The following is a 56,622-nucleotide window of genomic DNA, read 5'->3' as shown; positions in this document are numbered from 1 at the left end:
TCCGGGAAGTCCCTGCTCGCCGAGCTGCTGCGCATCGTCCATGGTGGCGTCCTGCGTTCGGAGACGCCGGCCAGCGAGGAGGAGTTCTCCAAGCAGATCACGGCCATTCTGGACACGACTGCGGCGCCGATCGTCGAGTTCGACAACGTCAGTGGCGTGCTGCGCTCGTCGGTGCTGGCTGGCCTGCTCACCGCGTCGCTGTGGAGCGATCGACGGCTCGGCAAGTCGGAGCAGATCGTGCGGCGCAACGACCGCACCTGGGTGATCACCGGCAACAACCTCGAGCTCGGCGGCGACCTGGTACGGCGCACGCTGTGGGTCACCATCGACCCCGCCACCCCGAACCCTGAACGTCGCGTCGGGTTCGCGATCCCGGACCTCCGGGCGTGGACGCGAGAGCGGCGCGGCCAGCTGCTTCACGCGCTCCTGGTGATGATCCGCGCATGGGTCATCGCAGGCCGACCGGTCCCGGACCGAGCCAGCACAGACGACTACGGCACCTGGCTCCAGGTCGTGAACGGGATCCTTCAGCACGCTGGCATCGCCGGTACCGCCGGTCACCTAGGCGCGGAGCGGCAGAAGGAGGGCTCGGACGACGAGGAGTGGGGCACCTTCCTCGCCGCGGCCGAGCGCGTCTTCGGCAGCAGCGAGTGGGCCGCCCGAGACCTGCTGGGGAGGGTCGCCACCTACGAGATGCCTGGGCAACCCCTCGACGCGAGCCGGATCTCGCTCGACGAGCTGCCCGGACCGCTCGCGGAGAAGGTCCCGGCAGCGAACCCTGCAGCTGCGGCGCGCGTACTCGGGAAATGGCTGCGCAACCGCGAGGGCCGCTGGGCCGACAGACGAGCCGTCCGATCCCGTCTCGACGCCCACACCAAGGCGAAAGTCTGGCGAGTCGAGCAGGCCAGCAGGGCAGAAGTTGCGGGGAGTGCGGGGAGTTACGGGAGCCCTACAACCCCTACTAGCGATTTCGCACTGTATTTAGGGGGTAAGGGAGGGCTGGACCTCCCGCCTTTCCCCGCACTCCCTGCAACCCCCCTCGGTGGTCCGCAGGAGGCGACGGCATGACGACCGACGAGGCCCGCTGCGAGCACTGCCACGTGCCGCTCCTGGTCCGGGCAGATCGCACCGTCTATCGCCCGCACCTGAGCTGGTGCCTGTGGGCGCCACGGGCACGACCCGTCGTACTCCTGCCACGTCCCGCCCAGGCCGAGCCCGACGACCCGCCCGACACCGACGACGAGAGGAACGACGAGAGATGACCGAGCCCGACCTGATCCGCCGCGCTACGCGCGCGGTGCCCGAAGAGCTGGTCAGCTGGTTCAAGCACCAGGTGCCGTGCACCGGCGCTGACCTGCAGCTGCATATCGGCGCGGTCGACGGTGCGCCGATCCTGTGCTGCGACGGCTGCGAGCGCCGGGTACCGCTGCGCGATCTCGACCTGCGTACGGTGGCGTTCCGTGCCCTGCGGGCCGAGGCCAGACCGAGCACGCCGGCCCCGGCCAATTCCGCCCGTTGGTCGACCACGTGCGCTCTCTGTGGCTGCGTGGTCCACCTCGAACGCCCGCCGGTCTCGCGGGTGCGATGCGAGGCGTGCGGATGACGACCATCGACCCCGCCGACCTGGCCGGCCTCGGCGATCCTGAGCTACACGCGATGATCGCCAGCGTCGCCGGCCTTCGCCAGTACTACGACGCCCGCGGTGTCCAACACGCGTGGCTCGCCCTGGAGGCTGCCCTGGGCGTCGCGCTGCTCGAGCGGCGCTGCGCTGCCGTGGCGGACCAGCTGGGCCACGGGCTGAGCATCGAGGAGCAGTCGGCCGTCCTTGACGTGATCGACGCTGAGCAGATTGCCTACCGCGCCGGCTTCGCCCGTGCCCGGCATCAGCTGGTGCAGAAGCGGGCCGGCCGCAGGAGGCGGAAGTGATGAGGAGCGCCGATGGCCAAGCTCTGAGACCCCCGGGGTACCCCGTTGGCGGCCTGACCTCGGTTCTCGCGGACCGCCGCCGTCTCCAAGCCCCCACCCGGCCCGATCGTTGTCACAGTGACGCGGTCACGGTCACGATGCTTGTCACGGCGGGGACGGTGCCGGCGTGCCGCGGCTGAGGGCGGTGACGTGCGCCGAGTGCGGGCGGACCTTCGAGACGACGTCGGCCCGCGCGAAGTTCTGCCCAGACTCGCCGCGGTGTCGAAAGGCGGCCAGTCGGCGGCCGTCGAAGAAGGGCCGCCAGGAGATGCGCACCGACGTCGTACGACTGGCCGCCACGCACACGACGCGGGAGGCGGTAGTCGCCGACCTTGAAGCCATGATTGAGCTGCTGCCTGGCGACATCGACGTGCTCGAGGACCGGCACCCCTTCGGCGCCGACGCCGAGATTGACGAGGTCATCGGCGGTCTCGACACCCATCTGGCGAGCCTCAAGCGACTGGCGGACTGGCTCGCAGGCGGCGGTCCGTCGTGACGGCGGACAACGCGACGATCCGGGCCATCCGCGCCCCCGTGCTCCGCCTCTACTGCGACGCAGCCGGCCGCCGGCCGCGGCTCGTGGGCGTCGTCGTGTCGGTCCCGGGCGCCGGGCTGGTCCTGCGCCGCTGCTCGGGCGTCGGGGTGCTGCTCACCGCGAGCGTGCCGGTGTTCGGCCTGCCGTGCAGGTGCCGACCGCGGGCTCGGCACCTCGTCGAGCTGAAGGCGGTGCTCGCTCTGGTGCGCGCCGGCTCCCGATCTGCGCGTGTCGCCCCGGATGGCACCCTCCTCGGCCGTCTAGACTTAGACCACCGCTCGACCCGAGACGCACCGGCCGTCAGGCCCGCAGTACAGCGCACGTGCGCGGCGCAGCAGCTCCCCCAGGAGTGTTGACCGTGCACCCGACCCTGCGAACCGCCCGCGCCCATCTGGCGTCGGCAGAGGCCGCCCACCGGCGAGCCCCGTCGCCTGTCACTTCGGCCCGCGTCAACGAGCTGCGGGCCGAGTACAACGTCCTCTCCCTCGAGGACCGCATCCGGCGTGTGCTCGACGAGGGCCCGCCGCTGACCGATACGCAGCGCAATCGCCTCGTTGCCGCAGTTCGCCGCGAGCCGAGCGCGCGGCCGGCCACCTCCGCGCCGAAGGACTGGCTCTCCCTGGCTCAGGCGGCTTCGCTCTTCGGCTCGTCGGTGACGGTACGTCGGCTCATCGACGACGGGACCCTCCGGAGCCGGGTGCTGCCCGGCACGAAGATCCTGCAGGTACGGCGCTGTGACGCCGTGGACGCGATGAGGGCCGAGCGGTGAGCGGGCAGCCGCTGCCGTCGTTCGTCGCGGTGCACGAGGCCGGGCATGCGGTCGCCGCGTGGGCGTGCGGCTTCGTCGACCCAGGGGAGATCACCGTGATCCCGTTCCCGGGCCTGTACGACGGTGCGTGTGCATCGGGACGGCCGCCGGTGTCACACTTCAACGCGGACTGGCCCTACTGGACGCCACTCTCTCAGGCCCCCGATGCCGCGCGCCGCTGGGTCGAATGCCAGGTCACGATGCTCCTGGCCGGCGAGGTCGCCACCAAGATGTTCCACGGCGCAGATCCCGTCACGCGCCTCGACGGCCCCGACACCGACAACGCTCAAGTGGAGGTCCTGCTTGAGGCGGTGCACCTGGGCGACCTCGAGCTCGCGGCGGCACACCGGCAGCTCCTGGCGCTCGACACCCAGCGCATCCTCCACACCCACCGGCGCCGCGTACTCGACCTTGCGCGCGAGCTGGACACCCAAGGCACGTTGCCTGCCGAGCGCTGGTGGCGGCTGCTCGACGAGTCGGCCGATCTCAAGGCGATGGCCTGATGGCCGGCCCGGTCAAGATCGCGATACTCGCGTCGGGCTCCCAGGCCCGCCGGGAGTTCAACCAGACGGCTGGCGCCATGGACCGCCTGGGCTCCCATGCGAAGAAGCTCGCCGGCGCCGGGTTCCTCGCTGCGGGTGCTGCGGTCACGAAGTTGGGCATCGACAGCGTCAAAGCCGCCTCCTCTGCCGAGCAGTCCCTCGGCGCCACCGAGGCGGTCTTCAAGCGGTACGCCGACACCGTGATCGGGCGGTCGATGGACGCGTCCGAGGCGATCGGTGTCTCGGCGAACGAGTACCGCGAGCTCTCGACGGTCACTGGCGCGATGCTCAAGAACGCCGGCACGCCGCTGAAGCAGGTCACCGACCTCACCGACAAGCTCAACCGGCGTGCTGCCGACCTCGCCGCGACCTACGGCGGGTCGACCCGAGAGGCCATCGAGTCCGTCAACTCGCTCCTGCGCGGCGAGGCCGACCCGATCGAGCGCTACGGCATCAGCATCAAGCAGAGCGACGTGAACGCCCGTATGGCGGCCCGAGGGCTCGACAAGCTGGAGGGCTCGGCGAAGAAGACGGCCGAGCAGCAAGCCCGCCTCGAGCTGCTGTTCCGCCAGAGCAAGGACGCTGCTGGCCAGTTCGGCCGCGAGTCGGACACCATTGCCGGCAAGGGTCAGCGCCTCGGCGCCAAGGTCACCGACCTCGAAGCGAAGTTCGGCAAGCTCCTGATCCCCGCGCTCTCCGAGGCCGCCGACTGGGCCTCCGACGATCTCGTGCCCGCACTCGATGACCTAGCCGGGTGGATCGAGACGAACCGGGACGAGATCGCTGACTTCGGCGGCACGATCAAGGGCGCGGTCCTGCCGCCGCTCAAGGCGACCACCGAGCTCGTCGGCGACGCCGTGAGCCTGTTCGCGGACCTGCCCGACCCGGTCGAGCAGTTCGCTGTGCAGGCCGGTATCGCCGCGCTTGTGGTGCCGAAGCTCACTGCCGGCATCGGCGCCGCCACCACGGCCACGACTCTGCAGGTCGCGAAGCTCAAGCAGCTGCGGGCCGAGCTGTCGTACACCGAGACGCGCACTCAGCTCACCGGCACCGCGATGGGCAAGCTCGGCGCCGGCGTCAAGACCGTCGCGGGGGTAGGAGGCCTCGTCGCCCTGACCTCGGGGCTCTCTGCCGCTGCCGACGAGGGCGCCAACTTCGGCAGCGTGCTGCAGGGCGCTGCTGGCGGCGCCGGCATTGGCGCCATGTTCGGTCCGGTAGGCGCGCTCGTCGGTGCGGGCGTCGGCGGCGGCCTGTCCGCGCTCGCCGGGGCCTTCGGCGAGACAGCCGCGGAGGCCGAGGCTACCCGGCTGGAGCTGTTGCGCAGCCAGGGCTTCGACGAGGCGAAGGCTGACGCCGACAACCTGCGCGAGGCGCTGCTGGGCGTCAAGAACGCGTACGGAGAAACGGCCCGCGCAGCGGTCAAGGCGTCGTTCACCGGCAAGGACGGGAAGCTCGACGCCGACATCGCGCGACTCCGAGAGCTCGGCGTCTCGATGGACACCGTCGTCTCGGCGGCGATGGGCCAGGCCAACGCACAGCGTGTCGTCGACCAGGCACTGGCCGGCCAGCTCGGCACCCTGCAGAAGGTCGCCGACCAGGCCAAGGCCGCGTACGACGACGTCGCCGACGGCGCTAAGGACCTCGTCACCGCAACCGGCCAGGTCATCAAGAACGGCGACGCCCTCGAGCCCGGGGAGATCGACCGCTACCGCAGCGCCTGGCTCGATGCCAAGGGCGCCGTCGACGAGGCGAAGATCGCCCAGGACACCTTCAACCAGCGCGTCAGGGAATCCGGCGCCGCGATCTCCGACCACGGAGCCCAGGTGCAGGATCTCGCCACCAAGCTGGGGCTCACGGTCACGCAGTACAAGCAGTTCCCCAAGGAGATCCGCACCCACTTCGAGGACAGTGGCCTCGCGCAGACTGGGCAGGACGCCGTCCGGCTCATCGGTGACTACAAGGCTCTGCAGAGCTTCGACAACATCAAGGCGATCGTCTCCGCGCCCGGTGTCGACCTGACCGGCAAGCAAGTCCGCGAGCTGAACAAGACCTACGGCCTCACCCCTGACCAGCTCCGCACCCTGATCAAGACCGAGGGCCTGGCGAAGACCAAGGGCGACATCGACAAGCTCGCCACCAGGCTCAGCACCGTCGGCAACGTCAAGGTCCCGCTGAAGGGCTGGGTGCAGGGGTTGCAGCAGGCGCTCGACCAGGGCGCCAGCATCAGCGACCGCGAGAAGAAGCTGATCATCAAGAAGCTCAACGCGATCGAGGAGGCCAAGCCGAACCTCGCCCCCTACGTGCGTGCGGTCAAGAAGTCGATCAACAACGCCAAGACCGAGGCCGACGCCTCGACCCAGGTCGGCGACGCGCTGAAGCAGGGTCTCCTCAACGGCATGGCCGGCACCGGCGCGGCGCTCGAAGTGATCATGCGCTCGGCCGTCCGCCAGGCGATCAAGGGTGCGAGGGACGAGGGTGGGATCGAGTCCCCGTCGAAGGAGACCACCTACCTCGGCCGGATGCTGGGCGAAGGCCTGGCCGGCGGCATGGAGGCCACCACCCCGGTCGTCGGTCGTGCGGGCACGAAGCTCGCGAAGGGCGCGCTGGACGGGATCTTCTCGGAGGTGACCAAGGGATCAGATGAGATCGACAAGGCCCTGGAGAACCTGACACGGGAGATCGAGAAGGCGATCAAGCCGGGCAAGGGTAGGAACGGCCAGCAGCGCGAGGAGAAGCGCGAGGCAGCGGTGCTGAAGTCCCTCAAGGGGCAGTACGACCAGCTGGTCGCGAACGGCAAGGAACAGGACCGGATCAACGACCTGCTCGGCGAGAAGGTCGAGAAGGAGCAGGCGGCGTACGACCAACTGCGCGCCGCGAAGCAGGCCCAGCGGGAGTATGCCGACGCCATCCGCAACACGATCACGGCAACCGGCGACGTCACCCAGCTCGGCCGCGTCGAGGGCATGTCGGACGAGCAGCTGAAGGCGTTGGAGAAGAAGTTCGCCGACCAGCCGGAGACGCTCGCCCGCATCCTGGCGAGCCAAGGCAGCGGGGTCTCGATCGACCTGCTGCTCAATCAGCTCGAGGACAAGGCCGTGCAGGCGGAGAACTTCCAGCGCCTGATGGAGGAGCTCGCTGCCAAGGGACTGTCCCAGGGGCAGATCGAGCAGATGCTCGCCGCCGGCCCGGAAGCCGCGCTGGCCACCGCGGAAGCGATCTCCCTCGGTGGCGACTCGGCTATCCGGCAGATGAACCGGCTGCAGGACCGCCTCGTCGCCGCTGGCGGCGTGCTCGGCGACAACATGGCTGCGCGCTACAAGCAGGCCGGAATCGACGCCGCGCAGGGCCTGGTGAACGGCCTGGAGTCCCAACTGGCCGCGGTCCAGGCCGCCGCCGCCGCCATCGCCGCCGCGCTGACGAACACGGTGAAGATCAAGCTCAAGGTCAAGTCCCCCTCGCGGGTCTTCCGCGACATCGGCGACGACGTGATGCGCGGCCTCGACATCGGGATCGACGACACGGTCGCCAGCCGAGCCGGCGCCCGTGCCGCGACGAGCCTGACCCGCGGCTTCGGCGACCCGGCGCTGGAGGCCAAGGCGACATACCTCGCGAACTCCGGCAACGCCAGCAGCCAGACGCTCACGGTGAAGCTCACGGCGGAGGAGGCGTCGCTGCTGCAGCAGGGCCGGGAGATCGTGATGAAGATCGACTACGCACGGGCCAACGGCGTGATGGCGGCGACGTTCTGATGGCGAAGGGACGCTCAGTGCGCGTGATCCTCGGGAGGTTGCCCCAGGGAGAACGCGTCATCGAGGGGCTTGTCCATAGGGAAGCACCTCGCCCTCAGCTCTCGCTCAAGGAGCTCGACCATCTGCGTACCGCTCAACCCCTGTGACACGGCGGACACGATCGCCAGAGAGACGATGTCCTCGTCGGCGTCAGCGAGGCCCTCTCGGAAGAAGGTCGCTGCTGTGCCGACCTCTTCGTAGTTCTCGTCGGCAGGAGCGATCGTCACGTCGTAGCCGATCAGGTGGGCGATCTTCGCGAGCTCGCCGATGTCGGTCACCTGGCTGATGGCGTCGACGGTGAAGGTGATCCTGTTGGTGCGCATCCTCATGCAGCGGACGGTAGATCGGCCCTCCGACACAATGCTCCCGGCACTCTGATGGCGGCGCTCCGTGGCCCTGCCAGGATGAGACGCCTGGCCGTGGCCGATCTCCACCTCCACCTCGACCTCGGCCGGCCCAGCCTCCCGCTGCCCCGCTATCCCCGCGTCAACCGCCGGCTGGGCCTTCGCCGAGCGGTCGGCTGGCATGCGGGCGGGCCGTGCGAGCTTCCGTCCACTGAGCTCCTCGATCGGGCCGCCGAGGATCCGCCGCAGCTCCTCGGCCTGCTCAGGCGAGAGGTCCGGAGCGGGCGCCACCGCCCGGTCGAAGTACTCATCGCTCAGCCCTGTGACCGGGCGCCGTTCCTCGCCGGTCATCGAGCACCTGCCAAGGGCGTCGACCGGGTCTTGCGCGCCATGTAGGCGTCGAGTTGCTCGTTCACGGCGACAGCGTGCAGGGGAGGCCCGACAGAACCCCCGGAACGGCAGCGACCCCCGGCCGCGAGGGGCCAGGGGTCGCTGGGGTTGGGGCGGTCGGATCAGGAGGGCGCCGCGCACTCCTTCAAGATCTCCGGCAGGTACTCCTCGACCAGGGTCTCCCACTCGTCGGGCGTCAGGTCGGACGCGACCAGGAGGATTCCGAACTCCCGCACCCAGCACGCCAGGTGGTCGAAGTCCTCCAGCGGGACCACCCGAGCCCCCGCGGCCCTGAGCAGGGCGAGCCCGCTGGCGACCGAGCCGGCCTCCGCGCTCACTGGTGAGCCTCCAGCCACTCCGCGGCAGCCGACGCGTCAACTGCGAGAGACCGTAATTCCGGCGCGGTCAGCGTGTCGTCCGTGCCGAACCCCTCCCAGTAGTGCAGCAGGTCGAGGTGGGCAGCCCACTCCCGCTCCGGAGCAACGGCTGGGTCGAGCGGTGACCAGGTCACCTTGATCCCTCCGAACTCCGGCCCCCAGTGGTAGCCGAACGGCGGCCCCTCGTCGTGATCGGACGTGCACCAGTCAGGGCACGTCGTGGCCTGCTCCTTGGTGACCCCAATCGGGTTGTCCGTCGTCATGCCGCAGCCCCCTTCCCGGTCAGCCGGACGTACAGCGCGTCCATCAGCTCTGCGTCGCTCTGGCGCCGCGCGAGACGGTTACGCAGCCAGTTGCACGTCAGCAGGTAGCGGGCCTTCTGGTCGTTGCTGGTGTACGACTCCAGCAGGTCCAGCAGCCGACGCAGCTCGTCCACGTCACGCTGCTCGGGGGCTGGCGAAGGGTCCATCCACTCAGCGGCGGCCAGGGCGTCAGCGGCGAGCCTCCTGAGGCTGGGGGCGTCCAGGTCCTCCGCCTCGTCGCTGAGCGCGTCGACCGTGAGGAGCCCGTCGCCGAGCGCCTGCGGCGTGAAGGCCCCGAAGGTCGGCCCGTAGTGCAGAGCGCTGTCGCCATCGACGAACACCTCCGCGTAGTGGTCCCAGCGGACGCACCACGGCGGGCAGCCGTACACGCGTCGCGAGTCCTCGCACACGCCCCGCCGCTTCAGTTCGCGGCCGACGGCGGTCTCGGTCTTCATGGCCGACGCCGGCCAGTCCTCGGCCTCCTCAATGCGGCGCAGCTTCTCAAGCAGGTCGTCGTATCGCCACGTCGTGAGGTCGGTGCTCGCCTCGGTGTCGTTGGTGCTGTCCTGGACCGGCTGGCTTCCCCGCCGTCCGGTCATGGATGATTCGGTCACGGTCTGGTCCTCCTGGGGACTGGTTCCGAGGCCTCGGGCCGGAGCTGCAATCTCTGGTCCGAGGCCGCATCGCTATTTACGACGTAAAGAGACCGTACCCCAAGGGCATTTATGATGTAAAGTGTGGACATGCCCGAACATCTGATGGGGGTCGCGGAGGTTGCCGAGCTCCTCGGCGTGACCCGCCAGCGCGTCACCCAGCTCGCGAAGTCCGCCAGCTTCCCCCCGCCGTACGACACGCTCGCAATGGGGCCGGTGTGGCTCAAGGTCGACATCGAGACCTGGGCGCGCAAGACGGGGCGGATCGAGTAGGGGAGTCCCTAGGTGGCATCGCGGCGCCAGTGATCCGAAATCACATCTCCGGCGCACGTGAGGCGCACGGAGCGATGCATATCCGATGCGCTGGGGGACGAGAAAGGCCCCCTGACCTGCGTTTCCGCTGGTCAGGGGGCCTGTGCCTCATGGTGGGCGATACTGGGTTTGAACCAGTGACCTCTTCCGTGTCAAGGAAGCGCGCTACCGCTGCGCCAATCGCCCCTGTGGAGTTGTGGTGGAGGTGGGTACGGGATTTGAACCCGTGTACACGGATTTGCAGTCCGTTGCCTCGCCTCTCGGCCAACCCACCGCGATGGCCCTACACACTGGCCTGGTCAGGCAGTGGGTCTGACCACTCCGAGCGGACGACGAGGCTCGAACTCGCGACCTCAACCTTGGCAAGGTTGCGCTCTACCAACTGAGCTACGTCCGCATCGCACCGCTTTCGCCGGCCTTTCGACCCGCTCGGTGGTGCGGTTGAGAACATTAGCCGATCCCGTGAACGGCGCCAAAACGGGGGTCCACCTTCGGCATGTCGGGGCCTCCTACGCTGGTCCTATGCGCGTGTGGATCAACGGCCGACTCCTGTCCGACCCGACGGCTCCGGCGGTGCCGGTGACCGACCACGGGCTGACCGTGGGGGACGCGGTGTTCGAGGCGGTGAAGGTGGTCCACGGACGGCCGTTCGCGTTGCGGCGGCACCTCGACCGGCTGGCCCGCTCGGCGCGCGGGCTCGGGCTGGAGGGCCTCGACCTCGATGACGTACGACGAGGGGTCGCTGCCGTCCTCGACGGGGACCTGCTGGCGCTCGGTCGGCTGCGGATCACCGTCACGGGCGGCAATGCCCCGCTGGGCAGTGGGCGCGGTGCCGACCCGCTGACCGTCATCGTGGTCGCCGCGCCGATGCAGCCGGCGCCGGAGACGACGGCCGTGATCACGGTGCCGTGGCCGCGCAACGAGCGGGGCCCCCTGGCCGGGCTGAAGACGACGTCGTACGCCGAGAACGTGGTCGCGCTGGCAGCGGCGCGCGAGAAGGGGGCCAGCGAGGCCGTCTTCGGCAACCTGGCGGGGAATCTGTGCGAGGGCACCGGCACCAATGTCTTCTACGTCGTGGACGGCGAGGTGCGGACGCCGACGCTGTCCAGCGGCTGCCTGGCCGGTGTCACGCGGGCGTTGGTGCTCGAGTGGTTCGGCGCGCGGGAGGTGGACGAGCCGATGGAGGCGGCGGCCGCGGCCGACGAGATCTTCCTGGTCTCGACGACCCGCGACGTGCAGGGCGTGCACCGCTGGGACGACCGCGAGCTGTCGGCCCCCGGACCGGTGACGAGCGCGGCCGCGGCTGCCTGGCGGGCGCGGGAGGCCGAGCTCCTCGGTCTCGACCGCTGAGCGTCAGCGACCCACGACGAGGGCGACGCACACGGCCGCGAAGGCGGCGACGTCCAGCACCACACGGATGTGGTTGGCGCGCACCCAGCGGCCCTCCGAGAACTCCGCCCGCGCCGCGGCCACGTCGATCGCCGCCGGATCTCCTGCGGCCTTGAGCCGGTCGTTGAGCGGCAGGTGCACGGCGACGGTGATCGCCACGACGACGAGATGCAGGACGAGAGCCGCGAGCAGCCAGGGGAGCGCGTCCTGCTCCGGGCCGGAGAGACTGAGCCCGGCGCCGACGGCGAGCAGGAGCGGTGCGCCGAAGAAGCTCCCGAGCAGGAAGACCGGGTTGATGATCGCCCGATCCAAGGCCTGGAACGCGCCGACGAAGGTGCGGTCGTCGGTACGGCGCAGCCCCGGCATGACGGTGTGCGCGTAGAGCAGGAACACGCCCGCGGACAGGCCGGTGCTCACCGCCGCGAGGACGAGCAGGACGTCTCGGGTCATCGGGTCATCGTGTCAGCGGGTCGACGACGGTCAGCGTCACCCCGTCGCCGAGCCGGTACGGGTTGGTGGCGAGCAGGGCGCCGAGCACGCGGCGTAGCCGGGAGATCTCGGCCCGGACGGTCACCTGCCGCTCACCGTCGCCGTACAGCGCGGCGCTGAGCTGCCCGGCGGACATGCCGCGCGGCCCGGCCGCCGCGATCGCGGTCAGCAGCTCGGCGTGCCGCGGCGTCAGCGCCACCCGCCACGGCGCGTCGCCCCCGCGCACCTCGAGCGTCGCCGGGGACGTCCCGAGGTCGAGCACGGCCGCGAGCACCCGGTCCGACGACGGGCGGATCAGCCAGCCGCCGCGGAGCCGCTCGGGCAGGCACAGCCCCAGGCCGGGCACGGCGAGCGCGCGATCGGCCTGCGGCGCCTCCACCCGGTCGCGTACGGCGACACCCTGGTGCGCGGCGACCCAGCCGTGGTCGTCGACCACGAGCAGTGGCCCGTTGGCGCCGGACAGCAGCGGCTCCGCCGTACGCCGCAACTGCTCGAGACGCTCCTCGTGGTGGCGCCACAGGCGCGCCTCGGCGAGTCGGACCGACGCCGTGACCAGCGCCTCGATCGCCGGATGCAGGGTCAGTGCGGGGCCGCTGACGTCGACGATCCCGAGCAGCGAGCCGTCGATCGGGTCGTGGATGGGGGAGGCGGTGCAGTACCAGGGCACCTGGGCGTTCTCGAAGTGCTCGGCCGAGAACAGCTGCACCGGTGCCGCCTCCGCGAGGGCGGTGCCGATGGCGTTCGTGCCGACGGCACCCTCGGTCCACAGGGCGCCCTCGGTGAATCCGAGGCCGTCGGCCTGGCGCTTCACCCGGGGCGAGCCGCTGCGCCACAGCACGATGCCGTCGGCGTCGGTCACGACGACGAGGTAGTTCGACGCGTCGGCGGCCGAGAGCAGCAGCTCGCGGATCTCGTCGATGACCAGCGCCAGGCGCGAGGTACGGCGTCGCTCGTCGACGTCGGCGGGCGTGAGCGGGTCGCGCCCGTTGCGGCCGTCGGGGTCGACGCCGAGGCTGATCACGCGGCTCCACGAGCGCGCCACGACCGCGCGCGGCCGCTCCGGCGGCGCGGAGCCGGAGAGCACCGCGTCGTGGATCCGGACCAGGTCGCGGGCCCGCATCGCGAGGTCGTGCGTGGCCATGTCATCACCGTAGGCGGTGCGATGTGATCGGGGCCACATGCAACAACGTGCAACGGTTCCCGGCAGTGGCGGTCCGGAGGTCGACTTCTCGGCATGACCCAACTCGACGACCGGCCCGTCACCGCGGCCGCCACCGACAGCTCCGACCCGGCGACCGCCTGGTTCGCCGCCTTCGAGAACGCCCTGACCGCCCGCGACGTCGACCGGGCCGCCGGCCTCTTCGCCGCGACCAGCTTCTGGCGCGACCTGATCGCCTTCTCCTGGAACCTCACCACCGTCGAGGACCCCGCCGGGGTCGCCGACCTGCTCACGAGCACGCTCGATCGTGTCGACCCGCGCGGCTTCCGGCTCACCGAGCCCGCCGACACCGCCGACGGCGTCACCACGGCGTGGTTCGAGTTCGAGACCTCCGTGGGCCGCGGCCGTGGACTGGTCCGGGTGATCGACGAGGACGGCCCGAAGGCGTGGACCTTCCTCACCACCCTCTACGAGATCAAGGGACACGAGGAGCCCAAGGGCGTACGGCGACCGATGGGTGCCGAGCACGGCGCGACCCGGGAGCGGGTGACCTGGCTGGAGAAGCGGCAGGCCGAGGACGCCGCGCTCGGCGTCGACACCCAGCCCTACGTCCTGGTCGTCGGCGGCGGCCAGGGCGGCATCGCGCTCGGCGCGCGGCTGCGCCAGCTCGGCGTACCCGCCCTCGTGATCGACAAGCATCCGCGCCCCGGTGACCAATGGCGCAACCGCTACAAGTCGCTGTGCCTGCACGACCCGGTCTGGTACGACCACCTGCCGTACCTCAAGTTCCCCGACAACTGGCCGGTCTTCGCGCCCAAGGACAAGGTCGGCGACTGGCTCGAGTTCTACACCCGGGTGATGGAGGTGCCGTACTGGTCGAACACGGTGGCAACGTCCGCCGCGTACGACGAGAGCACCGGGGAGTGGACCGTCCACCTCGAGCGCGAGGGCAAGCCCCTCGTCCTCAAACCCACGCACCTGGTGATGGCGACCGGCATGTCGGGCAAGCCCAACGTGCCGTCCTACCCGGGCGCCGACGTCTTCCAGGGCGAGCAGCACCACTCCTCGCAGCACCCCGGCCCGGACGCGTACGCCGGCAAGAAGGTCGCGGTCATCGGCAGCAACAACTCCGCGTTCGACATCTGCGGCGCGCTGTGGGAAACCGGTGCCGACGTGACGATGGTGCAGCGCTCGTCGACGCACATCGTCAAGAGCGACACCCTGATGGACATCGGTCTCGGCGACCTCTACTCCGAGCGGGCGCTCGACGCCGGGATGACCACCGAGAAGGCCGACCTGGTCTTCGCCTCGCTGCCGTACAAGATCATGCACGAGTTCCAGATCCCGCTGTACGACAAGATGCGCGAGCGCGACCAGGACTTCTACGACCGGATGAGCGCCGCCGGCTTCGACCTCGACTGGGGTGACGACGGCTCGGGCCTGTTCATGAAGTACCTGCGCCGCGGCTCGGGCTACTACATCGACGTGGGCGCCGCGGAGCTGGTGGCCAACGGCGACGTGAAGCTGGCGCACGGCCAGGTGGCGCGGTTGACCGAGTCGGCCGTCGTACTGGCGGACGGGACCGAGCTGCCCGCCGACCTCGTCGTCTACGCCACCGGCTACGGCTCGATGAACGGCTGGGCCGCCGACCTGATCAGCCAGGAGGTCGCGGACCGGGTCGGCAAGGTGTGGGGCCTGGGCTCCGACACGACCAAGGACCCCGGCCCGTGGGAGGGCGAGCAGCGCAACATGTGGAAGCCGACCCAGCAGGAGAACCTCTGGTTCCACGGCGGCAACCTGCACCAGTCGCGGCACTACTCGCTCTACCTGGCCCTGCAGCTCAAGGCCCGGCACGTCGGCATCGACACCCCGGTGCACCGCCTGCAGGAGGTGCACCACCTCGGCTGAGGGTCCCGATGCGAACCGCGGTCGGGGGATGCGTTAGAGTCTCCGACCGCGGTTCCTCTCGGTTCCGCTCCGGGCGATTGGCGCAGTGGTAGCGCGCTTCGTTCACACCGAAGAGGTCACTGGTTCGAACCCAGTATCGCCCACCGGGAACAGACAGCCCCCGCCCGCGGAAGCGGATCGGGGGCTGTCTCGCGTCGGGGCGATGCGCTCAGGAGGGCGTCGTCGCGGTGCCGCGGTAGAGATAGCCCCAGGGGCGCATGACCGCCGGCCCGGGCAGGTACTTCGTCTCCAGCGTCGCGATGTCGAGCCCGGCGTCGCCGAGCAGGCTCGGCACGTCGCGGGTCAGGTGGCAGCCGCCGGCCACACGCTTCTCGATCGGGTCGAGACGCCGCTGCCAGCGGGCGATCCGCGCGTCGGGGGAGAGGCCGTGCTCGAGGAAGGCGAGGGTGCCGCCGGGCCGCACCAGGCGGCGTACCTCGCGCAGGGCGCGTGCCGGGTCCGGGATCGTGCACAGGGAGAAGGTGATGAGCGCGTGGTCGAAGGCGTGGTCGTCGGCGGCGATGTCCTGGCCGTCCAGCCCGATCCGGGCGACCGGGATCGGCGCGCTGTCCCGACGCCCGCGCGACATCTCCCAGCCGCGGTCGGAGGGCTCCACCGCGGCGACCTCGCCGACGCCCGCCGGGTAGTGGGTGATGTTGAGCCCGGACCCGAAGCCGACCTCGAGCACCCGGCCGGACAGGCCCGCGCACACGGCCCGGCGCTCCTTGTGCACGGGGCCGGTGGAGAGCATCTTGTCGACCATGACCGGCACGACCCGGTCGTCCCAGAACCGCATGCGACGAGGGTACGGCGGCCGCCCGGACGCGCGACCTCCCGCATTCGCCGGACAGACCGGGCGGGGGCGACCTAGGCTGCGGCGCCGTGAAGAGTCGTCGTATCGCCGCTGTCCTCGCCGCCGTCGCCCTGATGGCGCCCACCTCGCTCGCGCTCGCCTCACCGGCGGACGCGGCCGCACCGAAGACCTACCGGAACTGCACGGCGCTCAACAAGGTCTACCCGCACGGCGTCGGCAAGCCCGGCGCGGTCGACAAGACGTCGGGAACCAAGGTCACCAACTTCACGCGCAACGCCAAGCTCTACAAGGCCAACGCGAAGAGCGACCGCGACAAGGACGGCATCGCCTGCGAGAAGGCCTGAGCGCGCTCAGGCGTCCGCGGCGGCGTCCTCCTCGGTGACGTCGCCGGCCGTGCTGAGCCGGCCGCCGGTGTCCTCGAGATGGGCCCGGATGAACCAGTGGAAGAGCTCCAGCTGCTCGGTCTGGGCGATGAACATGTCCTGGGTGACCAGGTCGAGGTCGTCGAGCTCCTTGATGCCGTCGCGGTAGGTCGAGATCACTCCCTGGTAGACGACGTCGAGGGCAGCCAGGTGCTGCTGGGTCGTGGCGCGCCCGATTGCGTAGTCGTCCCAGGGCCGTCGCTCGACGAGTGCGCCGGGCGTGCCCTGGGGAGACCCGCCGAGGGTCGCGATGCGCTCGGCGAGGGCGTCGGCGAAGCCACGGACCGTGTCGACCTGGGGGTCGAGCATCTCGTGGACGGCGATGAAGTGCGGTCCGACGACGTTCCAGTGCACGTGCTTGAGCGTCAGGTGCAGGTCGGTGCAGGCGTCGAGGCGGCTCTGGAGCAGCTCGACGACGCGTCCGGCCGCCTTCTCGTCGAGTCCGGGCGTGGTGAAGTGCAGGGTCTGGTTGTGGGCCATGCTCGTTCAGTACGCCGCCGCGGCGGGTTCACACGGGTGAGCCGCGTCTGGCAACTGCCGCGCGGCGGGTGCGGTCCGCTCGGTACGATCGGACCCGGTGCGCCGACCGGTCGCGCCGCCGCCACGAACCACCCGAGGGAGCACCTCCGTGTCCGACATCAAGGTCGCCGTACTCAGTCCTGACGCACGCCAGGAGCAGACGGTCACCACGGGCACGAAGGCGTGGGAGCTCTTCCGCGACGAGGCGGACGTGATCGCTGCCCGCGTGGCCGGACAGCTCAAGGACCTCTCCTACGAGCTGGCCGACGGCGACGAGGTCGAGGGTGTCGCGATCGACAGCCCCGACGGCCTCGACATCCTGCGGCACTCCACCGCTCACGTGCTGGCCCAGGCCGTGCAGCAGGTCTTCCCGGACGCGAAGCTCGGCATCGGTCCGCCGATCCAGGACGGCTTCTACTACGACTTCGACGTCGAGACCCCGTTCGTGCCCGAGGACCTGGTCAAGCTCGAGACCGCGATGCGCAAGATCGTCAAGGAGAACCAGCGCTTCGACCGCCGGGTCACCACCGACGAGGACGCCCTGGTCGAGCTGGCCGACGAGCCCTACAAGGTCGAGCTGATCGGCCTCAAGGGCAACGTGGGCGAGGCCGCCGAGGGAGCCTCCGCCGAGGTCGGAGCGGGCGAGCTGACCATCTACGACAACATCAACCGCAACGGCGAGGTCGCCTGGAAGGACCTCTGCCGGGGCCCGCACCTGCCGACCACCAAGCGGATCCCCGCGTTCAAGCTGATGCGGAGCGCGGCGGCGTACTGGCGCGGCGACGAGAAGAACAAGCAGCTCCAGCGGATCTACGGCACCGCCTGGCCGAGCAAGGAGGCGCTCGAGGAGCACCTGCACCGGCTCGAGGAGGCCGAGCGCCGTGACCACCGCAGGCTCGGCCGCGAGCTCGACCTGTTCAGCTTCCCCGACGAGATCGGCTCCGGCCTGCCCGTCTTCCACCCCAAGGGCGGCGTGATCAAGCGTGAGATGGAGGACTACGTCCGCCGCCGGCACATCGAGGAGGGCTTCTCGTACGTCGGCACACCGCACATCACCAAGGACGGTGTCTTCCACACCTCGGGTCACCTGCCGTACTACGCCGACACGATGTTCCCGCCGATGGAGTTCGAGGGCGCGAACTACCAGCTGAAGGCGATGAACTGCCCGATGCACAACCTGATCTTCAGCGCCCGGGGGCGCTCCTACCGCGAGTTGCCGCTGCGCCTGTTCGAGTTCGGCAGCGTCTACCGCTACGAGAAGTCGGGCGTCATCCACGGCCTCACCCGGGTCCGTGGCTTCGCGCAGGACGACTCCCACTCCTACTGCACCCCCGAGCAGGCGCCCGACGAGGTCAAGCACCTGCTGAGCTTCGTGCTCAGCGTGCTGCGCGACTTCGGTCTCGACGACTTCTACCTCGAGCTGTCCACGCGCGACGACAGCAAGAAGGACAAGTTCGTCGGCAGCGACGAGGACTGGGCGGTCGCGACCGCGGTCCTCGAGCAGGTCGCCACCGAGTCCGGGCTCGACCTCGTGCCCGACCCGGGCGGGGCGGCGTTCTACGGCCCCAAGATCTCCGTTCAGGCCAAGGACGCGATCGGTCGCACCTGGCAGATGGGCACCGTCCAGTACGACTTCAACCAGCCCGCGGGCTTCGGTCTGGAGTACACCGCCTCCGACGGCACCAAGCAGCAGCCCGTGATGATCCACTCGGCCAAGTTCGGCTCGATCGAGCGCTTCCTCGGGGTCCTCGTCGAGCACTACGCCGGCGCCTTCCCCCCGTGGCTGGCCCCGGTCCAGGTGCAGGGCATCCCGGTCGCCGAGCGGCACGTCGACTACCTCTACGAGGTGGCCGCCGAGCTGCGCAGGCACGGGATCCGGGTCGAGGTCGACGACTCCGACGACCGGATGCAGAAGAAGATCCGCAACGCCCAGCTGCAGAAGGTCCCCTTCATGGTGATCGTCGGCGACCAGGACGTCGAGGCCGGGGCGGTGAGCTTCCGCTACCGCGACGGGCGCCAGGACAACGGCGTGCCGATCGCCGAGGCGGTCGCCCGGGTCGTTGCCGCGGTCGACGCACGCGAGCAGGTCTGAGCGATGGCCGGCGTCATGGGGGACGCCGTACGCCGGGCCGGCCTCGGGTGCGCCGTCCTGGCGCTGGCGACCGCCGTGCTGTCGGCGTGCGGCGGGTCCTCGCCGTCCGCCGCGCCGCCGCGCCCGCCGTCCAGTGCGCCGACGGTGACCGACTCCGCCGACGAGGGGGCGGCGGCCGGCGACGCCGGTGACCCGGGTGCCGACGCGAGCGACCTGGCCAAGCTGGCCGAGGAGGCCGCCCGCCAGGGCGGCAAGCCGACCAGCGACATCGCCCCGCGCGACGGCGAGGTCCTCGGTGGCGACGTGAGCTGGCCGCAGTGCCCACCGGGCACGGGCATCCCGGAGAAGCAGGGCCTCGGGATGCCGATGCCACTGCCCGAGGCGGAGTACGTCGTCCTGGGGCTCACGAACGGCCCCGGCTTCACGCCCAACCCGTGCCTGGCCGACCAGGTGGCGTGGGTCAAGGACAACGACGTGCTGGTCGCGGTCTACGCCGTGTCGAGCTACCCCAGCCCCGCGACGCTCGAGGAGTACGGCGCCGACGGGCCCTTCGACGCGAGTGACCGGCTCGGCCGGCTGCGCAATGTCGGCTACCAGCAGGCGCGCTACAACATCGGCACCATGGGCCAGGTCGGGCTGCTCAGCCCGATCGTGTGGATCGACATCGAGCCGGTCCCGAAGTTCGACTGGAGCAGCGACCTGCAGGCCAACGCGGCCGTGATCGAGGGCGTCGCCCGCGGCTACACAGACGCCGGATTCGCCATCGGCGTCTACTCCACGCCCGCGCTCTACCGCCGCGTGGTGGGCGACCTCAGCCTCGGTGGGGTGCCGGAATGGCGGGCCGCGGGTCAGACCTCGCGGGCCGAGGCCCTGAACCGGTGCGGCCCCGACTGGTCCATCCAGGGCGGCCCCGCCGTGATGGGACAGTGGGTCGAGCAGCAGCGCGACCAGAACCTCACGTGCCCCGGGATCGCCGCCGACCTCGGCCGCTGGTTCCACCGGTTCACGTGACCGCGGGTGTGCTCGTGACGGGACGTGAGAGGGTTTGCCAGTGACCTCGGAGGGTGTGGAGACGGAGCCGCTCGACGGCCGCCGGCGGCGCTGGCAGGAGCACAACCAGGTGCGCCGTCAGGTGATCATCGACGCGGCGATCGCCGTCCTGGAGCGCCAGACGCCCGGGGAGGAGTTCCAGGTCCAGGCGGTGGCCGACGAGGCCGGGATGAGCCGCACCGTGATCTACCGCCACTTCGAGGACCGCGCCGACCTCGACCGGGCCGTGCAGCGCCAGATCTGCGAGCACGTCGGCAACGAGCTGCTGCCCGCGCTGTCGTACGACGGCACGCCGGACCAGATCATCCACCGCATCGTCGGCAGCTTCGTCCGCTGGGCCGAGGCGCACCCCACGCTCTACTGGTTCGCCGAGCGCGACCTCGCCGGCTGGGGGCCGAGCCCCCTCGGCCAGGCGGTCGAGCAGGTCGCGGAGGGCATCGAGGGGATCATGGCGGTGGTCGTCGCGGCGATGGGCGTCGAGCTCACCGACGACGACCGGGCCGCGCTGGACCCCTGGGTCTTCGGCATGATCGGCGCGGTCTTCGCCGCCGTCCGACGGTGGCTGGAGCGGGAGGTGCGCGAGCCGGGGATCGAGGTCTGCATCAGCATCCTGTCCGAGTCGATCTGGCTGCAGATCAACGGCATGTCGCTGGCGCGAGGGCTCAACCTGCCCGACCTGCCGGTGGCCGAGCTGCTCCAGGCGCTGGGGCCCTCCGAGCGGTCCGACGCGCCCGACGTGGCCAAGGGGGAGGCATGAGCGTCCCCACACCCGGGCCCGACGGGCTCGAGCGGCTCTGGACACCGCACCGGATGGCCTACGTCCGCGGCGAGGCCGACCCGGACGACGAGCCCGCCCACGCCGACCCGCGCCCGGCCTGCCCCTTCTGTCGGATCACGCCGGACCCGGCCACGTCGAGCGACGACGAGCTGGTCGTCGTCCGCGGGCGCACGGCCTATGTCGTGCTCAACCTCTACCCCTACAACCCCGGGCACCTGATGGTGCTGCCGTACCGCCACGTCGCCGACTACCTCGACCTCGACGACGAGGAGACCGAGGAGGTCACGGCGCTGACCAAGGCGGCGCTGCGCACCATCCGTGCGGTCGCCCAGCCGCACGCGTTCAACGTGGGCCTCAACCTCGGCGGCGCCGCGGGCGGCTCGCTGTCCGGCCACCTGCACCAGCACGTCGTCCCGCGCTGGTCGGGCGACGCCAACTTCATGACCGTCATCGGCGGCACGAAGACCCTCCCGCAGCTGCTGGGGGAGACCCGCGCCCTCCTCGCGGACGCCTGGCAGATGGCGCCCGCACGATGAGCATCGAGTAGGTTCCTGCCCCGTGTTGGATCGCTTCAAGGAGTTCTGGGCCGGGACCGTGCTGCACCCCGTGGTGCGGCTGTTCATCCGGCTGGGCATCAGCCCGGACGCGGTGACGCTCGTCGGCACGCTCGGTGTCAGCGCCGGCGCGCTGATCTTCTTCCCCCAGGGCGAGCTGCTGATCGGCGTCCTGTTCATCACCGCCTTCGTGTTCAGCGACCTGATCGACGGCCGGATGGCTCGTGAGACCGGCCGGGTCTCGAAGTTCGGGGCCTTCTGGGACTCCACCCTCGACCGGATCGGCGACGGGGCGATCTTCGGCGGCCTCGCCCTCTACTTCGCTGGCACCGGCAAGGACCAGGGCGACAGCTATCTCTACCTGTGCGTCACCCTGTGGTGCCTGGTGATGGGCTCGGTCACGTCGTACGCGCGGGCCCGCGCGGAGTCCCTCGGCATGGACGCCAAGGGCGGTCTGGCCGAGCGTGCCGACCGCCTCGTCTCGATCCTCGTGATGACCGGTCTCGGAGCGATCTTCGACCTGCCGATCCTCATGTACGTCACCTTGTGGGCGCTCGCCCTCGCCAGCACCTACACCGTGGCCTTCCGGGTGCTCAAGGTACGCCGCCAGGCACTCGCGTCCGAGGGTGAGACTCCCGCGTAGCGGGCCCGCTCCTGGTCGTAGACTCGGAGCATGAGCGAGCAGCAGGAGCACGGCACCACCCGGGTCAAGCGCGGCATGGCCGAGATGCTCAAGGGTGGCGTCATCATGGACGTGGTGACCCCGGAGCAGGCCAAGATCGCCGAGGACGCCGGCGCGGTGGCCGTGATGGCGTTGGAGCGGGTCCCGGCCGACATCCGCGCGCAGGGCGGAGTGTCGCGGATGAGCGACCCGGACATGATCGACGGGATCATCGCCGCCGTGTCGATCCCGGTGATGGCGAAGGCCCGGATCGGTCACTTCGCCGAGGCGCAGGTGCTCCAGTCGCTGGGTGTGGACTACATCGACGAGTCCGAGGTGCTCACGCCGGCCGACTACGCCAACCACATCGACAAGTGGGCCTTCACGATCCCGTTCGTGTGCGGTGCGACCAACCTGGGAGAGGCACTGCGCCGGATCACCGAGGGCGCGGCGATGATCCGCTCCAAGGGCGAGGCCGGCACGGGTGACGTGTCCAACGCGGTGACCCACATGCGCACGATCCGCCGAGAGATCCGCCGCCTCGGCGCGCTGGCCGACGACGAGCTGTACGTCGCCGCGAAGGAGCTCCAGGCGCCGTACGACCTGGTGGTCGAGGTCGCCCGCACCGGCAAGCTGCCGGTCGTGCTGTTCACCGCGGGCGGCATCGCCACCCCGGCGGACGCGGCGATGATGATGCAGCTCGGCGCCGAGGGCGTGTTCGTCGGCTCGGGCATCTTCAAGTCCGGCAACCCCGCGCAGCGGGCCGAGGCCATCGTCAAGGCCACGACCTTCTACGACGACCCCGACGTGGTGGCGAAGGTGTCGCGGGGCCTGGGCGAGGCGATGGTCGGGATCAACGTCGAGGAGATCCCGCAGCCGCACCGGCTGGCCGAGCGCGGCTGGTGAGCCGGGCGGGGTCCCCCCCGCCGTACCTGACGAGCCACCCGAGGCCGTGGCGCTGTCCGAGCAGCGCCACGGCCTCGGTTAAATCTCGGGACGTTGGTCCCGATTCCGGTCACCCGCCGTGCCGGGCTGTGCTGTCCTTCGTTGTGGATCGCGAGGCGCTCCCTGCGTCGCGACCATGACAACCAGACCTGGGGACAACAGGGCATGGGGACTGGAGAACAAGTGAAGAAGACGACGAAGGGCGCGCTCGCGGCAGGCACCGCAGCGGTCCTGCTCATGGGTGGTGCGGGCACCCTGGCGTACTGGACAGACAGCGCGACGGTGGCCGGCACCGGGGTCACCACCGGTCACCTCAAGCTGATCAACGCGGACTGCGGCGACGGCTGGCTGGTCGACGCCGGTACGCCGGACGAGTTCCCGCTCGTCGGGGCGACCCGCCTGGTCCCCGGCGACACGTTCAGCCAGACCTGCACCTACGACGTCGACGCCGTGGGCGACCACATCCTGGCCGAGGTCACGATCGACGAGGGCACGGGCTTCACCGGCAACGCCGATCTGCTCGAGGAGCTCGACCTCAGCTCGTCGAGCATCGAGGTCAACAACGTGGCCTATGCCGGCGGTGCCGTCGCAGTGAGCGATGGACAGACGATCGAGGTGACCTTCGTGGCGGCCTGGCCGTTCAACGACCAGGTCGACGACCCCGCACAGGGCGCCGGCGCGATCGACAACGGCGCGAACGTCAGCGGTGGCGTGACGGCCGCTCTCGCCGCCGTCGGAGTCACGCTGACCCAGGTCGACTTCCACTGACCTCGGTCGCCGTCCGGCGCGGGCGCAGTGCCTTCGGGTGGATCGGTCAGGTCGTCGCATGGCTGGTGATCAACGGTGTGGTGGTGATCCTCGCGGCCGCGGTCGTCGTACCGCGGCTCGCGGGGGCCACTCCCTACACCGTCCTCACCGGGTCGATGCAGCCGGACTACCCGTCGGGCACCCTGGTGGTCGTCAAGCCGACAGCGGCCGATGAGATCGGTACCGGCGACGTGATCACCTACCAGCGGGAGTCGGGCAGGGCCACGGTCGTCACCCACCGGGTCGTCGCCGTGGCCACCCGGTCCGACGGCGAAGTGGTCCTCACGACCAAGGGCGACGCCAACGACGTGGTCGACCCGGTGCTGGTCAGGGAGGTCCAGGTCAAGGGGCGCCTCTGGTACGCGGTGCCCTATCTCGGACATGTGAACAGTGCGCTGAACGGTCGACAGCGGCAGGTCGCCGTCCTGGTCGTCTCAACCGGGCTCGTCGGCTATGCGGCGTTCATGTTCGTCGGAGCCCTCCGGGAGCGGCGGCGCAGGCGAACCCCGGGGGATGAGCCAGCGACCGGCGCCCGTGACCTCGGCGCCACCTCACAACTCGATACGAAGGCGCGATCCGCGCCCATGCCCATGTCGACGCCCATGTCGACGCCCATGTCGACGCCCATGTCGACGCCCATGTCGACGCCCGCGCTCGGCGGACGGGACGTTCCAGTCCTCCCGATCGCGACCGTGGTCACGATGGCGGGACTGCTCCTGGTCCTGATCCGACGGCGGAACCGCCGCCCATGAACCACCCACCCGAGGTACGAAGGAAGTCCGACCATGATCCGCCGTCTCACCCTGCTCGTGGCCGCAGCCGCGCTGGCTGTCGGCGCCGCGGCCGTGCCGGCGTACGCGAATGACGAGATGGGCCTCAGCACGGACGGCGTCACCTGGACGCCCAGCCTCACCTCGCCGCTCTACGCAGCCGGCTTCCGCTGGGTCCCCGGCGACGTCGAGGAGCGCTCCTTCCGGGTCCGCAACGACGGGCCGTCGTCCGGAGGGGTCACCGTGGACGTGGTCGCGAGCGACCCGGCCGCACTGCTCGCCTCACCCGACTTCCTGCTCGAGGCTCGGGTCGGCAACGGTCCCTGGGCCGAGCTGCTCGCCGGTACGACGCGGCTCCAGCCTGCCGTCCTCGACGTTCCCCGGGGTGTCGACACCACGGTCTCCGTGCGTGGCTCCTTCGGACCGGGGGCGACCGGGCATCTGGACGAGACCGCCTCCTTCGAGGTCCGCCTCACGATGTCCGAGGACGGAGATGTCGCGGGCGTGGACGACGACGGCGAGGTCGGGGGCCAGGCCGACGGCGTGCTGCCGGAGACCGGCAGCGCGGTCGGTACCGGCCTGCTCTGGCTCGCGGCCGGGATGATCGGCGCGGGCCTGGCGCTCGCCCGGCCTCGCCGCGACCGCGGCCGGGCGGTGGTCGCCCATGACTAGGCGCACAGCGCGGCACCGGTCGTCGCGAACCGGCTGGTTCGGTCACGGTCGGACCCGGGCGCTCCTCTCCGCAGGTCTCCTCCTCGGCACCGGCGCGGTCGCGACCTCGGCCTACTGGACGGACCGCGAGGTCGCGCAGGGCGTCAGCGTCCGCAGCGGCGAGCTCCACATCGACCTCGAGGACAACGAGCAGGCCAAGCCGGAGACCATCACGGACTGGCCGGACCTGAACCTGACCGGCATGGCCGACGGCGACACCAGGGCCGCGCTGATGACGGTCTCGAACAACAGCATCGGCGACGCGACGCTCTCGTACGGCGTCAAGGCCGCCGCGACGAATCCCCTGGGCGCGGCGTTGCGGGCCACCGTCCGCCAAGGCGGCTCGATCAACGCCGGCACGTGCGTCGGCGGGAGCCTGGTCGGGGGTGCGAGCGTCCCGCTCAACGGCTTCGACGAGGCCGTCAGCGCCCACCTCGGGCCGGGTCAGTCACACGACCTCTGCATCCAGGTACGGCTGCCGTCGCCGTCGGGCGTCCTCGCGAACGCGACCTCAGCCGTCACGTTCACCTTCCCCGCCAGGCAGGAGCAGTGATGTCCGCCGCGAAGCGGGTCGCCCGCGAGGCCCTCCTGTGGGTCGGGGGAGTGCTGGGCACGCTGTGCCTGCTCTCCCTGCTCGCCGGCTGGCTCTTCCAGGTCACGCCACTGGTCTTCTCGTCCGGGTCGATGAGCCCCGCCTACGGCGCGGGCGCCCTCGGCATCGCGCGCGAGGTTCCCGCCTCCGACCTGGCTGTCGGCGACGTCGTGAGCGTCCTCGACGCCCGTGGCCGGCGGGTGACCCATCGCATCACGGGCCTGGACGCCGACGGTGGCCTCGCCGTCCTGACGCTGCGGGGCGACGGGAACGACGTGGCCGACGCGCAGCCGTACGTGGTCCGCGAGGCGGACCGTGTCGTCCTCGGCGTCCCGTACGCCGGCTACGTGCTCAACGCCGCGGCCAGCCCGTTCGGCCTCGCGGCCGCCGCGCTGCTGGTGCTGGCGCTGCTGCTGATCGGCTTCGGCCGGGGGCACCGGCTGGTGCCCGTCGGGCTCGCGTCGACCGTGGCGCTCGGCGCCGGCCTGGGCGCGAGCGGCGTCGCGCCCTGGGCCTTCACCTCGGCGTACTGGACCGACACGGCGGCGGCCACGGTCCAGGCGACGACCCCGGCCCTGCAGAGCCACGCGCCGCCCACCTGCGCCCAGAGCGGTGTCGGAGGGATCGCGCGGCTGACCTGGACCGACGTCAACGACCTGTACGAGTACGCCTGGAGCGTGCGCGAGCTCGACGGCACCCCGGCGCCGGTCGGCACCGCCAATCCGCCGCCTCAGCTGAGCGGCGTCCTCGGCGCAAGCACGACCCAGGGCCAGCAGGTCCAGCTGGACATCCCGACGACCAGGGGCCAAGGGCAGGTCCACAAGAAGAACTTCGTCGTGTGGGTGACGACCCGCCTGATCTCGGACAACAGTGTCACCGGGCCGACGACCGTCACGCCGATCCACCGTGAGGAAGGGCAGGGCGGCAACATCTGGGTCGCGTACTGCGGTCACGTGTAGCTCGCTCCGGGAGACGGACCGCCGACCGGGGGCCGCGACCGCGCCCCTAGGATCGGTGTCCGTGCCCGCCATCGGAGTCTTCGCCCTCCAGGGCGACGTCCGCGAACATCTTCAGACCCTGACCGCGCTCGGCGCCGACGCCTTCCCGGTACGCCGCCCGGCCGAGCTCGCGCGCTGCGACGGACTGGTACTGCCGGGGGGCGAGTCGACCACGATGGCCAAGCTGGCCCGGACCTTCGAGCTGCTCGAGCCGTTGCGGGCCAGGGTCGGCGGCGGGATGCCGACCTTCGGGACCTGTGCGGGGATGATCCTGCTGGCCGACCGGATCGAGGGCGGCACCGCCGACCAGGAGACGATCGGCGGGCTCGACGTGACGGTCCGCCGCAACGCCTTCGGGCGCCAGGTCGACTCCTTCGAGGCGGACCTGCCGTTCGCCGGCCTGGCCGACCCCGTGCACGCCGTGTTCATCCGCGCTCCGTGGGTGGAGCGCACCGGTCCGGACGTCGAGGTGTTGGCCGAGGCGCAGGGCCACCCGGTCGCCGTACGGCAGGGACACCTGATGGCGACGTCCTTCCATCCCGAGGTCGACGGCGACGGACGGGTGCACCGGATCTTCCTCGACCTGGTGCGGCAGTAGACTTCCCCGCTGTTGTCGGGATGTAAGGAGTCCTCATGTCTGGCCACTCCAAGTGGGCGACCACCAAGCACAAGAAGGCCGCGATCGACGCGAAGCGCGGCAAGCTCTTCGCCAAGCTCATCAAGAACATCGAGATCGCCGCGAAGATGGGCGGTCCCGATCCCTCCGGCAACCCGACGCTGTTCGACGCCATCCAGAAGGCGAAGAAGCAGTCGGTCCCGAACAAGAACATCGACTCCGCGGTCAAGCGCGGCGGTGGCCTCGAGGGCGGCGGCGTCGACTACGAGACGATCATGTACGAGGTCTACGGCCCGCAGGGTGTCGCTCTCCTCGTCGAGTGCCTCACCGACAACCGCAACCGCGCGGCCATGGAGGTGCGCACGGCGGTGACCCGCAACGGCGGCACCATGGCCGACCCGGGCTCCGTCTCCCGCCTCTTCACCCGCAAGGGCGTCGTCGTCGTCGCCAAGGCGCAGGAGGGCAAGGAGGTCTCCGAGGACGACATCCTCGAGGCCACCCTCGACGCGGGCGCCGAGGAGGTCAACGACCTCGGTGAGGCCTTCGAGGTCCAGGCCGAGGCGACCGACGTCGTCGCCGTACGCACGGCGCTGCAGGCGGCCGGGATCGACTACGACTCGGCCGAGGTGCAGTTCGTCGCGTCGATGGACATCCCGGTCGCCGATCCGGTCGCCGCCGGCAAGGTGTTCAAGCTGGTCGACGTCGTCGACGACCTCGACGACGTCCAGAACGTCTTCTCGAACGCCGACATCCCCGACGAGGTCCTGGACCAGATCGAGGACTGAGCGCCACCGGCCGGGCGTGTCTCTCCGTGTTCGCCACGGAAAGCGCCTACCTTGGTCTCCGAACACATGTTCGGACGGAAGGTGTGATGACGTGCGCGTGCTCGGGATCGACCCGGGGCTGACCCGCTGTGGTCTGGGCGTGGTGGAGGGGTCCATCGGCCGACCGTTGACGCTGGTGGACGTCAGCGTCGTGCGGACCTCCGCCCAGCTCGGCGTGCCCGAGCGGCTGGTCACGATCGAGAAGGGCATCGACGCTCGCCTCGACGAGTACCAGCCCGACGCGGTCGCGATCGAGCGGATCTTCGCCCGCTCCGACGTGAGCACGATCATGGGCACCGCCCAGGCGGCCGGCATCGCGATGGTCTGCGCGGCGCGGCGCGGCCTCCCGGTCGCGCTGCACACCCCGAGCGAGGTGAAGGCGGCCGTGTCCGGCAACGGCCGCGCCGACAAGAACCAGGTCGGCATGATGGTCACCCGGATCCTGCGGCTCGACGCGATGCCGAAGCCCGCCGATGCCGCCGACGCGCTGGCCCTCGCGATCACCCATATCTGGCGCGGCGGCACGCAGGCGCGGCTCGATGCCGCGCTCGCCGCGTCCCGCCCGACCCGCGACCTGCGAGGAGTCCGATGATCGCGTTCGTCCGCGGCAATGTCGCCGCCTTGACCCTCACCAGCGCCGTGCTCGAGGTCGGCGGGGTCGGCCTCGAGCTGATGTGCACGCCGGGCACGCTCGCCCAGCTGCGCACCGGCTCCTCCGCGACCCTGCCGACGAGCATGATCGTGCGCGAGGACTCCCTCACCCTCTACGGCTTCGCCGACGAGGACGAGAAGACGATCTTCGAGCTCGTCCAGACCGCCTCCGGCGTCGGTCCCAAGCTCGCCCAGGCGATCGTGGCGGTCCTGTCGCCCGACGGCGTGCGCAATGCCATCGCCTCCGACGACGTCCGCACCCTCACCAAGGTGCCCGGCATCGGCCAGAAGGGCGCGCAGCGGATCATCCTCGAGCTCAAGGACCGCATCGGCGCCGCGACAGGTGGGGCGTCCGGGAGCGCCGGTGCCGGTGCCGGCGCCTGGCGCGACCAGGTCCACCAGGGCCTGGTCGGCCTCGGCTACAACGCCAAGGACGCCGACAAGGCCGTCGACGCGGTCGCCGGCGAGGCCGGTGCCGCTCCCGACGTACGCGCGCTGCTCCGGTCGGCGCTGCGCACGCTCTCGAAGGCCTGACCCGGAGAGCCGACGGAGACTGAGCCATGCCCTTCCACGAGGACGACCTGGAGACGGCCGAGGAGGTCCACCTCCGCTCGCTCACGGCTGCCGAGGCCGAAGGCGACGAGCGCGCGGTGGAGGCCGCGCTGCGGCCCCGCAGCCTCGACGAGGTGGTCGGGCAGAGTCGGGTCCGCGACCAGCTCGGCCTGGTCCTGGAGGCGGCCCGGCAGCGGGGGAGGGCCCCCGACCACGTGCTCCTCTCCGGCCCGCCCGGGCTCGGCAAGACCACGCTGGCGATGATCATCTCCCACGAGATGAACGCTCCGCTGCGGTTGACCAGCGGCCCGGCGATCACCCACGCCGGCGATCTCGCGGCGATCCTCTCCGGCCTCAACGAGGACGAGGTGCTCTTCGTCGACGAGATCCACCGGATGTCCCGCCCGGCCGAGGAGATGCTCTACCTCGCGATGGAGGACTTCCGGGTCGACGTCGTCATCGGCAAGGGCCCCGGGGCGACCGCGATCCCGCTCGAGATCCCGCCGTTCACCCTGGTCGGGGCGACCACCCGCGCCGGCCTGCTGCCCGGCCCGCTGCGCGATCGGTTCGGGTTCACCGCGCACCTCGAGTTCTACGAGCCCCACGAGCTCGACCTGATCGTGCACCGCTCCGCCGGCCTGCTCGGCGTCGACCTCACCTCCGAGGGATCGGCCGAGATCGCCGGCCGGTCCCGCGGCACCCCCCGTATCGCCAACCGGCTGTTGCGCCGCGTCCGCGACTACGCCCAGGTGCGCGCCGACGGCGTGGTCACCCGATCGGTGGCGCAGGCCGCGCTCGACCTCTACGAGGTCGACGAGCTCGGCCTCGACCGGCTCGACCGGGCGGTCCTCGACGCGCTGTGCCGACGCTTCGGCGGCGGCCCGGTCGGTGTGTCCACGCTCGCCGTCGCGGTCGGCGAGGAGCGTGAGACGGTCGAGGAGGTCGCCGAGCCGTTCCTGGTCCGCAACGGCTTCCTGGCCCGGACGCCGCGCGGCCGGATCGCCACGCCGGCGGCATGGGCGCACCTGGGGTTGACCCCGCCTGCCCTGCCGTACGACGAGACCGGGCCGAGCCTCTTCGAGGACTGACGTCCTACCCCTCGGGCGTGGCTCGGCCGGCACGGATTTCTACGTCGATCCGTGCCGGGCAAGGTTCCGTGGCTACACTTCCCAGTCGGTCCCGGGGACGATCTCGTCCTGCGGTGTCCGTCCTTGCCCCCGTGGAGAAGGTTGGTCCGTGAAAGACGCTGTGTCCCTGCTGCCGATCGTGGCGATCGCGGCCATTTTCTGGCTGCTGATCATCCGCCCCGCCTCGCGCCAGCGCAAGCAGGCAGCCGAGTTGCAGGCTGCGCTCTCGGTCGGCGACGACGTCATGCTGACCTCCGGGATCTTCGGGACGATCACCGGGTCCACCGACGAGCACGTCGAGATCGAGATCGCCCCCGGCGTCGTGGTCCGCGTCGTCCGGGCCGCGGTGGCGTCCGTGCGCCGCGAGGTGGAGCCTGCGCCGGAGACCGCCGAGTCGCGGTCCGACGACCTCCCCGACGCCGAAGAGGAGCGCTGAGCCATGGCGGCCCGCCGTCCGCGCCCCGGGCGCCACCTCGTCGTCTTCTTCCTCGGCCTCGCCATCCTCTACGGCCTCACCGCGCTCTCCCAGGCCGGCGTCGAGGAGCCGGAGAAGCCGTGGCGCCCCGCGCTCGGCCTCGACCTGCAGGGCGGCACCCGGATCACCCTCACCGCCGAGAAGCCTCCCTCCCAGGAGAACCTCGACGAGGCCCGCCGGATCATCGACCAGCGCGTCAACGGCTCCGGCGTCGCCGAGGCCGCGGTCACGACGCAGGGCGGCCGCAATATCGTGGTCGAGGTGCCCGGCAAGACCAAGAACCGCGGCCAGCTCGAGGACACGGTCAAGCGCCAGGCCCAGCTGCGGTTCCGTCTTGTCGCTTGCTCCGACGTCCGTCCCGGCGCCTGCGCCGCGGCGACCGGCGCCGAGGGCATGGGCGGCCTCGGGCGGGCCCCGCTCTCGCTGGCCGAGGACGACCCGACCGACGGTGCGAGCGACGCCCCGACGGACGCCCCCACCGATGCGCCGACCGATGCGCCGACCGATGCGCCGACCGATGCGCCGACCGACGCCCCCACGGGCGCGCCGGCCGCCGGCGATCCCGCCGGCGATGGCGAGAAATGGACCGTCGAGGACGACATCGCCTGGTCCCGCGCGCCCGACCAGGCGGCGATCACGGCGTTCAACTCCTACACCTGCGACCCGAAGGGCGTCCTCGTCGACGCCGACGGCAAGCCGGCCGACCTGCCCGACGATCCTGATCAGCCGGTCGTGGCCTGCTCCACGCCCGACGAGGACAACGGCGTCATCAAGTTCCTGCTGAGCCGCTCGGTCGTCGAGGGCACCGAGCTCGACGACGCCAGCGCGCAGACCCCGCAGAACGGTGTCGGCTGGGTCGTGGCGATCGAGATGGGCAACAGCAAGGACCGCGCCCACCCCAAGGGCTCCGCGGGCGCCTCCTCGGACTTCGAGGCCGTCTCCCGCGCCTTCGCGGGCACCGAGGAGCAGTTCGCCGTCGTCCTCGACTCCCAGGTGCTGACCTACCCGGTCATGAACAGCGTCATCACCGACGGCCGCTCCCAGATCGAGGGCGACTTCACCGAGCAGGAGGCCCTCGACCTGGCCAACAGCCTCAAGTTCGGTGCGCTGCCCATCAAGTTCAACGACGAGCAGACCTCCGTCGAGGAGATCGGGCCGTCGCTGGCCGGCAACCAGCTCTCCGCCGGTCTGACCGCGGGCGCGATCGGCCTCGCCCTGGTGATGCTCTACTGCCTCATCTACTACCGCGGCCTCGGCCTGGTGGTCGTCAGCTCGCTGTTCGTGGCGGCCATGATCACCTACGCCATGGTGCTGCTGCTGAGCAAGACCGCCGGCTTCACGCTGACTCTGCCGGGCATCGCGGGCCTGATCATCGCCGTGGGCGTCACCGCTGACTCGTTCGTCATCTTCTTCGAACGCATCCGAGACGAGATGCGCGAGGGCAAGTCGATGCGGGTCGCGGTCGAGACCGGATGGGCCCGGGCCCGCGTCACGCGGGTCGCGGCCAACACGGTCCAGATCCTCTCGGCCCTCGTGCTCTACATCTTCGCCACCGGCGCGGTGAAGGGCTTCGGCTTCGCACTCGGCCTGACCACCCTGATCGACCTCGCGGTGCTGTTCTGGTTCACCAAGCCGATGGTGTCCTGGCTCGCCCAGTTCAAGCTCTTCAACTCCGGACACAAGCTGTCCGGCCTCAGCAAGGAGACGCTGGGCATGGATGTCACGCCCTCCCGGCCCGCCGCCGTCGCGGGAGGTGACGCCTGATGGGCAAGATGTCCCGGCTGGGCAACGACCTCTACCAGGGCCGCAAGTCGATCGACTTCGTCGGCAAGGCGTGGCTGTTCTACGGCATCTCCGCGGTGCTGGTCGCCCTCGCGATCCTGGTCCTGTTCCTCAAGCCCCTCAACATGGGTGTCGAGTTCACGGGCGGCACGACCGTCGCGGTCCCCGTGGGATCGGGCAACGCGAGCCAGGCCGCCGCCGACGACCTCCTCGAGAAGGTGGCCGGCTCGGGGATCGAGAACGCCGAGAACCCGACCGTCACGACCGAGGGCGACTCGACCCTGACCATCCAGGTCGAGAACCTCAGCGAGAAGCAGCGCGGCGAGATCACCGATCTGGTCCACGAGGAGTTCCCGCAGGTCGACCAGGGTGACCTCTCGATCCAGGACATCGGACCGAGTTGGGGACAGGAGGTCGCCAAGCGGGCGCTGATCGGCGTACTGATCTTCCTGGTCCTCGTCGTCCTGTTCATCTGGGCCTACTTCCGCGAGTGGCGGATGTCGGTCGCGGCACTGGTCGCGCTGATCCACGACGTCGTGCTGACGGTCGGCGTCTACGCCCTCTCCGGTTTCCAGGTGACGCCGGCGGCGGTGACCGGTGTGCTCGCGATCCTCGGCTTCTCGCTCTACGACACGGTGGTCGTGTTCGACAAGGTCAAGGAGAACACCACTGTTCTGCGCAAGAACACCCAGTCGTACGCCGACGCGGCCAACCTCGCGGTCAACCAGACGCTGGTGCGCTCGATCAACACCTCGATCGTCGCGCTCATCCCGATCGGCGCGATCCTCTACGTCAGTGCGGTCCAGCTGGGCGCCAGCTCGCTGCAGGACCTCGCGCTCGCGCAGTTCGTCGGCATGGGCGTGGGTGTCTACTCGTCGGTCATGCTCGCGCCCCGCGTCCTGGTCCACCTGAAGATGCAGGAGACCGAGATGCAGGTCCAGGCCCGGCGGGCCAAGGCCAAGCAGCGGGCCCTGGCCGACCGGTACGCCTCGGTCCCCGTCGCCACCGACGACGCGCCCGTCGCGGGCCGTCGCGGCGAGGACCCCGACGGCGTCCCGGACGAGCTGCTCGAGGACGAGTTCGAGATCGAGGTCGACGACGGCGGCACGCCGACGCCGCGCGGCACCGTGCCCCACACGGATGCCGCCGGCAAGGGCCGCGTCGTCCCCACCGCCACCCGGCCGGTCAGCGACAGCGGCAGCTCGGGCCGCAAGCAGCCGGTGCGCCAGACGCGCTCCAAGCGCGGCAAGAAGTAGCGGTGGGCGATCGGGCCGTCCGCGACCGTGCGGTCGACGCCCTGACCCGGCTGGTCCGCGACATCGCCGACTTCCCGGAGCCGGGCATCGTCTTCAAGGACATCACGCCGGTGCTGGCCGACCCGGACGGCTTCCGTGCGGTGGTCGCCGCGATGGCCGAGGCCGGCCGGGACGAGACCGGTGAGGTCGTCGTCGACAAGGTCGTCGGGATGGAGGCGCGAGGGTTCATCCTCGCCGCGCCGGTCGCCCTGGCGCTCGGCGTGGGCTTCGCCCCGGTCCGCAAGGCCGGCAAGCTGCCGCACCGCACCCACCAGGTCGACTACGCCCTCGAGTACGGCGAGGCGGTGCTCGAGCTTCACCAGGACGCTGTCGCACCGGGGGAGCGGGTGCTGCTGGTCGACGATGTGCTCGCCACCGGCGGCACGGCCGGGGCGACCTGTGAGCTGGTCCGCCGCTGCGGCGCGGAGCCGGCAGCCTTCACGGTGCTCCTGGAGCTCGGGTTCCTCGACGGGCGCGACGCGCTGGGCGCGGTTCCGGTCAGCTCGCTGCTGACCGTCTGACGGGCGTCCGACGCTGCCCGACGATGCGTGCCTGGACGACTCCCAGCCCGCGGTTGAGCCGCGACCGGCCACTAGACTGGGGCGATGACCGAGGAGCGCACGACCCCACGCGTATCACCGCGGGGCCCAGCCGTGCCCGCCTCGACGCCGAGCGAGCCCGGAGGCGGTCGTGGCGTGCGCGCGCGACTGGCCCGGATGGGCAGCCGCAGCCAAGGAGCCAACCCGGTCCTCGAGCCGTTGTTCCGGGCGGTGCGGACCAACCATCCGAAGGCCGACCTCCCGCTGCTGGAGCGCGCCTATCTCACCGCCGAGCGGCTGCATGCCGACCAGAAGCGCAAGAGCGGCGACCCGTACATCACCCATCCGCTCGCGGTGACCACGATCCTCGCGGGCATCGGCATGACGGAGCCGACGCTCGTCGCCGCGCTTCTGCACGACACGGTCGAGGACACGCCGTACACGCTGGAGGAGTGCCGCCGCGACTTCGGTGACGAGGTCGCGTTGCTCGTCGACGGGGTGACCAAGCTCGACAAGGTCGTCTACGGCGACTCGGCCAATGCCGAGACGATCCGCAAGATGATCGTGGCGATGTCCCGTGACATCCGGGTGCTGGTCATCAAGCTCGCCGACCGACTCCACAACATGCGCACCCTGCGCTTCGTCAAGCAGTCGACGCAGGAGCGCAAGGCCCGCGAGACCCTCGACATCTACGCGCCGCTGGCCCACCGGCTGGGCATGAACACCATCAAGTGGGAGCTCGAGGACCTCGCGTTCGCGACCCTGCACCCCAAGATCTACGACGAGATCGTGCGTCTGGTCGCCGAGCGCGCGCCCTCGCGCGACTCGTTCCTGGCCGAGGTGATCAGCCAGGTCGAGAAGGACCTGCGCGAGGCCAAGATCAAGGCGACCGTGACCGGCCGGCCGAAGCACTACTACTCGATCTACCAGAAGATGATCGTCGGCGGCCGGGACTTCTCCGACATCTACGATCTGGTCGGCATCCGGATCCTCGTCGAGGAGGACCGCGACTGCTACGGCGTCCTCGGCGTGCTCCACTCGCGCTGGAACCCGGTCTTGGGCCGGTTCAAGGACTACGTCGCGATGCCGAAGTTCAACATGTACCAGTCGCTGCACACCTCGGTGATCGGCCCTCAGGGCAAGCCGGTCGAGATGCAGATCCGGACCTTCGCGATGCACCGCCGCGCCGAGTACGGCGTCGCGGCCCACTGGAAGTACAAGGAGGACGGCCGCGCCGGCAACGACACCGACAAGCCCGGCGATCTCGACGACATGAGCTGGGTGCGCCAGCTGCTCGACTGGCAGAGCGAGGTCGAGGATCCGGGCGAGTTCCTGGAGTCGCTGCGCTTCGAGATCAACCAGGCCGAGACCTACGTCTTCACGCCGCGCGGCGACGTGATCGCGCTGCCGTCGGGCTCGACGCCGGTCGACTTCGCGTACGCCGTACACACCGAGGTCGGGCACCGCACCATCGGCGCCCGCGTCAACGGTCGTCTGGTGCCCCTGGAGTCCACGCTCGAGAACGGCGATGTCGTCGAGGTCTTCACCTCGAAGGCCGAGGGCGCCGGGCCGTCGCGCGACTGGCTGAACTTCGTGAAGTCCCCGCGCGCCCGCTCCAAGATCCGTCAGTGGTTCACCAAGGAGCGGCGTGAGGAGGCGATCGAGCGCGGCAAGGACGAGATCGCCAAGCTGATGCGCAAGGAGGGCCTGCCGCTCAAGCGGCTGCTCTCCCACGACTCGCTCACGCTGGTGGCCACCGCCTTCCGGATCGCCGACGTCACCGCGCTCTACGCCGCCGTCGGCGAGGGCAACCTCGGGGCGCAGACCGTCGTCCGCAAGGTCATCGAGCTCCACGGCGGCGACCAGGGCGCCCAGGAGGACCTGGCCGAGGCCGTCACCATCACCGGCCGCCGCGGCCGTCCGACCCGGCCCACGAGCGGCGACGCCGGTGTCATCGTGACCGGCTCACCCGACGTGTGGGTCAAGCTCGCCAAGTGCTGCACCCCAGTGCCTCCCGACACCATCCTCGGCTTCGTGACCAAGGGCGGCGGCGTCTCGGTCCACCGCAAGGACTGCACGAACGCCGGCAGCCTGCTGGCCCAGCCCGAGAAGCTCGTCGACGTCGAGTGGGCCCCGACCGGTCAGTCGACCTTCCTGGTCAACATCCAGGTCGAGGCGCTGGACCGTTCGCGGCTGCTCTCGGACATCACCATGGTCCTGTCCGACGCCCACGTGAACATCCTCTCGGCCAACCTCACGACGTCGCGCGACCGTGTCGCCAAGTCCCGGTTCACCTTCGAGATGGCCGACGCCAAGCACCTCGACACGGTCCTCAAGGCGGTGCGGACCGTCCCGGGCGTGTTCGACGCCTACCGCGTCACGCAGTGACGGGGTAGGGGGTGCGCCCGGCTGCATGAATCCCCGGTCAGCCGGGGATTCATGCACTTGTCGGGGTTTGCAACCCCCGACAAGTGCATGAGATGCCTGACAAGACATCCCATTCACGCTCCCATCCACAGGCCCACGAACCGGATGTGTGGGGCCTGCCGGCCAGCGGGCAGCCCGTACTACATGTTCATGGACATCGATCACCCCTGCATGACCGACATCGCGCTCCGCAAGGAGCTGATCGCCCTCGGCCACACCGACCGCAGCCTCGCCCGGGCCATCACGGCCGGTGTGCTCGCCAAGCCGCGCCGCGGTGCGTACGTCGACGGCCAGGTCTGGCGCGAGCTGACTCGCGAACAGCGATACGCCGTACGGGCGCGGGCGGCGCTACGGCAAGCATGCGTCGACGCTGTAGCCAGCCATACCTCTGCCCTGCCCTTCCTCGATGCGCCCACATGGGGCCTGGCACTCGAGGACGTCCACCTGCTGCGGAAGGATGGACGTGCCGGCCGGCGTGAGGCAGGTATCCAGCAGCACCGAGGCGTGATCCTCGATGGAGATGTCGTGACGGTCGGAGGCATCGAGGTCAGTGCGCCCATGCGGTCGACACTCGAAGTGGCCACGTTGGGCAACACCGAAGCGAGCCTCGTGGTGGTCAACCACTTCCTGCACCGCGGCGACTTCGCCATCGAACAGATCCGGGCCCGATACGAGGCGGGCATGGACCGCTGGCCTCGCTCCCTCTCTTCAGACCTGGTCCTCCGGCTCGCCGACGGACGGATCGAGTCGGTCGGCGAAAGCCGAACGTTGTACTTCCTATGGCGCCATCATTTCCCCGCCCCGATCCCGCAGTACGAGGTGCGCGACGGTCCTCTTGTCGTCGCCTTCTTGGACTTCGCCTTCCCCGAGCTGGGCATCTGGATCGAGTTCGACGGCAAGGAGAAGTACCTCAAGTTCCGACGCCCGGGCGAGAGCGTCGTTGACGCCGTTGTTCGAGAGAAGCAACGGGAGAGCCGGGTAGCCGAGCTGACGGGGTGGCGCTGCATCCGCATCACCTGGGCGGATCTCGCCAGCCCAGCGCATCTCGCCCGGCGCATTCGGGAGGTGGTCGCATCCGTTGCGGCCGCCGCAGCGCGGCGTTGACACGTCACAGCGGCAACAGGCGTCACAGCGGACAGGCAGTTCATGCACTTGTTGACGGTTGCAACCCCCGACAAGAGCATGAATCCCCGGTCAGCCGGGGATTCATGCACCCCTGCCCGCGCCCCGCTCAGCTGAAGTCCGCGGACGCCTTCTTGGCCATCTCGAGGAAGGACCGGCGGCCCTCGAGGTTCTCCTCGAGCTCACGGACCTTCTTCTCGTCGCCCCGGGCGCGGGCGGCGTCGAGCTTGGCCTGGGCCTCGGCGATGGCGGACTCGAGCTTGGACACCATGTCGTCGGCCCGGGCGGACTTCTCGGGGTCGGTACGCCGCCACTGGTCGTCCTCGGCCCGGCGGATGACCTGCTCGACGGCACGCATCCGGCCCTCGAGGTCCTTGATCCGGTCGCGCGGGACCTTGCCGGCCTCGTCCCACTTCTCGGCGACGCCGCGGAAGGCTGCCTTCGCAGCCCCGAGGTCCCCGGACGACTCCAGGGCGGCAGCGATGGCCTCCGCCTCCACCAACAGCGCCTCCTTGACCACGGCGTTCGCGGCGAACTCCGTGTCGAGGGCGGCGTTGGCGGCGTCACGGGCGCCGAAGAACGTGTCCTGCGCGCCGCGGAAGCGGCGCCAGAGCTCGTCGTCGACAGCCTTGGGGGCGGGCCCGGCGGCCTTCCAGTCGCGCATCAGGTCGCGGTAGCGACCCGAGGTCGGACCCCACTCGGTCGACGAGGACAGGGCCTCGGCCTCCTTGACCAGCCGCTCCTTGACGACGCGCGCGCCCTCGCGCTTCTCGTCCTGCTCGGCGAAGTGCGACTTGCGCGCCTTCGTGTACGCCGAGCGCGCCGAGGAGAACCGGCGCCAGAGCTCGTCGTCGGCGGCCTTGTCGATGCGGGGGAGCTTCTTCCACTCCTCAAGGAGCTCGCGCAGCCGGTTGGCGCCGTTGCGCCAGTCACGGCCCCCGGCAATCTTTTCGGCCTCGCCGGCGAGGCGCTCCTTCTCGGCTCGCGCGTCGGCCACGCGCTGGGCCTTGGCGGCGCGTCGGGCGTCGCGCTGGGTCGCGATCACCGGGCCGAGCTCATCGAGCTTGCGCACCAGGGCGTTGAGGTCTCCGACGGCATGCACGTCGACCAGTTGCTCGCGCACGAGCTTGACCGATGAGGCGGCCTCCTCGGGCGAGAGCACGCCGGTCAGCACCCGTTGGTGGAGCAGATCCACCTCGAGTGAGAGGTTCTCATACCGTTTGGTGTAGAAGGCCAGAGCCTCCTCGGGCGTCGCGTCGGGCATCTGCCCGACCGCCCGTTCGCCGTCGGTCGTCTTCACGTAGACGGTGCCGTCGTCGCCGACGCGGCCCCAGTCGGAGGTAGTCACAATGGCCCATGCTAATCAAAGCCGGAGCCCTCGATAGGCTGGGCCGGTGCTGATCGCCGCTTTCCCCGCCGGACCATGGGGCACCAACTGCTACGTCGCGGCCACGGCACCGGGCGCCGAGTGCATCGTCATCGACCCCGGGAAGGACGCCGCGGAGGGTGTCGCCGAGGTCGTCCGCGAGCACCGGTTGAAGCCGGTGGCCGTCTTGTTGACCCATGGCCACATCGATCACATGTGGTCGGTGACCCCTGTCGCCGGCGCCTACGACGCGACCGCCTGGATCCATCCCGGCGACCGGCATCTGCTGGCCGATCCGATGGCGGGGATCTCGCGCGAGTCGGCCGGCATGCTGCTCGGCGGCGACTACGAGTTCACCGAGCCGGACGACGTCGCGGAGCTGACCGACGGTGCCACGCTCGAGCTGGCCGGCCTGAGCCTCGTCGTCGACCACACGCCGGGGCACACCGCGGGCTCGGTCACCTTCCGCACGCCGTGGGACGCTCCCGACGGTCCGCCGATCTCCGAGGTGATGTTCTCCGGCGACCTGCTCTTCCAGGGCTCGATCGGCCGCACCGACCTGCCCGGCGGCGACCACGCCGCGATGCTCCGCTCGCTCAGCGCCAAGGTGCTGCCCCTGGCCGACGACATCGTCGTGCTGCCCGGGCACGGCGAGCAGACGTCCATCGGGCGCGAGCGTGCCACCAACCCCTTCCTGCTCGACCTCATCGAGACCGGCGGCGAGACCGCCGGACGAGTCACCCGAGGACTGTGACGACCAGCATGGCCAAGCCCACTCCGCTCAGCGGATTCCCCGAGTTCCTGCCTGCCCAGCGCTTCGTCGAGCAGGAGGTGATCGCGACCCTCGCGCGCACCTTCGAGCTGCACGGGTTCGGCAACGTCGAGACCCGAGCCGTCGAGCCGCTCGACCAGTTGCTCCGCAAGGGCGACACCTCCAAGGAGGTCTACGTCCTGCGTCGTCTCCAGGAGGACGAGAGCGGGAAGGACAAGGGGATCGGCCTCCACTTCGACCTCACCGTCCCGTTCGCGCGCTACGTGCTCGAGAACGCCGGCAAGCTGGAGTTCCCCTTCCGCCGCTACCAGATCCAGAAGGTCTGGCGTGGCGAGCGGCCCCAGGAGGGTCGCTTCCGGGAGTTCGCCCAGGCCGACATCGACATCGTCGGGCGTGACGTCCTGCCCTTCCACCACGACGTCGAGATCGCCCGGGTCATGCTCGAGGCGCTGGGTCGCCTCGACTTCTTGCCCGGCTTCCGCCTCCAGGTCAACAACCGCAAGCTGATCCAGGGCTTCTACGCCGGCCTCGGGCTCGACGCCGACGGTATCGACGACGTCATGCGCCTGGTCGACAAGCTCGACAAGCTGGACCCGGCCAAGGTCCGCGAGCTGCTGCTCACCGATGCCGGCGTCACCGAGGACCAGGCCGACCAGGCGCTCGCGCTCGCGACCATCCGCGCGACCGACGACTCGTTCGTCGCCCGCGTCCGCGACCTGGGCGTGACCCACGACCTGCTCGACGAGGGACTCGACGAGCTCGCCTCGCTCGTCCGCGCCTGCGCTCCGCTCGTCACCGAGCGCACGCGCATCGAGGCGGACCTGTCGATCGCCCGCGGTCTCGACTACTACACCGGCACCGTCTTCGAGACCCGTCTCGACGGCTTCGAGTCGCTCGGCTCGATCTGCTCCGGCGGCCGGTACGACGCCCTGGCGTCCGACGGCCGCACGACGTACCCCGGCGTCGGCATCTCGCTCGGGTTGAGCCGGCTGCTCGTCCCGCTGGTGCAGCGGGGCGTGCTGACCGCGGACCGCTCGGTGCCGAGCGTCGTGGTCGTCGCGGTCACCGCGGAGGAGACCAGGTCCGAGGCCGACGCCGTCGCCACCGCGCTGCGCGCCCGGGGCATCCCGTGCGAGGTCGCGCCGAGTGCGGCCAAGTTCGGCAAGCAGATCCGGCACGCGGAGCGCCGCGGCATCCCCTACGTCTGGTTCCCGGACCAGGGGGAGGTCAAGGACATCCGCGACGGGAACCAGGTCGCGGCCGATCCCGCGACCTGGCAGCCTCCTACCCAGGACCTGCGACCGCAGGTCGTCACCACCACCATCTCCGAAGGGGAACCCTCGTGATCCGCACCCTCCCAATGAGGACGCACAGTGCCGGCGCCCTGCGCGCCGAGCACGTCGGCCAGGTCGTCACCCTCGCGGGGTGGGTGGCCAATCGGCGCGATCACGGTGGGGTGGCCTTCATCGACCTGCGCGAGGCCAGCGGCGTCGTCCAGGTCGTCATCCGCGACGAGGCCGTCGCCCACAGCCTCCGCTCGGAGTACTGCCTCAAGGTGACCGGCGAGGTGATCGCCCGCGGTGAGGGCCGCGAGAACCCGAACCTGCCCACCGGTGCGATCGAGGTCGTCGCCAGCGACGTCGAGGTGCTCAGCGCCGCCGCGCCGCTGCCGTTCCCGATCAGCGACCACGTCGACGTGGGCGAGGAGGTGCGCCTCAAGCACCGCTACCTCGACCTGCGCCGCAGCGGCCCGGCGCAGGCGATCCGGTTGCGCAGCGAGGTCAACAGAGCCGCGCGCGACGTCCTGTCGAGTCACGACTTCGTCGAGGTCGAGACCCCGACGCTGACCCGCAGCACGCCCGAGGGCGCCCGTGACTTCCTGGTGCCCGCGCGCCTCGCGCCGGGCAGCTGGTACGCCCTGCCGCAGAGCCCTCAGCTGTTCAAGCAGCTGCTCATGGTCGGTGGCCTGGAGCGCTACTACCAGATCGCGCGCTGCTACCGCGACGAGGACTTCCGCTCCGACCGGCAGCCGGAGTTCACCCAGCTCGACGTCGAGATGAGCTTCGTGACCCAGGACGACGTGATCGCCCTCGGCGAGGAGATCGTCGCCGCGCTGTGGAAGCTCGTCGGCGTCGAGGTCGAGCTGCCGCTGCAGCGGATGACCTACGCCGACGCGATGGCCCGGTACGGCTCCGACAAGCCGGACCTGCGAATGGGTCTCGAGCTCGTCGAGTGCACCGACTACTTCAAGGAGACGCCGTTCCGCGTCTTCCAGGCGCCGTACGTCGGCGCGGTGGTCATGCCCGGGGGCGCGAGTCAGCCCCGCAAGCAGCTCGACGCGTGGCAGGAGTGGGCCAAGCAGCGTGGCGCCAAGGGCCTCGCCTACGTCCTGGTCCAGGAGGACGGCGAGCTCGGCGGCCCGGTCGCCAAGAACATCACCGACGAGGAGAAGGCCGGTCTGGCCGCCCACGTCGGGGCGCAGCCGGGTGACTGCATCTTCTTCGCCGCCGGCGCGGTGAAGTCGAGCCGCGCGCTGCTGGGCGCCGCTCGCCTGGAGATCGGCCGCCGAGCGGGTCTGCTCGACGAGGACGCGTGGAGCTTCCTGTGGGTCGTCGACGCGCCCCTCTTCGAGCCGGCCGATGAGGCGACGGCGGCCGGCGACGTCGCGGTCGGCGGGGGAGCGTGGACCGCCGTCCACCACGCCTTCACCAGCCCGCAGGACCTCGAGTCCTTCGACAGCGAGCCGGCCACCGCGCTGGCGTGGGCCTACGACATCGTCTGCAACGGCAACGAGATCGGCGGCGGCTCCATCCGTATCCACCGCGAGGACATCCAGAAGCGGGTGTTCGAGGTGATGGGCATCGACGCGGCGGAGGCCGAGGAGAAGTTCGGCTTCCTACTGGAGGCCTTCAAGTACGGCGCCCCGCCGCACGGCGGGATCGCGTTCGGTTGGGACCGCGTCGTCGCGCTGCTGGCCGGCACCGAGTCGATCCGTGACGTCATCGCCTTCCCCAAGACCGGCGGCGGCTTCGACCCGCTGACGGCGGCGCCGGCGCCGATCACGCCGGAGCAGCGGAAGGAAGCCGGTGTGGACGCCCGTCCGGCGGAGGAAACCAAGGTCTGAGGCCTGCTTGCCGGACGGTTTGCCGGGCGTCGAGACCAAACCGTTACCGCCTCGCTATCGCCTTGACGCACCAAGTACGCCTAGTGTCACGGACGGCGCGTGGCCCCCAGGGTCCGCGTCGCATCCGTGACGCACGGCGACGAGGTGAAGATGACGATCCCGGGCTCCGAACTGGAGATCCACGAGGCTGCGGTTCCGATCGAGGACGACGCCGTCGTCAAGGTCGCGGGGCGGTCTCCGACGCAGCTGGCCATCGCCAGGTTCCGGGCGGACAAGCTGTCGATGATCTCGTTCGTCCTGTCGGTGCTGATCGTGCTCTGCGCGATCGCGGCACCGATCCTGGTCGCGATGGGAGTCCTCAACCCCAACGAGCCCCACCAGAACCTCCTGTCCGACGACGGCGTCCTCCCGAAGGGCGCCTTCGGCGGCGTCAGCTGGGACCACCCGCTCGGCGTCGACCCGAGCCTGGGCCGCGACCTGCTCTCGCGGCTGATGCTGGCGATCTCCTCCTCGCTGGCCATCGCGCTGACCGGGACGGTGATCACGGTCATCATCGGCTCGATCCTCGGCATCGTGGCCGGCTTCTCAGGCGGCTTCATCGACGCGACCATCGGCCGGATCATCGACCTGACGCTCTCGTTCCCCCAGACCATGATGTTGCTGGCGATGGCGGCACCGACCGTGCTGCTGCTGCGCAACGAGGTGTCCGACGCCCCGGGCCTCGGCTTCCTCGGGAAGGCCGATCTGGCCAACGGCGTGTTCGTGATCGGCATCCTGGCGGTGTTCGGCTGGCCCCCGGTGGCCCGCGTCGTGCGCGGCCAGGTGCTGTCGATCCGTGAGCGGGAGTTCATCGAGGCCGCGCGGCTCTTCGGCGCGTCGCGCCGCCGGCTCTACTTCCGCGAGGTGCTGCCCAACGTCTGGGCGCCGGTGCTCGTCTACCTCACGCTCCTCGTCCCCGCCTACATCTCCGCGGAGGCGGCGTTCAACTTCCTCGGCGTCGGCATCAAGCCACCGACCCCGACGCTCGGCAACATCCTCGCCCACTCGAAGGACTACACCAGCGGCGACCCGACGTACTTCTTCCTCCCGGGCTTCCTGCTGGCTCTCATCGTCGTGGTGTTCAACCTCGTCGGCGACGGCGCCCGCGACGCGCTCGACCCCAAGTCGCACCGATAACAGGACCCAGTGCTCCGCCGACATTCGGGACGCGGAGCCCTGAGGCGCCGGCCCCGCCGGCGTCACTCACCGAAAAGGAGATAGTTGAATGGCCTTCACCAAGAAGCCATTGGCTGCGCTCGCGGCCACGGCGCTCGCGGCCACGCTGGCCGCGTGTGGCGGTGGCAGCGGCGACGACGACAACGGCGGCGGCAGCAGCAGCGGCAAGGCGGAGAAGGGTGGCGACGCCATCTTCTTCGTCGGTCCACGTACCGTCGAGCACTGGGACCCCCAGCGCATGTACATCGGTCGTGACCTGAACAACTCGGGTCGCCTGTTCTACCGGAGCCTGGTGGCGCTGCCCGCGTCCAACGACCCGGTGGAGGGCACGACCCCGGTTCCCGACCTCGCGACCGACACGGGCACGACCGAGGACGCCGGCAAGACGTGGTCCTTCACGGTCCGCGACGACGTCAAGTGGGAGGACGGCCAGCCGATCACGTGTGAGGACTTCAAGTACGGCGCGTCGCGCAACTTCGCGACCGACGTGATCATCGGCGGCCCGGCCAACTACCTGTTCACCTACCTCGACATCCCCACCGGGGACGACGACCTGCCGGCCTACAAGGGTCCGTACTCGAAGAAGGGCCAGGAGCTCTACGACCAGGCCGTCACCTGCGAGGGCCAGACGATCACGTACCGGTTCAAGAAGGCGTGGCCGGACTTCCCGCTGTCGATCGCGCAGCTGCGCTACCTCGACCCGTACCGGGCCGACCTCGACAAGGGTGACGCCAACAACTTCGAGATCATCTCCAACGGTCCCTACAAGCTCGACGGTGACTGGAAGGAGGGCACCGGTGGCAAGTTCGTCCGCAACGAGAACTGGGACGAGTCCACCGACCCGATCCGCAAGGCCTTCCCCGACACCTGGGACTTCCGCGAGGGTGACACCGACGAGGCGATCTACGAGCAGCTGCTCGCCGACTCCGGTGACGCGCAGTACGCCGTGACCGAGCGTCGTCTCCCGCCGGCTCTGTTCAGCCGGAAGGACGAGGCCGGGGACCGCTACACCCAGGTCGAGTCGCCGTACGTCGACTACGTGCTGCCGAACTTCAACTCCCCGGTCTTCAAGGACGCCAACTGCCGCGAGGCGCTCAAGCTGGCGACCGACCGTGCGGGCTGGATCAAGGCCGGCGGTGGCGACAACTACTTCAAGGCCACCGACTCGGTGATCAACCCCAGCGTCCCCGGCTACGAGCCGAACCCGGCCTTCGCGGACATCCCTGCCGCGGGTGACCCGGACGGCGCCGCGGCCGCGCTCGAGAAGTGCTCCGCCCCCAAGCCGGTGAAGATCAAGTTCACCTACTCGGGCGGCACGCCGACCTCCGACAACCAGGCCTCCGCCCTCAAGGCCGCCTGGGACAAGGCCGGCTTCGAGACCGAGCTCGACCCGCTGGAGGACACCTACTACGCCGTCATCCAGAAGCCGGACGCCGACTTCGACGTCACCTGGGGTGGCTGGGGCGCTGACTGGGCCTCCGCCGGAACCGTCATCCCGCCGCTGTTCGACAGCCGGATCAACATCACCCCGGACTCCAACGGCAACGACTACGGCAACTACAAGGGTGGCCCCGAGGTCAACCAGCTGATCGACGACGCCTACGCCGAGCCCGACCTCGACGCGGCGGCGGACAAGTGGGCCGCGGTCGACGCCAAGCTGGGTGAGGACATCGCCTACATCCCGCTGGAGATCACGATCTTCAACTTCGTCCACGGAGGGAAGGTCACCGGCTACGCCAACAACGTGTCGGTCAACGGCTACGCCGACCTCGCCGTGCTCGGCGTGGAGAAGTGACGCTCCGATAACCAGATGACGGTCGGGGGCCGCCCGCACGGCGGCCCCCGATCGTCGGTGCCCACCGGCCACCAACGCTTCGAGAAGGTCCTCTGTGCTCGCGTACGTCATCCGCCGTGTGTTCGCCGGCGTGATCATGCTCATCGTGATGAGCATCGTCACCTTCGCTCTCTTCTTCCTGACGCCGATCGATCAGGAGTCCTTCATCTGCGGCAAGAACTGCTCGGCCGCACAGAAGAAGGAGACCGCGGCGGCGATGGGCTACGACGACAGCTTCATCAACCAGTGGAGCGACTTCGCCAAGGGCGTGGTCGTCGGTCGCGACTTCCCGGATGACCCCAAGCTGCGCGAGACCGCTCCTCAGACGATCGTCCGCTGTGACGCGCCCTGCCTGGGCTACTCCCGGGAGCGTGGCGACACGGTCACCAACCTGATCAAGGACACCTTCCCGGTGTCGTTCTCGCTGGCCGTCGCGGCCTTCATCCTCTGGATGGCCGGCGGCATCCTCTTCGGCGTCCTGGCGGCGCTCAAGAAGGGTACGTTCATCGACCGCGGCGTGGTCGGCCTCTCGCTGATCGGCTTCGCGTTCCCGACCTTCTTCGTCGGACTCCTGCTCTACAAGTTCGTCGCGATCCAATGGGGACTGACCGAGATCCCGCGCTACACGTCGATAGCGGAGGGCGGCATCGGTGGCTGGCTGTCGGGACTGACCCTGCCCGCGATCACGTTGTGCCTGTTCTTCATGGCCGCCTACGTGCGGATGACGCGGTCCTACGTGATCGAGTCCTTCCAGGAGGACTACGTCCGCACGGCCCGCGCCAAGGGCCTGCCCGAGCGCACGGTCACCTTCAAGCACGCGCTGCGCGCCGCGCTGACGCCGATCGTGACCATGGCGGGCCTCGACTTCGCGGGCCTGATGGGCGGCGCGATCATCACCGAGTCGGTCTTCAACTACCCCGGCATGGGCAAGCTGGCCGTGCTCGCCAGCTCCGACTTCGACCTGCCCACCACGGTCGGCCTGGTCATCTTGCTGGCCGCCTTCGTGATCATGGCCAATATCGTCGTGGACCTGTTGTACGCCGTCATCGACCCGCGCGTGCGCCTGGGCTGAGAGGAACCTCGGAAATGTCCACCACCTCCCTGTCCACCGCGGGCACCGCCGCGTCCTCGTCCGGGCCGCTGCTGTCGGTGCGCGAGCTCCAGGTCCACTTCCCGACGCAGGACGGAGTGGTCAAGGCCGTCAACGGTCTGACCTTCGACCTCGAGGCCGGCAAGACGCTCGGCATCGTCGGCGAGTCCGGCTCCGGCAAGTCGGTCTCGAGCATGGCGATCATGGGCCTGCACCGCGGCACCAACGCCAAGGTCTCCGGCGAGATCGAGCTCGCCGGGGTCAACCTGCTCGACATCTCCGCCGACGAGATGCGGCGCAAGCGCGGCCGTGACGTGTCGATGATCTTCCAGGACCCGCTCTCGGCGATGCACCCCTACTACACCGTCGGCAACCAGATCGCCGAGGCGTACCGGGTGCACCACAGCGTCTCCCGCAAGATCGCGAAGCAGCGCGCCGTGGAGATGCTCGACCGGGTCGGGATCCCGACCCCGGACAAGCGGGTCAACGACTACCCGCACCAGTTCTCCGGCGGCATGCGCCAGCGCGCGATGATCGCGATGGGTCTGATCAACGACCCCGGCCTGCTCATCGCCGACGAGCCGACCACGGCTCTCGACGTGACCGTCCAGGCGCAGATCCTCGACCTGCTCCAGGACCTGCAGCGCGAGTTCAACTCGGCGGTCATCATCATCACCCACGATCTCGGCGTGGTGGCGGAGATGGCCGACGACGTGCTGGTGATGTACGCCGGCCGGGCGGTCGAGCACGGTCCGTGCAAGGAGATCCTCACGCACCCGGAGATGCCCTACACCTGGGGTCTGCTCTCCAGCGTCCCCGATCTCTCCGGCGACACGGGCGCCCGGCTGGTGCCGATCCCGGGCAACCCGCCCAGCCTGCTGAACCCGCCGTCGGGCTGCGCGTTCCACCCGCGCTGCGCCCACCGCGACAAGGTGCCCGGCGACCTGTGCCGGACCGAGCTGCCGTTGCTCGTGCCGGGCCAGCGCGGTGCCCACCACACCAAGCGGTGCCATCTGCCGAACCCCGACGCGATCTACGCGACCGAGGTGCTGCCGGAGATCGCGCCGGACCTCGTCGGCGGCGCCGGCGAGGACGGGGCCGAGGAGCTGCGATGACCAACGAGACGATCAACCAGGGGGAGCCGGACGACATGGCGATCGCGCCGAGGATCGAGGGACGCAGCGCCGCTGTCGCTCCCGCCGACGCGAAGCCGATCCTCGAGGTGGACGGCCTGCGCATGTACTTCCCGGTCAGGTCGCCTGGCCTGATCCGCCGCACCGTGGGTCACGTCCAGGCGGTCGACGGCGTCTCCTTCCAGGTCGCGGAGGCGACCTCGCTCGGCCTGGTGGGTGAGTCGGGCTGTGGCAAGTCGACCACCGGCCGGCTGATCACGCGGCTCTACGAGCCGACCGCCGGTGCCATCCGGTTCGAGGGGCAGGACATCACGCACGCGAAGGCGGGCGAGCTCAAGCCGCTGCGGCGTGAGATCCAGATGATCTTCCAGGACCCCTACACCTCGCTGAACCCGCGGCAGACGGTCGGCTCGATCGTCGGGGCGCCGCTGGCGATCCACAAGGTGCTGCCGAAGGACAAGATCCTCCCGCGGGTCCAGGAGCTGCTCGAGGTCGTCGGCCTCAACCCGGAGCACTACAACCGCTACCCGCACGAGTTCTCCGGTGGCCAGCGCCAGCGCATCGGCATCGCCCGCGCGCTGACGCTGCAGCCCAAGCTGCTCGTCGCCGACGAGCCGGTCTCCGCGCTCGACGTGTCCATCCAGGCCCAGGTCGTCAACCTGCTCCAGGACATCCAGACCGAGTTCGGTGTCGCCTTCCTCTTCATCGCCCACGACCTCGCGATCGTGCGGCACTTCTGCCCCGAGATCGCGGTGATGTACCTCGGCAAGATCGTCGAGATCGGCGACCGTGAGTCGATCTACACGAACGCGCACCACCCCTACACGCAGGCGCTGCTCTCCGCGGTGCCCGACGTGAAGCAGGCGGCCACCGGCGGACGGATGGAGCGGATCCGGCTGCAGGGCGACGTACCCAGCCCGATCAACCCGCCGTCGGGCTGCCGGTTCCGCACCCGCTGCCCGATCGCGCAGGAGATCTGCGCCCGGCACGAGCCGCCGCTGCTCCAGATCGGCCGCAAGCACAAGGTCGCGTGCCACTTCCCGGGTCGCCTCGGCGAGGCGCCGCGGGAGCCGCTGACCGCGGGCCTGCTCGGGGTCGACTCGGAGGGGCGCCCCGACCCCGGCGCCAGCCCGAGCACCGACCTCGTCGAGCAGCCCGGGTACGCCGACACCTGGTTCGACCTCGACAACAAGTCCATCGGGCGCGCGTGAGGGGTTGTCCGCGCCGCCGCGCGGCAGCGTGGCGGGAGGCGACCTCCGGCAGCTTGCTGCCTTTCGCGTCGGCGGAGAAACGCTCGCGCCATCGGCACTGACTAGGCTGCCACATCGTGGATGACGAGCCGCAGCTGTTCGACACCCCCGGGTCCCGCGCGCCGACCTCGGGCGGCTCCCTGACCGACGCGTCCCACGCCTCGGCTCCGCTCGCGGTGCGGATGCGTCCGCGCACCCTGGAAGAGCTGGTCGGGCAGGAGCAGCTGCGCGCGCCCGGCTCGCCGCTGCGACAGCTCGTCGAGGGCGACCAGTCGCTCTCCCTGCTGCTGTGGGGGCCGCCCGGCACCGGCAAGACGACGATCGCCTCGATCATCAGCCAGCAGACCGGCCGCCGGTTCGTGGAGGTCTCGGCCGTCTCCGCGGGCGTCAAGGAGGTCCGCGCGGCGATCGACACCGCCCGGCGCCAGCTCGTCGCGACGGGGGAGGAGACGGTGCTCTTCGTCGACGAGGTGCACCGGTTCAGCAAGGCCCAGCAGGACGCCCTGCTGCCGGGCGTCGAGAACCGCTGGGTCACCCTGGTGGCCGCCACGACGGAGAACCCGTCCTTCAGCGTGATCTCGCCGCTGCTCTCGCGCAGCCTGCTGCTGCGGCTGGAGTCGCTGACCGACGCCGACATCGCCGCCGTGCTCGAGCTCGCCGTCACCGACGAGCGGGGGCTCGACGGTGAGCTGGTGCTCGAGGAGGAGGCCCGCGACCACATCGTGCGGCTCGCCGGCGGCGACGCCCGCCGCTCACTGACGTACCTGGAGGCGGCCGCGGGCGCGGCACGCTCGAAGGGCAGCACCACGATCGACGTCGAGACCGCCGAGACCGCGGCCGACCAGGCGGCCGTGCGCTACGACCGCGACGGCGACCAGCACTACGACGTCGTCAGCGCGTTCATCAAGTCGGTCCGCGGCTCCGACGCGGACGCCGCGCTGCACTACCTGGCCCGGATGATCGTGGCGGGCGAGGACCCGCGCTTCATCGCCCGGCGGCTGATGATCCTCGCCAGCGAGGACATCGGGCTGGCCGACCCGACGGCCCTGACCACCGCGGTGGCGGCCGCGCAGACGGTGCAGCTGATCGGGATGCCGGAGGCCCAGCTCACCCTGGCCCATGCCACCATCGCGCTGGCCGTGGCGCCGAAGTCCAACGCCGTGACGACAGCGATCTTCGAGGCGATCGGCGACGTCCGGGCCGGCAAGATCGGTCAGGTGCCGCCCCATCTGCGCGACGCCCACTACTCCGGGGCGAAGGACCTCGGGCACGGCAAGGGCTATCTCTACAGTCACGACGCGCCCTTCGGCGTCGCCGAGCAGCAGTACGCACCCGACGTCGTCCTCGACGCCGCCTACTACCGCCCGACCGAGCTGGGTGCCGAGGCCGCCGTCAGGCAGCGCTGGGAGCGGGTACGCCGGATCATCCGCGGGCGTACGAGCAAGTAGGCTTGCTCGTCGTGACCAACGAGCTCGTCCTCCCGGCCTGGCTGGCCGTGCTGATCGCGGTCGCCGTCCTGGCGTTCGCGGTCGCCGCGTTCCGGCTCGCCCGGTCGGTGCGCCAGGCTCGCGGTCACACCGAGGCCCTGCTCACGGCCGCGGCCCAGGATGCCGAGGCGCTGCGCGAGCAGCTGGCCGGCATCGAGGCGGAGCTGCAGGAGAAGCAGGACGTCGCGGTCCGCAAGGACCGGACGCCGGTCGCCACGGTCGACGACCGCGAGTACGTCATCACCGACCTGGGCCAGGAGCACGGGCCGCGCGTCCCGGCGCGCGTCGTACCCGCCCCCATGTTCGCCGACATCCTGCTCCGCGAGAGCGTCATCAAGACGGCCGCGCTGGCTGCGGGGCTGCGTCGTGCCCTCTCGCCCGAGGTCCGCAACCGGATCCGGTTCGAGATGAAGCGCGAGGTCAAGCGCTCCCGCAAGGAGCGCAAGCTGATGCTGCGGGCCGCCCGCCGTGACCTGGAGTCGCGCCAGCGGGAGCCGCTCCGGGCGGACGCGGAGGCCTCGTCGTGAAGGCGGGTGTCTGGTTCGCCGCCGGCGCGGCCGCGGGCGTGTACGGCATGGTCCGGGCCCGGCGCCTCGCGGAGGCGCTCACGCCCGACGGCATGCGCGACCGGGTCGGTGCGGCCTTCCTCGGTGCCCGGCTGTTCGGCGAGGAGGTCGCGCGGGGACAGGCCGAGGCCGAGATCCACCTGCGGCAGCGCTTCGACGGTGCCGACGCCGGACCACCCCAGCTGACCAACCCCACCACCACATCCAGCAGAGAAGGCACCCGTTGAACGAGCGGCACCTGAGCAGCGCGGAGATCCGCAACCGGTTCCTCGCCCACTTCGAGGCACGCGGCCACACCGTCGTACCGTCGGCGTCGCTGCTGCTCGACGACCCCAACCTGCTCTTCGTCAACGCCGGCATGGTGCCCTTCAAGCCCTACTTCCTGGGCCAGGAGACGCCTCCCTTCCGGCGGGCCACCAGCGTGCAGAAGTGTGTGCGCACCCTCGACATCGAGGAGGTCGGCAAGACGACCCGCCACGGCACGTTCTTCCAGATGAACGGCAACTTCTCCTTCGGCGACTACTTCAAGGAGGGTGCTGTCCAGTTCGCCTGGGAGCTGATCACCAACTCCCAGGCCGACGGCGGCTTCGGCTTCGACCCGGACAAGATCTGGGTCACCGTGCTGCCGGACGACGACGAGGCACGCGACGCCTGGAAGCGGATCGCGGGGCTGCCCGAGGAGCGGATCCAGCCGCGCGGGCTCAAGGACAACTACTGGAACATGGGCGTCCCCGGTCCCGGCGGTCCCTGCAGCGAGATCTACATCGACCGCGGCGCCGAGTTCGGTCCTGACGGTGGTCCCGAGGCCGACGAGGACCGCTTCCTGGAGATCTGGAACCTGGTCTTCATGCAGGAGGAGCTCAGCGCCGTCCGCGCCAAGGACGACTTCGACATCGCCGGGCCGCTGCCGAGCAAGAACATCGACACCGGCATGGGTCTCGAGCGCGTCGCGTACCTGCTCCAGGACAAGCACAACATGTACGAGATCGACACGATCTTCCCGGTCATCGAGAAGGCGATGGAGCTCTCCGGCAAGAAGTACGGCGCTCCGGGGGCCGAGGCCCACGTCGACGACGTGCGCTTCCGCGTGGTCGCCGACCACGTCCGCAGCTCGCTCATGCTCATCGGCGACGGCGTCACTCCCGGCAACGAGGGCCGCGGCTACGTCCTGCGCCGGCTGCTGCGCCGCGCGGTGCGCAACATGCGCCTGCTCGGCTACCAGGACCCGTCGCTGCCCGAGCTGCTGCCGGTCTCGCGCGACAAGATGGGGGAGAGCTACCCCGAGCTGGTCTCCGGCTGGGACCGGATCGCGCAGGTCGCGTACGCCGAGGAGGAGGCGTTCCGCAAGACGCTCCAGGCCGGCACCCAGATCTTCGACCTGGCCGCCGGCGAGGTGAGGCAGTCCGGTGCGACCACGATCCCCGGTGACCGGGCGTTCGCGCTGCACGACACCTACGGCTTCCCGATCGACCTCACCCTCGAGATGGCCGCCGAGGCGGACCTGGACGTCGACGAGCAGGGCTTCCGGCAGCTGATGGCCGAGCAGCGCGAGCGGGCCAAGGCCGACGCCCGCGCGAAGAAGGGCCAGCACGCCGACACCGGCGTCTACCGAGGCATCCTCGACGCCCACGGCCCGACCGAGTGGCTGGCCTACGAGACCCTGGAGACCGAGTCGCGGCCGCTGGCGCTGCTGCGCGAGGGTGCCGCCGTCCCCGTCCTCGCCGGCGGTGAGATCGGGGAGCTGGTCCTCGACCGCACCCCGTTCTACGCCGAGTCGGGCGGCCAGGTCGCCGACGCCGGCGTGATCGAGTTCGAGGGTGGCGCCGTCGAGGTGCTCGACGTCCAGCGTCCGGTCCGTGGTCTCGTGGTCCACCAGGTCCGCGTCGTCGACGGCGAGCTGCCCGCCGACGCGAGGCTGCTGCACGCGAAGGTCGACCCCCAGTGGCGCATCGGCGCCCGCCAGGCACACTCGGGCACCCACATCGTGCACGCCGCGCTGCGCGAGGTGCTCGGACCCACCGCCCTGCAGTCCGGCTCCTACAACCGGCCGGGCTACCTGCGCCTCGACTTCGGCTGGCTGAACGCGCTCTCGCCGGACCAGGTCCGCGAGATCGAGCAGGTCTCCAACAACGCGCTGCGCGCTGACCTGCCCGTCGGCTGGCAGTACATGACCCTCGGCGAGGCCAAGGACTGGGGCGCGATCGCCCTCTTCGGCGAGACGTACGACGACCAGAAGGTCCGTGTGGTCGAGATCGGCGGTCCCTGGTCGCGTGAGCTGTGCGGTGGCACGCACGTCGACCACTCCAGCCAGGTCGGCACGGTCGTGGTCACCAGCGAGGCCTCGGTGGGCTCGGGCAACCGCCGGATCGAGGCGCTGACCGGCGTCGAGGGTTTCGCGTACCTCGCCCGCGAGCGCGACGTGGTCGGCCAGCTCTCCACGCTGCTCAAGACCCAGCCCGACGACCTCGTCGGCCGGGTCGGGGACCTCCTGGACCGCCTCAAGCAGTCCGAGAAGGAGATGGAGAAGATCCGTCTCGCCCAGCTGCTGTCCGGCGGCGCGGCGCTCGCCGAGGGCGCGACCGACGTCAACGGCGTCCGGCTCGTCGCGCAGCGGCTCGACGGCGCATCCGGGGGCGACGTCCGCACCCTCGCGACCGACGTCCGGGCCCGCCTCGCCGGCGGCGCACCGGCGGCCGTGGTCCTCGTCGGTGCGGCGGACGGCAAGGCGGCGATCGTGGCGGCTCTCAACGAGGCGGCGCAGGCCCGCGGCCTCGCGGCCGGCGACCTGGTCCGTGCGGCGGCGCCCTTCCTCGACGGCAAGGGCGGCGGCAAGGCCGACCTGGCGCAGGGCGGTGGCACCGACGTGACCCGGATCGACGAGGCGCTGGCTGCCGTGACAGCCGCGGTCGCACAAGCCTGATGCGCCGCGGCGTCCGGCTCGGCGTCGATCCCGGCGACGCCCGGATCGGCGTGGCCCGCAGCGATCCGTCCGGGATCCTCGCCACGCCCGTCGAGACGGTCCGGCGCGGCAAGGGGGACCTGCGCCGGATCCATCAGATCCTCAAGGCGGAGGAGGCCGTCGAGGTGGTCGTCGGGCTGCCCCGGTCGCTCTCCGGCGGCGAGGGGCCGGCGGCCGTGAAGACCCGCGAGTTCGCCGCCCGGCTGGCACGCCGGGTCGCACCGGTCCCCGTGCGCCTCGTCGACGAACGGCTCACCACGGTGACCGCGGAGGCTATGCTGCGCGACCAGCGCAAGGGCGCGAAGCGACGCGCTGTGGTCGACCAGGTCGCGGCCGTCGTCATCCTGCAGCAGGCGCTGGATGCCGAACGTGCCACCGACACCCCTCCGGGCGAGCTGGTGACGCCCCCCACGGACGAGGAGACGCATGACTGAGCAGCCGCCGATGGAGCCCGTCGAGCCCGGTGAGGACCTCGGCCTGCTCCCCGGTACGCCGGCGGGCGGTCGCCGGCGCGCGGCGAAGCAGCGTCGAAGCAGCTGTCTGCCGATACTGCTGGTGGTGGTGCTCTTCTGCGCCCTCGTCGCGTGGTTCGCCCGTGGCGCGATCTCCGACGTCAAGGACATGTTCGCCGGGCCCGAGGACTTCTCCGGACCCGGCAGCGGCGAGGTCACCTTCGTCATCGACCCCGGCCAGACCGTGGGGTCAATGGGAGCCGAGCTCGAGGACCTCGGCGTCGTCGCGTCCGGCGAGGCGTTCGTCGACGCCGCGGCCAAGGACGACCGGTCCACGAAGATCCAGGCCGGCACCTACCTGCTCAAGAACGAGATGAAGGCCGCCGACGTCGTGGCCATCCTCGTCGACCCGGCGAACGTGTCGACCGAGACGGTGACGGTCCCCGAGGGGCTGCGCGTCGTCGACATCGTCGACCTGCTGGCCAAGAAGACCGACTTCGGCAAGAAGGAGCTCAACGCCGCGCTGCGGAGCCCCGACCTCGGACTCCCCGAGTACGCCGACGGCAACCCCGAGGGCTACCTGTTCCCCGCGACCTACACGATCAGCCCCGACGACACCGCTGCCGGCTTCCTGAAGACGATGGTCGACCGGTGGAAGCGGGCGGCGGACGACGCGGGTCTCGACGCGGCGGCCCAGCGCCTCGGCTACACGCCGCACGAGCTGATGACGATCGCCTCGCTGGTGCAGGTGGAGGGCAAGACCGCCGACGACATGGCGAAGATCGCGCGGGTGATCCTCAACCGGGTCGAGAACCCGGGGACGGCGGGACAGATCGGTCGTCTGCAGATCGACGCGTCCGTCGACTACGCGCTCGGGCGCAAGCTCACCGTCGGCCTGACCCAGGCCGAGCGCGAGAACACCGATTCGCCGTACAACACCTTCCGGGTGGCCGGTCTGCCGCCGGGGCCGATCAGCGCCCCCGGCGACGACGCCATCACGGCGGCGATGAACCCGCCCGCGGGTGACTGGTACTACTACGTCACGGTCAACCTGCGCACCGGCGAGACGAAGTTCGCGACGAGCTACAACGAGTTCCTCAGCTACACCAGCGAGCTGCGCGACTACTGCGCGAACGAGTCCGAGGGCGCCTGCTGATGACGTGCCTGTCGATGACGCGTGATGGCTGAGTCTGCTCGCTGTGCCGTGGTCGGCGACCCGGTGGCGCACTCCCTGTCGCCCACCCTGCACCG

At 70.4% G+C, this 56,622-nt stretch carries 59 protein-coding genes and 4 tRNA genes (2 of these 63 running past the window's edge); 51 read left to right on the top strand and 12 right to left on the bottom strand.

Translation table 11 applies throughout. The features are described from left to right. The 9 genes from RB608_RS24870 to RB608_RS24830 all read left to right on the top strand — a co-directional run. Positions 1-1,068 carry the 3' end of a hypothetical protein gene (locus RB608_RS24870; protein ID WP_308090770.1) on the top strand. It extends 1,779 nt beyond the left edge of the window, so the window shows 1,068 of its 2,847 coding nt (coding positions 1,780-2,847); the start codon falls outside the window, past its left edge; the stop codon is at positions 1,066-1,068. Continuing rightward, entirely contained in the window at positions 1,065-1,262 is a 198-nt protein-coding gene (locus tag RB608_RS24865; protein WP_308090769.1) for a hypothetical protein, read from the top strand. The genes RB608_RS24870 and RB608_RS24865 overlap by 4 nt, the downstream gene beginning before the upstream one ends. Beyond that, positions 1,259-1,603, top strand: a complete 345-nt coding sequence (locus RB608_RS24860; protein ID WP_308090768.1) for a hypothetical protein — start codon at positions 1,259-1,261, stop codon at positions 1,601-1,603. The genes RB608_RS24865 and RB608_RS24860 overlap by 4 nt, the downstream gene beginning before the upstream one ends. Next, complete coding sequence (locus RB608_RS24855; protein ID WP_308090767.1) at positions 1,600-1,926, top strand: hypothetical protein; 327 nt, start codon at positions 1,600-1,602, stop codon at positions 1,924-1,926. Before RB608_RS24860 ends, RB608_RS24855 begins: the two co-directional genes overlap by 4 nt. A gap of 307 nt (positions 1,927-2,233) precedes the next feature. Continuing rightward, complete coding sequence (locus tag RB608_RS24850) at positions 2,234-2,461, top strand: hypothetical protein (RefSeq protein ID WP_308090766.1); 228 nt, start codon at positions 2,234-2,236, stop codon at positions 2,459-2,461. Beyond that, the gene (locus RB608_RS24845) at positions 2,458-2,856 is read left to right on the top strand and encodes a hypothetical protein (protein ID WP_308090765.1); all 399 of its coding nucleotides are present in this window, start codon (positions 2,458-2,460) and stop codon (positions 2,854-2,856) included. The genes RB608_RS24850 and RB608_RS24845 overlap by 4 nt, the downstream gene beginning before the upstream one ends. Before the next feature lie 2 nt (positions 2,857-2,858). Beyond that, a complete protein-coding gene (locus tag RB608_RS24840) occupies positions 2,859-3,269 on the top strand; it encodes a hypothetical protein (protein WP_308090764.1) in 411 nt (136 codons plus the stop codon). Continuing rightward, positions 3,266-3,811: a hypothetical protein gene (locus RB608_RS24835; RefSeq protein ID WP_308090763.1), complete on the top strand. Its 546-nt coding sequence runs from the start codon at positions 3,266-3,268 to the stop codon at positions 3,809-3,811. Before RB608_RS24840 ends, RB608_RS24835 begins: the two co-directional genes overlap by 4 nt. Beyond that, positions 3,811-7,599, top strand: a complete 3,789-nt coding sequence (locus RB608_RS24830) for a hypothetical protein (protein WP_308090762.1) — start codon at positions 3,811-3,813, stop codon at positions 7,597-7,599. The genes RB608_RS24835 and RB608_RS24830 overlap by 1 nt, the downstream gene beginning before the upstream one ends. A gap of 14 nt (positions 7,600-7,613) precedes the next feature. Here the strand turns inward: RB608_RS24830 and RB608_RS24825 are convergent, their stop codons facing one another. From RB608_RS24825 to RB608_RS24810, 4 genes are all read right to left on the bottom strand, one after another. Continuing rightward, on the bottom strand, positions 7,614-8,333 hold the full coding sequence (locus tag RB608_RS24825) for a hypothetical protein (protein ID WP_308090761.1): 720 nt from the start codon (positions 8,331-8,333) through the stop codon (positions 7,614-7,616). Positions 8,334-8,494: 161 nt separating this feature from the next. Beyond that, a complete protein-coding gene (locus tag RB608_RS24820; RefSeq protein ID WP_308090760.1) occupies positions 8,495-8,710 on the bottom strand; it encodes a hypothetical protein in 216 nt (71 codons plus the stop codon). Then, positions 8,707-9,012: a hypothetical protein gene (locus RB608_RS24815; protein ID WP_308090759.1), complete on the bottom strand. Its 306-nt coding sequence runs from the start codon at positions 9,010-9,012 to the stop codon at positions 8,707-8,709. The genes RB608_RS24820 and RB608_RS24815 overlap by 4 nt, the downstream gene beginning before the upstream one ends. After that, on the bottom strand, positions 9,009-9,665 hold the full coding sequence (locus RB608_RS24810) for a hypothetical protein (protein ID WP_308090758.1): 657 nt from the start codon (positions 9,663-9,665) through the stop codon (positions 9,009-9,011). The genes RB608_RS24815 and RB608_RS24810 overlap by 4 nt, the downstream gene beginning before the upstream one ends. A gap of 129 nt (positions 9,666-9,794) precedes the next feature. Between RB608_RS24810 and RB608_RS24805 the strand changes: the two genes are divergently transcribed. Next, entirely contained in the window at positions 9,795-9,977 is a 183-nt protein-coding gene (locus RB608_RS24805; RefSeq protein ID WP_308090757.1) for a DNA-binding protein, read from the top strand. A 150-nt stretch (positions 9,978-10,127) separates the two neighbouring features. Here the strand turns inward: RB608_RS24805 and RB608_RS24800 are convergent. The 3 genes from RB608_RS24800 to RB608_RS24790 all read right to left on the bottom strand — a co-directional run bounded on the left by RB608_RS24800 (position 10,128) and on the right by RB608_RS24790 (position 10,413). Then, positions 10,128-10,202 (bottom strand) — tRNA-Val (locus RB608_RS24800). Positions 10,203-10,216: 14 nt separating this feature from the next. After that, positions 10,217-10,290, bottom strand: a tRNA-Cys gene (locus tag RB608_RS24795). Between the two features lie 50 nt (positions 10,291-10,340). Then, a tRNA-Gly gene (locus RB608_RS24790) sits at positions 10,341-10,413 on the bottom strand. A 125-nt stretch (positions 10,414-10,538) separates the two neighbouring features. Here RB608_RS24790 and RB608_RS24785 point away from each other — a divergent pair. Beyond that, positions 10,539-11,366 (top strand): aminotransferase class IV, encoded by an 828-nt coding sequence (locus RB608_RS24785; RefSeq protein ID WP_308090756.1) that lies wholly within the window; start codon positions 10,539-10,541, stop codon positions 11,364-11,366. A gap of 3 nt (positions 11,367-11,369) precedes the next feature. On the opposite strand, the gene RB608_RS24780 is transcribed toward RB608_RS24785, so the two are convergent. Both RB608_RS24780 and RB608_RS24775 read right to left on the bottom strand, forming a co-directional pair. Next, positions 11,370-11,855 carry an anthrone oxygenase family protein gene (locus RB608_RS24780; protein ID WP_308090755.1) on the bottom strand — a complete coding sequence of 162 codons (486 nt, stop codon included), beginning with the start codon at positions 11,853-11,855 and terminating at the stop codon, positions 11,370-11,372. Positions 11,856-11,859: 4 nt separating this feature from the next. Then, entirely contained in the window at positions 11,860-13,035 is a 1,176-nt protein-coding gene (locus RB608_RS24775) for a GAF domain-containing protein (RefSeq protein ID WP_308090754.1), read from the bottom strand. 93 nt (positions 13,036-13,128) lie between these two features. Here RB608_RS24775 and RB608_RS24770 point away from each other — a divergent pair, with 93 nt between their 5' ends. Next, on the top strand, positions 13,129-14,961 hold the full coding sequence (locus tag RB608_RS24770) for an NAD(P)/FAD-dependent oxidoreductase (protein WP_308090753.1): 1,833 nt from the start codon (positions 13,129-13,131) through the stop codon (positions 14,959-14,961). A gap of 71 nt (positions 14,962-15,032) precedes the next feature. Next, a tRNA-Val gene (locus tag RB608_RS24765) sits at positions 15,033-15,104 on the top strand. 65 nt (positions 15,105-15,169) lie between these two features. Here RB608_RS24765 and RB608_RS24760 read toward each other — a convergent pair. Then, positions 15,170-15,796 carry a class I SAM-dependent methyltransferase gene (locus RB608_RS24760; protein WP_308090752.1) on the bottom strand — a complete coding sequence of 209 codons (627 nt, stop codon included), beginning with the start codon at positions 15,794-15,796 and terminating at the stop codon, positions 15,170-15,172. A gap of 86 nt (positions 15,797-15,882) precedes the next feature. On the opposite strand from RB608_RS24760, the gene RB608_RS24755 reads away from it, so the two are divergent. Further along, the gene (locus tag RB608_RS24755) at positions 15,883-16,158 is read left to right on the top strand and encodes an excalibur calcium-binding domain-containing protein (RefSeq protein ID WP_308090751.1); all 276 of its coding nucleotides are present in this window, start codon (positions 15,883-15,885) and stop codon (positions 16,156-16,158) included. 6 nt (positions 16,159-16,164) lie between these two features. On the opposite strand, the gene RB608_RS24750 is transcribed toward RB608_RS24755, so the two are convergent. Continuing rightward, entirely contained in the window at positions 16,165-16,716 is a 552-nt protein-coding gene (locus RB608_RS24750) for a DNA starvation/stationary phase protection protein (protein ID WP_308090750.1), read from the bottom strand. A 148-nt stretch (positions 16,717-16,864) separates the two neighbouring features. Between RB608_RS24750 and thrS the strand changes: the two genes are divergently transcribed. The 22 genes from thrS (at position 16,865) to RB608_RS24640 (ending at position 38,105) form a co-directional block, all read left to right on the top strand. Next, complete coding sequence (thrS, locus tag RB608_RS24745) at positions 16,865-18,847, top strand: threonine--tRNA ligase (protein WP_308090749.1); 1,983 nt, start codon at positions 16,865-16,867, stop codon at positions 18,845-18,847. 3 nt (positions 18,848-18,850) lie between these two features. After that, positions 18,851-19,858, top strand: coding sequence for a hypothetical protein (locus RB608_RS24740; RefSeq protein WP_308090748.1), 1,008 nt, complete (start codon positions 18,851-18,853; stop codon positions 19,856-19,858). Positions 19,859-19,898: 40 nt separating this feature from the next. Next, the gene (locus RB608_RS24735) at positions 19,899-20,654 is read left to right on the top strand and encodes a TetR/AcrR family transcriptional regulator (protein WP_308090747.1); all 756 of its coding nucleotides are present in this window, start codon (positions 19,899-19,901) and stop codon (positions 20,652-20,654) included. After that, positions 20,651-21,211 (top strand): HIT domain-containing protein, encoded by a 561-nt coding sequence (locus RB608_RS24730; RefSeq protein WP_308090746.1) that lies wholly within the window; start codon positions 20,651-20,653, stop codon positions 21,209-21,211. The genes RB608_RS24735 and RB608_RS24730 overlap by 4 nt, the downstream gene beginning before the upstream one ends. A 22-nt stretch (positions 21,212-21,233) precedes the next feature. Then, entirely contained in the window at positions 21,234-21,872 is a 639-nt protein-coding gene (pgsA, locus tag RB608_RS24725) for a phosphatidylinositol phosphate synthase (RefSeq protein ID WP_308090745.1), read from the top strand. Positions 21,873-21,902: 30 nt separating this feature from the next. After that, entirely contained in the window at positions 21,903-22,796 is an 894-nt protein-coding gene (gene pdxS, locus RB608_RS24720; RefSeq protein WP_308090744.1) for a pyridoxal 5'-phosphate synthase lyase subunit PdxS, read from the top strand. Positions 22,797-23,018: 222 nt separating this feature from the next. Further along, entirely contained in the window at positions 23,019-23,603 is a 585-nt protein-coding gene (locus RB608_RS24715) for an alternate-type signal peptide domain-containing protein (protein ID WP_308090743.1), read from the top strand. Further along, the gene (locus RB608_RS24710) at positions 23,600-24,394 is read left to right on the top strand and encodes a signal peptidase I (RefSeq protein ID WP_308090783.1); all 795 of its coding nucleotides are present in this window, start codon (positions 23,600-23,602) and stop codon (positions 24,392-24,394) included. The genes RB608_RS24715 and RB608_RS24710 overlap by 4 nt, the downstream gene beginning before the upstream one ends. Before the next feature lie 33 nt (positions 24,395-24,427). Then, positions 24,428-25,084, top strand: coding sequence for a hypothetical protein (locus RB608_RS24705; protein ID WP_308090741.1), 657 nt, complete (start codon positions 24,428-24,430; stop codon positions 25,082-25,084). Next, positions 25,077-25,676: a SipW-dependent-type signal peptide-containing protein gene (locus RB608_RS24700; RefSeq protein ID WP_308090740.1), complete on the top strand. Its 600-nt coding sequence runs from the start codon at positions 25,077-25,079 to the stop codon at positions 25,674-25,676. Before RB608_RS24705 ends, RB608_RS24700 begins: the two co-directional genes overlap by 8 nt. Beyond that, positions 25,676-26,674, top strand: a complete 999-nt coding sequence (locus RB608_RS24695; protein ID WP_308090739.1) for a signal peptidase I — start codon at positions 25,676-25,678, stop codon at positions 26,672-26,674. The genes RB608_RS24700 and RB608_RS24695 overlap by 1 nt, the downstream gene beginning before the upstream one ends. Positions 26,675-26,729: 55 nt before the next feature. Then, complete coding sequence (pdxT, locus tag RB608_RS24690) at positions 26,730-27,311, top strand: pyridoxal 5'-phosphate synthase glutaminase subunit PdxT (RefSeq protein ID WP_308090738.1); 582 nt, start codon at positions 26,730-26,732, stop codon at positions 27,309-27,311. A gap of 35 nt (positions 27,312-27,346) precedes the next feature. After that, positions 27,347-28,114: a YebC/PmpR family DNA-binding transcriptional regulator gene (locus RB608_RS24685; RefSeq protein ID WP_308090737.1), complete on the top strand. Its 768-nt coding sequence runs from the start codon at positions 27,347-27,349 to the stop codon at positions 28,112-28,114. 91 nt (positions 28,115-28,205) lie between these two features. Further along, positions 28,206-28,745, top strand: a complete 540-nt coding sequence (ruvC, locus tag RB608_RS24680; protein WP_308090736.1) for a crossover junction endodeoxyribonuclease RuvC — start codon at positions 28,206-28,208, stop codon at positions 28,743-28,745. Further along, complete coding sequence (gene ruvA, locus RB608_RS24675; RefSeq protein WP_308090735.1) at positions 28,742-29,338, top strand: Holliday junction branch migration protein RuvA; 597 nt, start codon at positions 28,742-28,744, stop codon at positions 29,336-29,338. The genes ruvC and ruvA overlap by 4 nt, the downstream gene beginning before the upstream one ends. A 26-nt stretch (positions 29,339-29,364) precedes the next feature. After that, positions 29,365-30,444: a Holliday junction branch migration DNA helicase RuvB gene (gene ruvB, locus RB608_RS24670; protein ID WP_308090734.1), complete on the top strand. Its 1,080-nt coding sequence runs from the start codon at positions 29,365-29,367 to the stop codon at positions 30,442-30,444. A gap of 148 nt (positions 30,445-30,592) precedes the next feature. Continuing rightward, complete coding sequence (gene yajC / locus RB608_RS24665; protein ID WP_308090733.1) at positions 30,593-30,919, top strand: preprotein translocase subunit YajC; 327 nt, start codon at positions 30,593-30,595, stop codon at positions 30,917-30,919. Positions 30,920-30,922: 3 nt separating this feature from the next. Continuing rightward, positions 30,923-32,722 carry a protein translocase subunit SecD gene (gene secD, locus RB608_RS24660; protein WP_308090732.1) on the top strand — a complete coding sequence of 600 codons (1,800 nt, stop codon included), beginning with the start codon at positions 30,923-30,925 and terminating at the stop codon, positions 32,720-32,722. Next, positions 32,722-33,996, top strand: a complete 1,275-nt coding sequence (gene secF, locus RB608_RS24655) for a protein translocase subunit SecF (RefSeq protein ID WP_308090731.1) — start codon at positions 32,722-32,724, stop codon at positions 33,994-33,996. The genes secD and secF overlap by 1 nt, the downstream gene beginning before the upstream one ends. Positions 33,997-33,998: 2 nt before the next feature. Beyond that, on the top strand, positions 33,999-34,556 hold the full coding sequence (locus RB608_RS24650) for an adenine phosphoribosyltransferase (RefSeq protein ID WP_308090730.1): 558 nt from the start codon (positions 33,999-34,001) through the stop codon (positions 34,554-34,556). Between the two features lie 84 nt (positions 34,557-34,640). After that, complete coding sequence (locus RB608_RS24645) at positions 34,641-36,962, top strand: RelA/SpoT family protein (protein WP_392391057.1); 2,322 nt, start codon at positions 34,641-34,643, stop codon at positions 36,960-36,962. A gap of 189 nt (positions 36,963-37,151) precedes the next feature. Continuing rightward, positions 37,152-38,105, top strand: a complete 954-nt coding sequence (locus RB608_RS24640) for a hypothetical protein (protein WP_308090729.1) — start codon at positions 37,152-37,154, stop codon at positions 38,103-38,105. A 127-nt stretch (positions 38,106-38,232) separates the two neighbouring features. Here the strand turns inward: RB608_RS24640 and RB608_RS24635 are convergent, their stop codons facing one another. After that, complete coding sequence (locus tag RB608_RS24635; protein ID WP_308090728.1) at positions 38,233-39,471, bottom strand: DUF349 domain-containing protein; 1,239 nt, start codon at positions 39,469-39,471, stop codon at positions 38,233-38,235. 46 nt (positions 39,472-39,517) lie between these two features. On the opposite strand from RB608_RS24635, the gene RB608_RS24630 reads away from it, so the two are divergent. The 15 genes from RB608_RS24630 to RB608_RS24560 all read left to right on the top strand — a co-directional run. After that, the gene (locus RB608_RS24630) at positions 39,518-40,243 is read left to right on the top strand and encodes an MBL fold metallo-hydrolase (protein ID WP_308090727.1); all 726 of its coding nucleotides are present in this window, start codon (positions 39,518-39,520) and stop codon (positions 40,241-40,243) included. A gap of 8 nt (positions 40,244-40,251) precedes the next feature. Beyond that, entirely contained in the window at positions 40,252-41,607 is a 1,356-nt protein-coding gene (gene hisS / locus RB608_RS24625) for a histidine--tRNA ligase (RefSeq protein WP_308090781.1), read from the top strand. Between the two features lie 14 nt (positions 41,608-41,621). Then, positions 41,622-43,385, top strand: a complete 1,764-nt coding sequence (gene aspS / locus RB608_RS24620; RefSeq protein WP_308090726.1) for an aspartate--tRNA ligase — start codon at positions 41,622-41,624, stop codon at positions 43,383-43,385. A 150-nt stretch (positions 43,386-43,535) separates the two neighbouring features. Further along, entirely contained in the window at positions 43,536-44,561 is a 1,026-nt protein-coding gene (locus tag RB608_RS24615; RefSeq protein ID WP_308090725.1) for an ABC transporter permease, read from the top strand. A gap of 88 nt (positions 44,562-44,649) precedes the next feature. After that, positions 44,650-46,395, top strand: a complete 1,746-nt coding sequence (locus tag RB608_RS24610) for an ABC transporter substrate-binding protein (RefSeq protein ID WP_308090724.1) — start codon at positions 44,650-44,652, stop codon at positions 46,393-46,395. Positions 46,396-46,489: 94 nt separating this feature from the next. Further along, the gene (locus RB608_RS24605) at positions 46,490-47,506 is read left to right on the top strand and encodes an ABC transporter permease (RefSeq protein ID WP_308090723.1); all 1,017 of its coding nucleotides are present in this window, start codon (positions 46,490-46,492) and stop codon (positions 47,504-47,506) included. A 14-nt stretch (positions 47,507-47,520) separates the two neighbouring features. Continuing rightward, positions 47,521-48,639: an ABC transporter ATP-binding protein gene (locus RB608_RS24600; RefSeq protein WP_308090722.1), complete on the top strand. Its 1,119-nt coding sequence runs from the start codon at positions 47,521-47,523 to the stop codon at positions 48,637-48,639. A 35-nt stretch (positions 48,640-48,674) separates the two neighbouring features. Beyond that, entirely contained in the window at positions 48,675-49,868 is a 1,194-nt protein-coding gene (locus RB608_RS24595) for a dipeptide ABC transporter ATP-binding protein (protein WP_308090780.1), read from the top strand. A gap of 116 nt (positions 49,869-49,984) precedes the next feature. Further along, positions 49,985-51,355, top strand: a complete 1,371-nt coding sequence (locus tag RB608_RS24590; protein ID WP_308090721.1) for a replication-associated recombination protein A — start codon at positions 49,985-49,987, stop codon at positions 51,353-51,355. An 11-nt stretch (positions 51,356-51,366) separates the two neighbouring features. Beyond that, the gene (locus RB608_RS24585) at positions 51,367-51,921 is read left to right on the top strand and encodes a hypothetical protein (protein WP_308090720.1); all 555 of its coding nucleotides are present in this window, start codon (positions 51,367-51,369) and stop codon (positions 51,919-51,921) included. Beyond that, positions 51,918-52,187: a DUF6167 family protein gene (locus tag RB608_RS24580; RefSeq protein WP_308090719.1), complete on the top strand. Its 270-nt coding sequence runs from the start codon at positions 51,918-51,920 to the stop codon at positions 52,185-52,187. The genes RB608_RS24585 and RB608_RS24580 overlap by 4 nt, the downstream gene beginning before the upstream one ends. Before the next feature lie 11 nt (positions 52,188-52,198). Further along, positions 52,199-54,880: an alanine--tRNA ligase gene (alaS, locus tag RB608_RS24575; RefSeq protein ID WP_308090779.1), complete on the top strand. Its 2,682-nt coding sequence runs from the start codon at positions 52,199-52,201 to the stop codon at positions 54,878-54,880. Beyond that, positions 54,880-55,353: a Holliday junction resolvase RuvX gene (ruvX, locus tag RB608_RS24570; RefSeq protein ID WP_308090718.1), complete on the top strand. Its 474-nt coding sequence runs from the start codon at positions 54,880-54,882 to the stop codon at positions 55,351-55,353. The genes alaS and ruvX overlap by 1 nt, the downstream gene beginning before the upstream one ends. After that, the gene (mltG, locus tag RB608_RS24565) at positions 55,346-56,527 is read left to right on the top strand and encodes an endolytic transglycosylase MltG (protein ID WP_308090717.1); all 1,182 of its coding nucleotides are present in this window, start codon (positions 55,346-55,348) and stop codon (positions 56,525-56,527) included. The genes ruvX and mltG overlap by 8 nt, the downstream gene beginning before the upstream one ends. A 24-nt stretch (positions 56,528-56,551) precedes the next feature. Next, a protein-coding gene (locus RB608_RS24560) for a shikimate dehydrogenase (protein WP_308090716.1) crosses the window boundary here: on the top strand, positions 56,552-56,622 show its 5' portion. Its footprint extends 748 nt past the window's final position; only the first 71 of its 819 coding nucleotides appear in the window; its start codon is at positions 56,552-56,554; the stop codon falls past the right edge of the window.

Origin of the sequence: Nocardioides sp. LHD-245 (genome assembly GCF_030929495.1) — a bacterium.
In the GTDB taxonomy this organism is placed as follows: domain Bacteria; phylum Actinomycetota; class Actinomycetes; order Propionibacteriales; family Nocardioidaceae; genus Nocardioides.
Note: the sequence above shows the minus strand (reverse complement) of the source record. Positions and strands in the feature narration are given on the sequence as shown.

Coding starts and splice junctions, on each gene's coding strand:
- ruvB (WP_308090734.1), top strand. CDS start 29,365: ATGCCCTTCCACGAGGACGACCTGGAGACGGCCGAGGAGGTCCACCTC.
- hisS (WP_308090781.1), top strand. CDS start 40,252: ATGGCCAAGCCCACTCCGCTCAGCGGATTCCCCGAGTTCCTGCCTGCC.
- RB608_RS24825 (WP_308090761.1), bottom strand. CDS start 8,333: ATGACCGGCGAGGAACGGCGCCCGGTCACAGGGCTGAGCGATGAGTAC.
- RB608_RS24760 (WP_308090752.1), bottom strand. CDS start 15,796: ATGCGGTTCTGGGACGACCGGGTCGTGCCGGTCATGGTCGACAAGATG.
- RB608_RS24645 (WP_392391057.1), top strand. CDS start 34,641: ATGACCGAGGAGCGCACGACCCCACGCGTATCACCGCGGGGCCCAGCC.
- RB608_RS24740 (WP_308090748.1), top strand. CDS start 18,851: ATGGCCGGCGTCATGGGGGACGCCGTACGCCGGGCCGGCCTCGGGTGC.
- RB608_RS24805 (WP_308090757.1), top strand. CDS start 9,795: ATGCCCGAACATCTGATGGGGGTCGCGGAGGTTGCCGAGCTCCTCGGC.
- secD (WP_308090732.1), top strand. CDS start 30,923: ATGGCGGCCCGCCGTCCGCGCCCCGGGCGCCACCTCGTCGTCTTCTTC.
- RB608_RS24775 (WP_308090754.1), bottom strand. CDS start 13,035: ATGGCCACGCACGACCTCGCGATGCGGGCCCGCGACCTGGTCCGGATC.
- RB608_RS24640 (WP_308090729.1), top strand. CDS start 37,152: ATGGACATCGATCACCCCTGCATGACCGACATCGCGCTCCGCAAGGAG.
- aspS (WP_308090726.1), top strand. CDS start 41,622: ATGAGGACGCACAGTGCCGGCGCCCTGCGCGCCGAGCACGTCGGCCAG.
- RB608_RS24615 (WP_308090725.1), top strand. CDS start 43,536: ATGACGATCCCGGGCTCCGAACTGGAGATCCACGAGGCTGCGGTTCCG.
- RB608_RS24850 (WP_308090766.1), top strand. CDS start 2,234: ATGCGCACCGACGTCGTACGACTGGCCGCCACGCACACGACGCGGGAG.
- RB608_RS24685 (WP_308090737.1), top strand. CDS start 27,347: ATGTCTGGCCACTCCAAGTGGGCGACCACCAAGCACAAGAAGGCCGCG.
- RB608_RS24750 (WP_308090750.1), bottom strand. CDS start 16,716: ATGGCCCACAACCAGACCCTGCACTTCACCACGCCCGGACTCGACGAG.
- pdxS (WP_308090744.1), top strand. CDS start 21,903: ATGAGCGAGCAGCAGGAGCACGGCACCACCCGGGTCAAGCGCGGCATG.
- RB608_RS24700 (WP_308090740.1), top strand. CDS start 25,077: ATGACTAGGCGCACAGCGCGGCACCGGTCGTCGCGAACCGGCTGGTTC.
- RB608_RS24730 (WP_308090746.1), top strand. CDS start 20,651: ATGAGCGTCCCCACACCCGGGCCCGACGGGCTCGAGCGGCTCTGGACA.
- RB608_RS24830 (WP_308090762.1), top strand. CDS start 3,811: ATGGCCGGCCCGGTCAAGATCGCGATACTCGCGTCGGGCTCCCAGGCC.
- RB608_RS24770 (WP_308090753.1), top strand. CDS start 13,129: ATGACCCAACTCGACGACCGGCCCGTCACCGCGGCCGCCACCGACAGC.
- secF (WP_308090731.1), top strand. CDS start 32,722: ATGGGCAAGATGTCCCGGCTGGGCAACGACCTCTACCAGGGCCGCAAG.
- RB608_RS24785 (WP_308090756.1), top strand. CDS start 10,539: ATGCGCGTGTGGATCAACGGCCGACTCCTGTCCGACCCGACGGCTCCG.
- ruvX (WP_308090718.1), top strand. CDS start 54,880: ATGCGCCGCGGCGTCCGGCTCGGCGTCGATCCCGGCGACGCCCGGATC.
- RB608_RS24855 (WP_308090767.1), top strand. CDS start 1,600: ATGACGACCATCGACCCCGCCGACCTGGCCGGCCTCGGCGATCCTGAG.
- RB608_RS24815 (WP_308090759.1), bottom strand. CDS start 9,012: ATGACGACGGACAACCCGATTGGGGTCACCAAGGAGCAGGCCACGACG.
- mltG (WP_308090717.1), top strand. CDS start 55,346: ATGACTGAGCAGCCGCCGATGGAGCCCGTCGAGCCCGGTGAGGACCTC.
- RB608_RS24780 (WP_308090755.1), bottom strand. CDS start 11,855: ATGACCCGAGACGTCCTGCTCGTCCTCGCGGCGGTGAGCACCGGCCTG.
- RB608_RS24695 (WP_308090739.1), top strand. CDS start 25,676: ATGTCCGCCGCGAAGCGGGTCGCCCGCGAGGCCCTCCTGTGGGTCGGG.
- RB608_RS24600 (WP_308090722.1), top strand. CDS start 47,521: ATGTCCACCACCTCCCTGTCCACCGCGGGCACCGCCGCGTCCTCGTCC.
- RB608_RS24595 (WP_308090780.1), top strand. CDS start 48,675: ATGGCGATCGCGCCGAGGATCGAGGGACGCAGCGCCGCTGTCGCTCCC.
- RB608_RS24865 (WP_308090769.1), top strand. CDS start 1,065: ATGACGACCGACGAGGCCCGCTGCGAGCACTGCCACGTGCCGCTCCTG.
- RB608_RS24860 (WP_308090768.1), top strand. CDS start 1,259: ATGACCGAGCCCGACCTGATCCGCCGCGCTACGCGCGCGGTGCCCGAA.
- RB608_RS24705 (WP_308090741.1), top strand. CDS start 24,428: ATGATCCGCCGTCTCACCCTGCTCGTGGCCGCAGCCGCGCTGGCTGTC.
- ruvA (WP_308090735.1), top strand. CDS start 28,742: ATGATCGCGTTCGTCCGCGGCAATGTCGCCGCCTTGACCCTCACCAGC.
- RB608_RS24610 (WP_308090724.1), top strand. CDS start 44,650: ATGGCCTTCACCAAGAAGCCATTGGCTGCGCTCGCGGCCACGGCGCTC.